The organism is Edwardsiella ictaluri ATCC 33202 (assembly GCF_000264785.1).
Taxonomy (GTDB): domain Bacteria; phylum Pseudomonadota; class Gammaproteobacteria; order Enterobacterales; family Enterobacteriaceae; genus Edwardsiella; species Edwardsiella ictaluri.
In genome coordinates this window covers 57,672-115,342 of record NZ_AFJI01000054.1, presented here as the reverse complement: position 1 = coordinate 115,342, position 57,671 = coordinate 57,672, and the positions used below count along the sequence as shown (strand labels likewise).

Below are 57,671 nucleotides of genomic sequence, written 5' to 3'. Positions count from 1 at the left end.
CTTGAACGCCGGCAGAATATAGTGGGCGTTCAGGCCCAGGATCAGCAGCGCACCGATCAGATAGAATACCGCCATGGTCGGTACCACCTTCTCCGTGAAGGAGGCGATACTGCGCAGCCCACCCATGATAACCCCGCCGGTCAGCACGGCCAGAACCACTCCGACGATCCAGCCCGGAACACCCAGTGAGCCCTCAAAGGCGGCGGCGATCGAGTTGGACTGCACCATATTACCGATAAAGCCCAGTGCAAAAATAATCAGCACAGAAAACAGCGCGGCCAGCCATTTACAGTTCAGTCCTTTCTCAATGTAATAAGCCGGGCCGCCGACAACGTGTCCCTGTTTATCAAAAGACTTATATTTCTGCGCCAGAATGGCCTCGGCATAAATCGTCGCCATGCCCAGGAATGAGGAGACCCACATCCAAAAAATAGCACCCGGGCCACCGGCGACGATCGCCGTTGCCGGACCGGCCAGGTTCCCGGTACCTACCTGGCCTGCAATCGCCGTGGCGACCGCCTGAAATGAGCTCATCCCCTGTTTGTCCGCCTTATCGCCGGACAGAGACATACCACCAAACAGCGCGCGAAAGCCGGAGCCGAAATGACGGATCTGAATAAAGCCCAGACGCAGGGTGTAATAGATCCCCGTGCCGCAGAGTAAAAAAATCAATAGCTCATTCCACAACAGACTATTGATGCGGTTCACACACTGTGCCAAAAGTTCCATACCTGACATTACCCGTTTTTATTTTTGCCTGTCGGTGTATTAGGCGTCTAAACGGAAATAGCATGCCGCCGTCGCCCGGCAAACGGGCGCGGTAACATAAACCGGATAAACGCGGGAGCGGTACGCTGCCGGCGGGCGGAGAAAACGCCTCTCCACAATGGCAACATTTAACGATGAGAACTCTATCACACTTTATCCCCCTGACCATCTGGGGAAATTGCCGATCAACGCATGAATAAAAGTGATGATTAGTGCAAGTAATAACAGGCAATAAAAATACAACACTTTGATTTTAATTAACTTATAATAAAAAAGAACCAGAGATTCCGCTCACCAACTGCCGGATTATTAATTAGAATATTTCATGCGTAAAGTATTCATAAAACGCGGGAGCGTCCCGGGGAGCAGGGAGTGCGCCGTCGATACGGCACCTTGGGCATACGCAAAAAAGGAGACGGGCGACCGTCACCGATCGCCCGCCCGCGTGAGATAACCTACGCCCAGTCGCTCAGCGGTGGGCAGGAGCACTGCAGATGGCGATCGCCATAGACATCGTCCAGGCGCTTTACCGCCGGCCAGTACTTATTCTCCCGCGTCTGCGGCGTGGGAAACACCGCCAGCTCCCGCCCATAGGGGTGATGCCACTCCCCCACCAGCTCACGTTGGGTATGGGGCGCATTAACCAACGGGTTATCCTGCAGCGGCCACTCACCGGTCTCGACGCGCGTGATCTCATCGTGAATGGCCAGCATGGCGGCGATAAAGCGATCCAGCTCAGCCTTATTCTCCGACTCCGTCGGCTCGACCATCAGCGTCCCGGCGACCGGGAAGGACATGGTCGGTGCGTGGAAGCCATAGTCGATCAGACGCTTGGCGATATCCATTTCACTGATGCCGCTGCGCGCCTTCAGCGGGCGCAGATCCAGGATACACTCATGGGCCACATAGCCCTCCTTCCCGCGGTACAGCACCGGGTAGACCGCGCCAAGACGGCGAGCGATATAGTTGGCGTTAAGGATCGCCACCGTGCTGGCGCGGCGCAGCCCTTCAGCCCCCATCATGCGGATATACATCCAGCTGATGGGCAGAATGGATGCGCTGCCGAACGGTGCGGCACTGACCGCCCCCTGACGGGTGGTCAGACCGGCCAGCTGTACCACCCGGTGGCCGGGAACAAAGGGTGCCAGGTGAGCCTTGACGCCGATTGGCCCCATTCCCGGCCCGCCACCGCCGTGTGGGATGGCGAAGGTTTTATGCAGATTCAGGTGCGAAACATCGGCGCCGATATAGCCGGGTGTGGTGATCCCGACCTGTGCGTTCATATTGGCGCCGTCCAGGTACACCTGACCACCGTACTGGTGCACTATCTGGCACACCTCGCGGATAGTCTCCTCATATACGCCGTGGGTCGAGGGGTAGGTCACCATAATCGCCGCCAGGCGCTCCCCCGCCTGCCGCGCCCGCTCACGCAGGTCGTGCAGATCGATATTGCCCTGCTCATCACATGCCACCACCTCGACCTCCATCCCGGCCATCTGCGCCGAGGCCGGGTTGGTGCCGTGGGCCGAGGCCGGGATCAGGCAGCGGGTACGTTGCCCCTCGCCCCGGCTTTCATGATAGCGGCGGATCGCCAGCAGACCGGCATACTCCCCCTGAGCGCCGGAGTTGGGCTGCAGGCAGACGGCGTCATATCCCGTCAGCTGTACCAGCCACTCCGCCAGCTGGCTCAGCAGAAGCCGGTAGCCCTGCGCCTGCTCTGGCGGACAGAACGGGTGCAGCGCGGCGAATTCAGGCCAGGTGATCGGGATCATCTCGGCAGCGGCGTTCAGCTTCATGGTACAGGAGCCCAACGGGATCATCGCCTGATTCAGCGCCAGATCGCGCCGCTCCAGCGCGTGCATATAGCGCATCAGGGCGGTTTCGCTGTGATAGCGGTTGAACACCGGATGCGTCAGGATCGGCTCGCGGCGCAGCAGCGCCGCCGGAATACTGCCCTCGCAGGCCTCCTGCACCAGCGTATCCAGGGTATCGATATCCAGCGCGTGGCCGTCGCCAAGCAGGATGGTAAACAGTGCCTCCAGATCGTCACGCGTGCTGCACTCGTCAAAGCTGATGCCGACCGCCCCATCCAGATCGCCGCGCAGGTTGATGCCAAAGCCAAGAGCCCTCGCCAGCACCGCCCCCTTGTCGGGCACCGCCACTGTCAGGGTGTCGAACCAGCAGTGGTTGCGCAGCGTCACCCCCTTTTGCTGCAGCCCAAGCGCCAGAATATCGGCCAGACGATGAACCCGTTCGGCAATGCGCCGCAGCCCCTGCGGACCGTGATACACCGCATACATACCGGCGATATTGGCCAGCAGCACCTGCGAAGTACAGATGTTGGAGTTGGCCTTTTCCCGCCGGATATGCTGTTCACGCGTCTGCATCGCCATACGCAGGGCCGGCTCCCCGGCGGCATCGCGCGCGACACCGATAATCCGCCCCGGCATGGCGCGCTTAAACGCCTCGCGACAGGCAAAGAAGGCGGCATGGGGGCCACCGTAGCCCATCGGTACGCCAAAACGCTGAGCGGAGCCAAACACCACGTCGGCCCCCTGACGCCCCGGCGCCTCCAGCAGCACCAGTGCCAGCGGATCGGCTGCCATACAGGTGATCACGCCGCGCTCGCGCAGGGAGTCCATCAGCGCGCGATAGTCATGCAGATCGCCCTGCGTGCCGACCTGCTGCAGCAGAACCCCAAACAGATCGCGGTGATCCGCTGCCCGCCGGGCGTCATCGATAATCACCTCAACCCCGCAGCTCTGTGCCCGGGTGCAGACCACATCGATGGTCTGTGGATGCACATCCTGCGCGATAAAGAACGTATTGGCCTGCTTAAGGCGGCTGGCACGTCGCGCCAGCCCCATCGCCTCGGCGGCGGCGGTCGCCTCATCAAGCAGCGACGCCGAGGCGAGATCCAACCCGGTCAGATCCAGGGTCATCTGCTGAAAGTTAAGCAGCGCCTCCAGACGCCCCTGGGATACTTCGGGCTGATAGGGCGTATAGGCGGTATACCAGCCAGGGTTCTCCAGCATGTTGCGCTGGATGGCCGGCGGTGTCTGCACGCCGTAATAGCCCATGCCGATAAACGATCTGTAGCATTGGTTTTGGGCAGCGATCGCCCGCAGTTCGTCCAGCGCCTGCTGCTCACTGCAGGCGGCACCGATGGGCGGCGCGGCGGGCAGCTGAATATCCGCCGGAACGATGCGCGCCAGCAGCGTATCGAGATCCGCTGCGCCAATCTGCGCCAGCATCTGCTGCTGCTCCTCCGGCGTGGGGCCAATATGGCGGGCAATAAAAGCATCACTGTTTTCAAGCTGGGTAAGAGTCTGAGTCATAGCTTACGCATTCCTGGATTGCGCCGCAGCCCGGCGCCCGGCAAATCATACCAAAAGGCCGCCACTGAGGCGGCCCGGCGGTCACGCGCTTATTCGTCCAGCGCGGCCAGATACCCTTCGGCGCTGAGCAGCGCCGCAAACTCGGCAGGATCGTCAGCCCGGATGCGGAACAGCCAGCCCTCATCATAGGGCGCCGCATTGACCTGTTCCGGCGCCTCCTCCAGAGAACCGTTTATGGCCACGATCTCTCCCGCCAGCGGGCTATAGATATCCGATGCCGCCTTGACCGACTCAGCCACGGCGCACTCCGCACCGGTGTCGATATGCGCCCCCACCTCAGGCAAATCCACAAACACCATATCGCCCAGCAAACTCTGGGCATGGTCGGTGATCCCAACGCAAAATACCCCGTTTTCCTCTGCGCGTACCCACTCATGGGACGCGGTATACTTCAACTCTGTCGGCACATTACTCATCGCCACCCTCTCCTGGAATGATGTGTTGCTTCACTTGGTTAGTTGCCTACTGCCGTCGCATCGGCGGGTGGGATCAGGCTGTGGCCGTGACGGACAAAGCCCGGTTTCACCACGCTGAGCGCCAGCTCACGACCGCGGATCTCGACCCACGCCTCACCCCCGATCCCCTGCGGTACCCGCGCCAGCGCAATGCTGCACCCCAGCGTCGGTGAAAACGATCCGCTGGTGATCGTCCCCAGGCAAGGGTCTCCCTGCCCATCGCGGCAACGGATCGTCATGCCCGCCCGCAGCACCCCCTTCTCCCGCATCACCAGACCGACCAGCTGCTCGGGATGCTGGCTCTGCTGACGCTCCAGCGCCGCCCGGCCAATAAAATCACGCTCCGGCGGCGCCCAGGCGATGGTCCAGCCCATGTTGGCCGCCAGCGGCGAGATCTGCTCATCCATCTCCTGACCATACAGGTTCATTCCTGCCTCCAGGCGCAGTGTGTCACGGGCGGCCAGCCCACAGGGCCTGATACCCGCCTGCACCAGCTGCTGCCAGAAGGCCACCGCCTCATCCTGCGGCAGGGCTATTTCATAGCCATCCTCCCCGGTGTAGCCGGTGGTGGCGATAAACAGCGATCCCACCTGACGGCCAAAGAAGGGTTTCATCCCGGCGACCATCTGACGCTGCGCCGGCGTCAGCAGCGCATCTACCCGCTGGCGGGCCGTTGGCCCCTGTACCGCAATCAGCGCCAGGTCGCGACGCTCGCATATCTCCACGCCAAAGGCGGGCGCATGTTCGCCGATCCAGGCTAAATCCCGCTCACGGGTCGCCGAGTTAACTACCAGCCGAAAATGATGATCCGCCATAAAGTAGACGATCAGATCGTCGATCACCCCGCCGCTGGCGTTCAGCATTGCGCTGTACAGCGCCTTACCCGGCTGCGTCAGGCGTGCCACATCGTTGGCCAACAAATGGCGCAGAAAGTCCCGCACCCTGACGCCATGCAGATCCACGATGGTCATATGGGAAACATCAAACATACCGGCGTCGCTGCGCACCGCATGGTGCTCCTCCAGCTGGGAGCCATAGTGCAGCGGCATCATCCAGCCATGGAAATCCACCATGCGCGCCCCTTCGGCCACATGCTGATCATAAAGCACCGTCTGTTTTGTCATTATCGTCCCCGACTGAGTATGCGGCCGTACACCACCGCGCCCACGCCGCCGTGGCCCCTCCACGACGCGCAATCGATATCTCTCAACCCGACAGTATCACTGAAACAGGAGATTAACCATAAGATAAAATAGGTGTAACACACACTAACCCAGCCGGGAGGATACGATGATAATGCGGAATATTTTGCTAAAAAAATGCGCACAGCAGCACAAAATTAACATAATTGCTGCATTTTCATTGCTTATATATAACCTAAACTGATTCAGGGAAGCAGAAAACAGCAGAGATAAAAAACGGAGGGATAAGAAAAACTAATTCAAACTGTGGGGGTAGGATTAGAATATTTCACCCGCAGAGAACATCCGCGGGTGAGCCGTCCAGCATTTATTCGTCCGGCTGTGCCGCCCGCAGCAGCACAGGTAGATCCGTCAAGCCCATGGCGTGGCGTACCAACTGGGGCTTCACCCCCGGCAGGCGATCGGCCAGCGTCAGCCCCAGGTCACGCAGCAGCTTCTTCGCCGGGTTGGTACCGGCAAACAGATCGCGGAACCCCTGCATCGCCGCCAGCATCACGGCGGCGCTGAGCTTGCGCCGACGCTCGTAGCGGCGCAGATACAGATGATGTCCGATGTCCTTGCCCTGGGTCTGCAGGCGACGCAGCTCCCCCGCCAGCTCTGCAGCATCCATCAGCCCCAGATTAACCCCCTGGCCGGCCAGCGGATGTACGGTGTGTGCCGCATCCCCCATCAGGGCCAAGCGATGTCCGGCAAAGCTGCGGGCATAACGTCCCTGCAAGGGAAACAGCGCCCGCTCACCGACGCACTGGCAGCGGCCAAGCCGATGATCGAACGCGATGGTCAGCGCTCGCTCAAAAAGCGGCGGCGCGGCCTCGGACATGCGCTGCGCCTCTTGCGGCGGCAGCGACCAGACGATAGAGCACAGTCTGGGATCCTGCAGCGGTAAAAAAGCCAGGATCCCCTGCGGGCGAAAGATCTGACGCGCGATATGGTCATGGGGCTGCTCACAGCGGATCGTCGCCACCAGCGCGTGATGCTGGTAGTCCCAGAACGTCAGCGGCACGTCGGCCTGACGGCGCAGGGCCGAGTGGGCACCATCGGCGCCGACCAACAGCCGGGCACTGAGCATCGTCCCGTTATCCAACGTCACAAACGCCTCATTCTCTCCCCAGGCCACCTGCGCAATGGCCGCCGGCGTCATCAGGGTGATCCCTTTATCCTGCCCGGCCCGCTGCCACAGCGCCATCTGTACCGTCTGGTTTTCCACGATGTGGCCCAGGTGGAGATGCCCATAGTCCGCAGCATCAAAGGCAATGCGGCCAAAGCTGTCCGCCTCCCATACCGCCATGCCGCGACAGGGCGCAGCGCCCTGCGCCAGGACCTGAGGCCAGACACCAAGCTGCTGTAACAGACGTTCACTGGCAATATTCAGCGCAGACACCCGCAGCACACCCTCCGGCGCCTGCGTCGGTGAGCGCTGCTCCAGCACGGCAATGCGCAACCCGCTGCCGGAAAGGGCGTTAGCCAGCGCCAGACCGACCATACCGCCACCGGCAACAATAATATCGAATGATTGCATAGCTTCCTGTTTCCCCAGAAACGGCCGTCTAGCGGGCAACCTGACCCAGCAGGCGCCGCACCAGCGGCGTGTGCAGCGACGGTGTCAGCGCCAGCGCCATCAGTCCCAGATTACGCCCGAGCGCCAGCGACGGCAGGCGGTTGGCGAACAGCCGCACCAAACCGTCGGTCAACGCAATGGTCGCCCCGCAGTCAGGCTGACGCCGCCCCTGATAGCGCGCCAGCGTCCGATAGGCGCCGGGATCGTCTCCGCGCCGCAGCGCATCATTCAAGGTCTCTGCCAGCGTCATCACATCACGCAGTCCCAGGTTAAAACCTTGACCGGCAATCGGGTGCAGCGTCTGCGCCGCATTGCCAACCAGCGCCAAACGGTGGCCGATATGCCCATGCGCCCGACGCAGGGTCAACGGATAGCTATCACGCCGACCGCAGTGCGTAAAACGCCCCAGACGCCAGCCAAAGGCCTGCTGCAGGCGGTGGAGAAACGTCGGCGTATCCCACCGGGCGACCTGCGTCGCCTGCACCGGCGGCAGGCACCAGACCAGTGAGCTCCGCTCCTCCGCCATCGGCAGCAGCGCCAGCGGCCCATCCGGCGTAAAACGCTCAAAGGCGCGTCCACGGTGCGCCTCGCTGCTGGCCAGTGTGGCGATCAGCGCCGTCTGCTCATAGGCCTCGCTGTGCCACCGCATGCCGCACATCTGTGCCAGAGGCGACGAGGCGCCATCGGCGGCCACCAATAGCCGTCCCTGTAAGCAACGACCATCCTCCAGCCAGGCCGTCACGCCGTCGACGCGACGCTCCACCCGCGCCAGCGTCGCCGGACAGAACAGCGTCACGCCCGGCGCCGATGCCAGCAGCTGAAACAGGCGGGCGCCAGCCTGATGCAACGGGATCACCTGCCCCAACGCGGGGAGATCGTACGCGTCGGCGTCCAGCCACAACGCTCCGCCGTGGCCGCGGTCGCTTATCTGCACCTGACGAATGGCGGTCGCGCAGGAGGCCAACGCCGGCCAGACGCCAATCTGCGCCAGCTGTTGACAGGTACCGTGGGCCAGCGCAATGGCGCGGGCGTCAAAGCCGGGATGCGCATCGGCGCCGGGGGCGAGCGCCTCCACCAGCGTTACCGCACAACGCCCGCCACTCAGCGCCGACAGCGCCAACGCCAGCGTCGCGCCCGCCATGCCACCGCCGGCGATGATGATGCTCATTCCCGCGCCCGCGCCGCCGCCATCAGGGCTTCGATCGCCTCGACCGATTTCACGACGCCCTCGGTCAGGATCTCGCAGCCCGCCTCGGTGATCAGCACATCATCCTCAATCCGTACCCCGATGCCACGATAGATCGGCGGCACATCGGCATCGGGCGCAATATACAGCCCCGGCTCACAGGTCAACACCATTCCCGGCTCCAGCGTACGATCGCGTGCCGGTGTCGTATAGTCGCCAACGTCATGAACATCCAGCCCCAGCCAGTGTCCGAGACCGTGCATAAAGAACGCCCGATACTTCTGCTCTGCGATCAGCTGATCGACCTCTCCCTGCAGTATCCCCAACGCCACCAGGCCGGTCACCATCACCCGCACCGTGGCCTCCTGGGCCTCACGCAGACTGCTGCCGGGGCGGTAATGGGTAAGCCCCGCCTCCATTGATGCCAGCACCAGCTGATAAATCTGGCGCTGGGGGTCGCTAAAGCGGCCACTGACCGGGAAGGTTCGGGTAACATCGCCGGCATAGTGGCGGAACTCGGCACCGGCATCCACCAGCACCAGATCACCCTCTTTCATTTCACTTTCATTTTCAGTGTAATGCAGGATACAGGCGTTCCCACCGCTGCCCACAATGGTATTAAAAGAGGGGGACCGCGCGCCATGTCGGTTAAACTCGTGCAGCAGCTCACCCTCCAGCTGATACTCATACATCCCCGGGCGGCACTTCTCCATCGCCCGGATATGGCCCAGCGCAGTGATCTCAGCGGCGCGTCGCATTACGGCGATCTCCTCCGCCGACTTAAACAGACGCATCTCATGTACCCAGGGGCGCCAGTCCGTCAGGGTCGCGGGCGCGCGCAGGCTCTGGCGGGCGCCGCCGCGCAGCGTCTCCAGCGCGGAAAAGATCATCGCATCAGCGAAGTCATACATGCCCTGCGCGTGATACACCACATCCAGACCGTTGAGCAGTAACGGCAGCTGCTCCTCTACGTCGCCGTACGGCAGAGCGCGATCGATATTCAGCCGAGTCGGCGCCGCCTCCTGTCCCAGACGACGACCAAACCAAACTTCTGCCGTGACGTCGCGAACCCGATTGAACAGCACGCTGTGGCTATGGTTGTCGGCGCTTTTGATCAGCACCAGCAGCGCCTCCGGCTCATCGAATCCGCACAGGTACCAGAAATCGCTGTTCTGGCGATAGGGGTATTCGTTTTCAGCATTACGACAGCGGACCGGAGCCGAGAAAAACAGCGCGGCGCTGCCCGGTTGCATTCTGGCCAGCAGCGCCTGACGGCGACGCTGATACTCTTGCGGGGTCATATCCATCTCCTGACAATAGGCGGGTCAAACGGCAGGGCAGCTGCACCCTGTCTCCATAATACAAACCGGTTATTAAAACGGGATAGGTCCAGGCCGTATTCCGCAATAAATGCGCACGATCAATACATATCCACAGCGGCGGTGCTCCGCCGACGGCACCCACAACGGTCCCGCCGGTCATCCATCAAGCCGCGTCGATCAATGCAGACGCGGGGTATCGGACGCCGGCCCCCCGCTACAGCTGAACTCGCCGTGACACAGCATGGCGGCCATCCGGACATACTCCGCCACCTCCTCCAGAGAGTGGGCCAGCGTCTCCTGATCTTCATCCTCATCGTAGCCCAGCTGAGCGATGTTGCGCAGATCGTCGATGGACTCACCCACGTCGCCTTTAACCTGTCCCAGCTTAGTCTGCATCATACCCAGCCCCAGCAGGAAATGGTTCACCCAGCCAGCCAGCGCATCGGCACGGGCGAATACCGAGGCGTCATCCTCTCCCGGCAGCAACAGTTGGAATGCGAACTCGCCGCCCTCCAGCGCGCTGCGCGTCTGCCCATACAGCACCTGTAGCGGCTGCGACAGGTGCTGTGAAAACGCCATACCCTCGTTGGTCAAATCGTGCACCAGCGTCAACCAACTGTCATCGCGGTTGCCACCGCACAGCAGACCGCTGAGCAATCCGTGCATTTCAGCGGCGGTCAACGCCACGCCCTGCTGTTGCAGAACCTGTGTCAGGGTGGCGTAATCCGTCGGGCTATTCTCTGTAGACATACGTATTGCTCATCGTTGACTGATAAAGTTCATGTTATGCTACCACCAAGATGAGTCGCTATACCAGAAAGGGCCGTATCGCAAGCAGAGGGCTTGTCACTGCATAGCGGGGTATATATAGTTAGCGCCCACAGCGTTCTACAGTGGAACGCGGCGCAAAACCTAGCAGGAAGATAGTATGTCTGCACAACCGGTAGATATTCAAATTTTTGGCCGCGCACTGCGTGTTAATTGTCCGCCCGAACAACTGGATGCCTTAAACCAGGCTGCAGAGGATCTAAATCAGCGGTTGCAAGATCTGAAAGTTCGCACTAGAGTCACCAACACGGAGCAGTTGGTCTTTATCGCGGCATTGAACGTATGTCACGAACTGGCGCAAGAGCGGTTGAAAACCCGCGATTATGCCGCCAATATGGAGCAACGGATCCGCATGCTGCAGCAGACGATAGAACAGGCGTTGCTGGAGCAAGGACGCATTACCGAGCGTCCCGGAACTTCTTTTGAGTAAAAATTAACTTACTGATTATACAACAATATTTACAAAGAAAGTCGTTCCACAAAGCAAAAGTTGTGTTAGTATAAACAGTAACAAAGCAGCAAGATTTCAAATTTCTCTGAGGTGTTCGTGCACGGGCCAGTCCCCTGAGCCGATATTTCAAACCTTAAGAATGTAACGCTCCACAACCGGTGAGCAGGCTCGGTCTCCGAGAAGCCTTAAAGTTGTGACGTTATGTTCACCTTGAACCCCGGGTTCAAGGGTTACAGCCTGTTACGGCACCTCGGAGATTCCCTAAAACGCCAGTCCTGCTGTCAGAGTCACCTCCATGTCCCAGGAACCTGCGTTATCTTCCCGTCATCAGCTCCGTCATCGTCTGCGTACGCTGCGCCGTTCGCTTTCCCACAATCAGCAGTATCAGGCCGCCCTTGCGCTCAAAGATCATCTGCTGATGCTGCCACAGCTGAGCCAGCCGCGACATATCGCGCTCTATTTACCCTTTGACGGCGAGCCGGATACCCAACCGCTGATCCACGCCCTGTGGCAACGCGGCCACCGGATCGCTCTGCCGCGTTTGCATCCGTTCAGCTCCGGCCACCTGCTGTTTCTGGAATATACCCCGGATACTCCGATGTGCCACAACCGCTTTGGTATCGCCGAGCCGTACCTGGACGTCACCCGGATTATTCCCCTGGCCCGGCTGGATCTGATCCTGACTCCGCTGGTGGCCTTTGACCGGCAGGGACACCGGCTTGGCATGGGCGGTGGCTTTTACGATCGCACTCTGCAGGGGTGGCAGCAACGCCACCGCCTCGGCGTCGGCCCCTACCCCATCGGTCTGGCCCACGACTGTCAGCGCGTCGCAGCCCTGCCCGTTGCCGCCTGGGACGTGCCGCTGCCAGAGATCATCACCCCGCAGGCCCACTACCGCTGGCCAGACGCCGGCGCCGCTTAGTACAGCAGACGGGCCCGCACGGTACCGGGGATCTCGCGCATGCGCTGTAGCGCAGCCTCCGCACGCTCGGTCTCCGTTTCCACGTCGATCACCACATAGCCGATGGTTGGGGTGGTCTGCAGATACTGGGCCGCAATATTCACCCCCTCTTCGGCAAAAATCTGGTTGATGGCATTCAGCATCCCCGGGCGGTTTTCATGGGTATGCAGCAGACGGCTGACGTGATCCTCATGCATCGGCAGGGAGACCTGCGGAAAGTTCACCGCCGACAGGGTCGAACCGTTGTCGGAGTACTTCGCCAACTTTCCTGCCACCTCAACGCCGATATTTTGCTGGGCCTCCTGGGTCGAACCGCCGATGTGCGGCGTCAGCAGCACGTTGTCGAAGCGGCACAGCGGAGAGGTAAAGGGATCGCTGTTGGTTGCCGGCTCTGTCGGAAAGACATCGATCGCCGCACCGCCCAAGTGGCGGGTCTCCAGCGCCTGACACAGCGCATCGATATCCACCACCGTACCGCGCGCAGCATTGATCAGAATCGCGCCGGGTTTCATCCTCGCCAGCTCCGCCTCACCAACCATATTGCGGGTGGACGGCGTCTCCGGCACATGCAGTGATACCACATCGCTCATATTCAGCAATTCGGAAAGATGGCGCACCTGCTTCGCGTTACCCAGCGGCAGCTTACCTTCGATGTCATGGAAATAGACATCCATTCCGATCCCCTCCGCCAGGATCCCCAGCTGCGTGCCGATGTGGCCATAGCCGATGATCCCCAGCTTCTTACCGCGTGCCTCATAGCAGCCCACCGCCTGCTTGCTCCACTCACCGCGGTGGGCGCACGCATTGGCCTGCGGGATATTGCGCAGCAGCAGCAGGATCTCTCCCAGCACCATCTCCGCCACCGAGCGGGTGTTGGAAAACGGCGCGTTGAACACCGGGACACCGCGGCGCTGCGCCGCAGCCAGATCGACCTGATTGGTCCCGATACAAAAGCAGCCCACCGCCACCAGCTTTTCCGCCGCGGAAAACATCGCCTCACTCAGTTGGGTGCGCGAGCGCAGACCGATAAAATGGGCATCGCGGATCGCCTCGCGCAGCGCATCGTCATCCAACGCTCCCTTATGGTATTCAATATTGTTATAACCGGCGGCGCGCAACGTATCGACGGCGCTTTGATGCACCCCCTCCACCAGCAAAAACTTAATTCTGTCCTTGTCCAAAGAAACTTTTGCCATGATCTGCCCTACTGTCCGAAAGGAAATGGTGTGCAAATGTGCGGTTCCTGTGCACCAGCTACGGCATTGAGCGTCCACCACTGCGCAACGCCGCTTTATCAACATAACAAAAATTACACTCGCGACAAGCGATGGGCGGGCGATAAACATCGTCACGCCGATAGCGCAATAGGCATAAACTGGTAAAAAATATTAATAAGACGGAATGTATCAGCGGGAAAAATTGAATCGGCTAAACTCTGTGATAGATGTCACCGAATTTCACCACAGCAGAAAAAAATGTCCGCCGCAGGCACAGCGCCCCGCAACGGCGGGGCACCCAGAGGCGATTATAGGGTCAGCGTTTTGACGCCATCCGCGCAGCCGACCAGCGCAACGTCGGCACCGCGGTTGGCAAACAGCCCCACCGTCACGACGCCGGCGATGGCGTTAATGGCGTTCTCCAGTTTGCACGGCTCCATGATCTGCAGGTTGTGTACATCCAGGATCACGTTGCCATTGTCGGTCAGTACGCCCTGACGATACACCGGCTGCCCGCCCAGCTTCACCAGCTCACGGGCAACATAGGCGCGCGCCATCGGGATCACCTCGACCGGTAGCGGGAAGCTACCCAGAATATCGACCTGTTTAGAGGCATCGACGATACAGACGAACTTCTTGGCCACCGCCGCCACGATCTTCTCACGTGTCAGCGCGGCGCCGCCGCCCTTGATCATCTGCATGGCGCCGTTGATCTCATCGGCCCCATCCACATAGATATCCAGCGAATCCACCTCATTGAGGTCAAAGACCGGGATCCCCAGGCTTTTCAGCCTGGCGGTGGAGGCATCAGAGCTGGAGACCGCACCCTCGATCTGGCCCTTCATGGTCGCCAGCGCATCAATAAAGTGTGAGGCGGTGGAGCCGGTGCCTACCCCGACAATGGTCCCAGGGCGCACATACTTCAGCGCTGCCCAGCCCACTGCTTTTTTCAATTCATCCTGCGTCATACCGTATCCTATGGACTTTGCTACGAAAACGTGTGCGTTATTATAGAGCAGCGCGCATAAATACCCCACAACAGCGGCGTAAATTTACGCCTGCTCTCTGTTTTTTTCCCGTTTCACCCGCGTATTTTCTCCGCGACGCCCGCCAAAATGTGGCATATTGCGGTAGCGCCTCCAGCCGCCATGCGGAGCCTGAATAGGGCCCTCCGCCTAGGGCGGACCATGCGCGCCGTATTCCCGACGTGAGCAATAACGTTTATACATAACAAAAATGGAACCAAGGGGACAGATACCATAATGAAACGCCCGGACTACCGGACCTTGCAGGCACTGGACGCCGTCATCCGCGAACGTGGTTTTGAGCGCGCTGCTCAAAAACTTTGCATCACGCAGTCGGCGGTCTCCCAACGCATCAAGCAACTGGAAAACCTGTTTGGCCAGCCGCTGCTGGTACGTACCGTGCCGCCGCGCCCTACCGAGCAGGGACAGCGCCTGCTGGCGCTGCTGCACCAGGTCGAACTGCTGGAGGAGGAGTGGCTGGGTAATGACAACAGCAGCGATGGTCCGCTGCTACTGTCGCTGGCAGTCAACGCCGACAGTCTGGCGACCTGGCTGCTGCCGGCCCTGAAGCCAGTGCTGGCCGACTCACCGCTGCGCCTGAATCTGCAGGTCGAAGACGAAAGCCGCACCCAGGAGCGCCTGCGCCGCGGTGAAGTGGTCGGCGCAGTGAGTCTGCAGCCCCAGCCGCTGCCGAGCTGCCTGGTGGATCGTCTGGGCGCGCTGGACTATCTGTTCTGCGCCTCCCCCGCCTTTGCCGCCCGCTACTTCCCCAACGGGGTAACGCGCTCATCGTTACTGAAAGCGCCAGCGGTCGCCTTTGACCACCTGGACGACATGCATCAGGCTTTCCTACAGCAAAACTTCGAACTGCCGCCGGGCAGCGTACCCTGTCATATCGTTAACTCATCCGAAGCGTTTGTACAGCTGGCGCTGCAGGGCACTACCTGCTGTATGCTGCCGCACCTGCAGGTTGAGCGCGAGCTGCGCAAAGGAGTACTGATCGATCTGACGCCGGGCATGGTCCAGCGCCGAATGCTGTACTGGCACCGTTTTGCCCCGGAGAGCCGCCTGATGCGGCGGGTCACCGATGCGCTGATAAGCCACGGCCGCGACGTGCTGCGCCAGGACTAGACACTGGAGCTGCGCGCGGCAACGCGGGATCGGCAATCGATCCCGCCCACTATCGGCCCGTTATTTACTCAGGTTAAACACCACCTCAACCCGATCGTCGAAGTGAATCGTCTGCTGCTCATAGGTTTGTGCCGCCGAGGTTTGATTGGCGGACGGCGCCGCCGCGTACATGCGTGTCTCCGGCTCCGGCTGGAAGTTGGAGACGTGATAACGGACGCTATAGACCGGCCCCAACGTTACCCCAAACCCCTGCGCCAGGGACTCCGCCTGGGATATCGCGTTCCTGATCGCCATCTGGCGCGCCTTATCGCGGTACACCTCAGGCTTGGCAACGCCCAGCTCGACAGAGCGGATCTCATTAAGGTTGGCCTTCAGCGCCCCGTCCAACAGACTGTTAAGCTTATCCAGCTGACGCAACGTCACCTGTACGGTACGCACGGCACGGTATCCCTTCAGCTGGCTTTTCCCATCTTTCTGATACTCATACTCTGGCATGGTATACAGATTGGCGGCGCTGATATCCTGCGGGTCGATGCCGTTACGCTTCAAAAAGTCAAAATATTTGGCTACCCGCTGATCGACCTGAGACTTGGCAACGGCGGCATCTTTAGCGCTGGCGTTAACCTGAAAGGTCAGGGTAGCCATGTCGGGAACGGCATCCACGCTGGCGGTACCCGATGTCACTACGTGCGGCCCCTCTGGGACCTCCGCCGCCTGAACACTGGCGGCCATGCCACCGACACCCATCATTGCAGCCAAGGCCAATACTGTTAATTTCATGGTTATCCTCCGGTTCACTACTACGTTGCCAGGGGCTTCCCCTCTGTCATGCGCCAGACCCTAAGGTCCAACCCTATCCCGCCGACCGATCGCCGACGAATGTGCTGTTAGCATAGCGCGCCTATGGCGCGACGTGAATCGGATATTCCCTACATAGCCGGTCATTGACGCACCAACGATCGCGCAATAAACCACATAACTCCGCCGACAGCCATATTGATCGACCGCTGGGCGCGCAAATGGCTCAGCCAGGCCACCTGCAGCGCCAGACCCTACCGAGGCTATTCAGACCGCCCCAGATCACCAGCTTCAACGCGCGGCCGTCGAAGGTCCCGGCGCAGATCAGCGCCGTACTCAGGATGAATCGCTGCACAAATGCAGAAAATATAACGATGCCCCTTCAGAAGAGGAGGAGCGGACGGTTAATAAAGAGAATCATAAACAGCCGGGCAGCGACGGGGGAAATAGCGATTTCTTATCGCAGATTAGACGGGCTCATGGTGTCTGGCCGGGGCGTCGGCCAGACGGGAGGAGATCACTCGGCACGGGCTTTGACAGCCTGATACAGATGCACGTCCATCTGTGGGAACGGAATGCCAATATTATTGGCATCCAGCGCGCGTTTGAAATTCTCCATCAGATCAAAATAGATGGCCCAATAGTCGGCGTTGTTGCCCCAGACACGCACCACAAAATTGAGCGACGAGGCCGCCATTTCGTTCAGGCGAATGGTAACGCCATCATCGTGCAGAATGCGCGTATCGGCCGCCACCACATCGCCCAGCACCCGCTTGACCACGTCGATATCGGCGTCGTAGGCCACACCCACGATAATATCGATCCGGCGCTTCGGCTCGCGGGAGAAGTTGATGATGTTGCCGGCAATGATCTTGCCATTGGGCACCACAATCACTTTATTGTCAGCTGTGGCCAGCGTGGTAGAGAAAATCTGCACCTCGCGTACCGTGCCGGTGACGCCGCCCAGATCCACGACCTCTCCCGCGCGGAACGGGCGGAACAGCACCAGCAGCACGCCGGCGGCAAAGTTGGACAACGACCCCTGTAGCGCCAGACCGACCGCCAAACCGGCGGCACCCAGCACAGCGATCACCGAGGTGGTCTGCACCCCAAGCCGCCCCAGCGCGGCGATAATGGTAAAGGCCAGAATGGCATAACGTACCATCGCCGCCAGGAAATGCACTACCGTCACATCCAGACCACGCGCCTTCAGCAGGCGAATCAGCGTCGTCGAAATGCCGCGGGCGATCAGGGAACCGATGATCAGGATCACTACCGCCGCCACCAGATTGACGGCATAGCCCAGCAGCAAATCCTGGTTACGGACGATCCAACCGCCGGCGCTCTGTATGCCGTCAACTACATCCAATTCTTTCATCTTATTTTTTACCCTCTGATTTCATTACCTGACTCCGTCACCGTAACCCCGATAACACGGGCAAAACAGGCCGCAGATCGCAGCCCAATGATTATAAGGGTAACCCAACTACGGCGATGAACTCCACATTTCATTAACGCTAACAATCTGAAAATTAAAACCATATAACACAACGTATTGATATGGCCGCTCGCGATGATATTTCCCTTTCCCGGCGATCTCCCGGCATAAAAAAACCCCGCAACGCGGGGTTTCTCCAGCCGATTGACGACGATTACAGCACGTCGATACAGTTCAGCTCTTTGAACGCCTGCTCCAGACGCTCGATCATGCCAGTCTGAGCGGCACGCAGCCATACGCGTGGATCGTAGTACTTCTTGTTCGGCTTGTCGTCGCCTTCCGGATTACCCAGCTGGCCCTGCAGATAACCTTCGTTCTTCTTGTAGTACTTCAGCACACCTTCCCAGGTTGCCCACTGGGTATCGGTGTCGATGTTCATCTTCACCACACCGTAGCTGACCGCTTCTTTGATCTCTGCCGCGGTAGAGCCGGAGCCACCGTGGAAGACAAAGTTCAGGCTGTTATGCGGCAGGTTATGCTTCTTGGAGACATACTCCTGAGAGTTTTTCAGGATCACCGGCGTCAGCTGCACGTTACCCGGCTTGTACACGCCGTGCACGTTGCCGAAGGAGGCAGCGATGGTGAAACGCGGGCTGATGGCGCTCAGCTTGGTGAACGCGTAGTCCACGTCCTCCGGCTGGGTGTACAGCGCGGAGTTGTCCAGGTGACTGTTGTCCACACCGTCTTCTTCACCACCGGTGCAACCCAGCTCCAGCTCCAGGGTCATACCGATCTTGGACATGCGGGCCAGGTACTGAGAGCAGATTTCAATGTTCTCTTCCAGAGACTCTTCGGAAAGATCGATCATGTGGGAGGAGAACAGCGGCTTGCCCGTCGCGGCGAAGTGCTTCTCACCGGCATCCAGCAGCCCGTCCAGCCACGGCAGCAGCTTCTTGGCGCAGTGGTCGGTATGCAGGATCACCGGAACACCGTAGTATTCGGCCATCTGATGCACGTGGTGCGCACCGGCGATCGCGCCGAGGATGGCCCCCTGCTGGCCCTCCAGCTTCAGTCCTTTACCGGCGATGAAGGCAGCACCGCCGTTGGAGAACTGAACGATGATCGGCGCGCGTACCTTGGCTGCAGCCTCCATCACCGCGTTGATGGAGTCCGTACCGACGCAGTTAACGGCCGGCAGAGCGAATTTGTTCTCTTTCGCAACCTGGAATACTTTCTGAACGTCATCGCCAAAGATGACACCCGGTTTAACAAAGTCAAAGATTTTAGACATGTCTAATCGTCCTGTTTCGTGGGCGTGAGTGTTTTCCAATCGGATCAACATTACCGCGCCAAGGCGCGATAAAACAACGGGAGGCATGATGGCCTCCCGTATCGGGCATTACTGCTTGGCGCGCTCTTCGAGCATCACCACAGCCGGCAGTTTCTTGCCTTCCACAAACTCCAGGAAGGCACCGCCGCCGGTGGAGATGTAGGAGATCTTGTCGGCGATGCCGAACAGATCGATGGCCGCCAGGGTATCGCCGCCGCCGGCGATGGAGAAGGCGTCGCTGTTGGCGATAGCATTGGCCACGATCTCGGTCCCTTTACGGAAGTTCGGGAACTCGAAAACGCCGACCGGACCGTTCCACAGGATGGTCTTGGCGTTTTTCAGGATAGCGGCCAGCTGCTCGGCAGAGGCATCGCCCAGATCCAGAACCTGCTCATCATCTTTGATTTCGCTGACGGATTTCATGGTCGCCGACGCCGTCTCAGAAAACTCTGTCGCCACACGCACATCGGTCGGTACCGGGATATCACAGGTACCCAGCAGCTTCTTGGCTTCAGGGATCAGGTCGGCTTCATACAGGGATTTACCCACGTTATGGCCTTCCGCGGCGATGAAGGTATTCGCGATGCCGCCGCCCACGATCAGCTGATCAGCGATCTTGGACAGGGAGTCCAGGACGGTCAGTTTGGTGGAGACCTTGGAGCCGCCGACGATGGCGACCATCGGACGCGCCGGGTTGCTCAGGGCCTTGCCCAGGGCTTCCAGCTCGCCGGACAGCAGCGGACCGGCACAGGCGATCGGCGCAAACTTGCCCACGCCGTGGGTAGAGGCCTGGGCGCGGTGCGCGGTGCCAAACGCGTCCATAACGAACACGTCGCACAGGGCGGCGTATTTCTTGGACAGGGTTTCGTCGTCTTTCTTCTCACCCTTGTTGAAGCGGACGTTTTCCAGCACCACCAGCTCGCCCTGGGCGACGTCAACGCCGTCCAGGTAATCTTTGGCCAGACGCACCGACGCCTTCAGATGATCTTTGAGGTAATTCACCACCGGCAGCAGAGAAAACTCTGCGTTGTACTCGCCTTCGGTCGGACGACCCAGATGGGAGGTTACCATCACGCGTGCACCTTGCTTCAGCGCCAGCTCAATGGTCGGCAGCGAAGCGCGGATACGCGCATCGGAAGTCACTTTACCGTCTTTAACCGGAACGTTCAGATCCGCACGGATCAGAACGCGTTTACCCGCCAGATCCAAATCGGTCATCTTAATTACAGACATGGTGAATCCTCTCATTGATTCTCTAAAAGTTGCTTTAAGCTGTGTCGCCGCGCGCGGCTACGACGCATTAGAAACTGCCCGGGCCATCGCCAGCGTGGTATCCAGCATCCGGTTGGCGAATCCCCATTCGTTGTCACACCAGACCAACGTTTTAATCAAATGCCGACCACTGACCCGCGTCTGAGTACCGTCCACGATGGCGCTGTGCGGGTCGTGATTAAAGTCGGTCGAGACCAGCGGTAATTCTGTGTAGTCAACTATACCATGAAATGCAGTGGATGCCGCCTTTTGCAGCAGGTGGTTCACCTGCTCAACCCGCACCGGAGTACGCACGCTGACGCTGAGATCGATGGCGGTCACATTCAGCGTCGGTACCCGTACCGAGATCGCTTCAAAGCGATCGCGAAACTGCGGTAACACGCGCGCAATACCCGCCGCCAGCTTGGTATCCACCGGAATGATCGAGTGGCTGGCAGCCCGGGTCCGCCGCAGATCCGGGTGGTAAGCATCGATCACCTGTTGGTCATTCATCGACGAGTGGATGGTAGTCACTGCGCCCGACTCGATGGCAAAGGCATCGTCCAGCAATTTAATCACCGGGATGATACAGTTGGTGGTACAGGAGGCGTTGGAGACGATGCGATGCTCCGCCAACAGACTCTCCTGATTCACCCCGTATACCACGGTGGCATCAAGGTCATGGCCGCCGGGGTGGGAGAACAGCACTTTACCGGCCCCCGCCAGAAGATGAGCCTCGCCATCAGCCCGGCTGCCATAAACACCGCTACACTCCAGCACCACATCGACCTGCAGCGCCTCCCAGGGCAGATCGGCGATCTGCGGCCGGTGCAGCAGACGAATACGATCGTCGCCGATCCACAACCAGTCATCCTGCTGGCGCACCGACCAGGCAAACCGGCCGTGGCAGGTGTCATACTGCAGTAGATGTGCCATCCCTTCAGCGGCCGCCAGCTCATTGATTGCGACGACGCGCATCTGCGTCTGTCGTCCCGACTCATACAGCGCCCGCAGTACGTTGCGGCCGATGCGACCAAAGCCGTTAATGGCGATACGAATGGTCATCTTACTCTTTCCTCGTCCGACAAACAGACGCCAAGAGTAATCCATGCACGCGACACCGGAGCGGGCTCCGCCAGCAAAAACGCCACTGGCCCCATCAATTCGTCGCCGCTTTCCCCATCAACTGAAACGCTTCAGCCAAGAATAAACCAAACGCAGCGCAAAGAAAACACGGGAGAGGAAAAGCGGGAGGCGTGGCGGTGAATTTGAATGGAAACGTGCATTGCATCACAATTTGATGCGAAATCAGCGCATAGAGAGCGCCTGATACTCCGGCAGAAAAAACGGGGCAGACGCCCCGTTCATCTTTTTCTACCGCGTACGGCTTACTTCAGCAGTGCGCGGGCCTTGGCCAGCACGTTGTCGACAGTGAAGCCGAACTCGACGAACAGCTGTTCGGCCGGCGCAGACTCACCGAAGGTGGTCATACCGACGACAGCGCCGTTCAGACCGACGTACTTGTACCAGAAGTCGGCGATACCCGCCTCGACCGCCACACGGGCGCTGACGGCGGATGGCAGTACTGCTTCACGGTAGGCGGCATCCTGCTTGTCGAACACTTCGGTGGATGGCATGGAGACCACGCGAACCTGACGCCCTTCGGCACTCAGTTGCGCAGCGGCTTTCATCGCCAGCTCCACTTCAGAGCCGGTGGCAATGAAGATCAGCTCCGGCTGCGCGTCACAATCCTGCAGAATATAGGCACCACGTTCAACGTTGACCAGCTGCTCGGCGCTGCGATCCATCTGGGTCAGGTTCTGACGGGAAAAGATCAGCGCAGACGGCCCATCCAGACGTTCGATGGCCTTCTTCCATGCCACGGCGGACTCGACCTGGTCACACGGGCGCCAGGTGTTCATGTTCGGCGTGGTGCGCAGGCTGGCCATCTGCTCGACCGGCTGATGGGTCGGGCCGTCCTCGCCCAGACCGATGGAGTCATGGGTGTAGACCTGAATGTTGCGGATCTTCATCAGGGCAGCCATACGCATAGCGTTACGGGCATACTCCATGAACATCAGGAAGGTGGCACCGTAGGGGATAAAGCCACCGTGCAACGCAACGCCATTGATGATAGCGGTCATGCCGAACTCACGCACGCCGTAGTGGATATAGTTACCCGCGGCGTCTTCGTTCAGCGCCTTGGACCCTGACCACATGGTCAGGTTGCTCGGTGCCAGGTCGGCGGAGCCGCCCAGGAACTCCGGCAGCAGCTTGCCAAAGGCTTCCAGCGCATTCTGCGACGCCTTACGGCTGGCGATCTTGGCCGGGTTGGCCTGCAGCTGTTTGATAAACTGGCGGGATTCACTGTCCCAGCTGGCCGGCAGTTCGCCGTTGATACGGCGTTTGAATTCGGCGGCCAGCTGCGGGAACGCAGCCTGATAGGCGGCGAAACGCACATCCCAGGCCTGCTCTTTGGCCTTACCGGCTTCTTTGGCATCCCACAGGGCATAGATCTCCTGCGGGATGACGAACGGCGGGTAGTTCCAGCCCAGCTGGGCGCGGGTTGCCGCGATCTCTGCATCGCCCAGCGGCGCGCCGTGGGAGTCATGGGTGCCGGCCTTGTTCGGCGAACCGAAGCCAATGACGGTTTTGCACATCAGCAGGGACGGCTTGTCGCTTACGCTGCGCGCCTCTTCGATAGCGGCCTTGATGGCGGCGCTGTCGTGACCGTCTACGCCGCGCACCACGTGCCAGCCGTAAGCTTCAAAACGCTTGGCGGTATCATCGGTGAACCAGCCGTCAACATGACCGTCGATGGAGATACCGTTATCGTCGTAGAACGCAATCAGCTTGCCCAGCTTCAGGGTACCGGCCAGGGAGCAGACCTCGTGGGAGATGCCTTCCATCATGCAGCCATCACCCATAAAGGCATAGGTGAAATGGTCGACGATGTCATGCCCCGGGCGGTTAAACTGCGCGGCCAGCGTACGCTCGGCGATGGCCATGCCGACAGCGTTGGCAATGCCCTGGCCCAGCGGACCGGTGGTGGTCTCAACGCCCGGAGTATAACCATACTCCGGGTGGCCCGGGGTTCTGGAGTGCAGCTGGCGGAAGTTTTCCAGCTCGGAGATCGGCAGATCATAGCCGGTAAGGTGCAGCAGGCTATAAATCAGCATAGAACCATGGCCGTTGGACAGCACAAAACGGTCACGATCGGCCCAGTGCGGGTTGACCGGGTTATGGTTCATGTAATCACGCCACAGGACTTCGGCGATATCTGCCATCCCCATCGGGGCGCCCGGGTGACCGGATTTGGCCTTCTGCACCGCATCCATGCTCAGGGCACGGATAGCATTGGCAAGCTCTTTACGAGAGGACATGTTCTACTCCAAGTCGGATTGTATGAAAACAAGGGTTCGCCATATTGTCTCAGACTCGGAGTGAAAACGGCAATCCTTAATCACGGCGCAGCCAAGGAGTCGCGCCGCGATGATACGCTCTCACACCGTTCTCCCGACGCCGCGGGACAGTATGGCCTGACGGGGCAGGGTAGCACAAAACCGATGTCGTCCCGCCCCGCAGCGCACAGCGCTTGCGCAATCAGCGTCCTTTTTTGACCTGCGTTGCGCAAAGGTTGATTTTTCACCGCGCGCGCCGCCGCAGTCACTTTGCGCGAAAAAACTTTCCTTTACTTTTGATTGTGCGTTATGCGATCGATATCGCGGTGAAGCATTCTTTCGAATTGTTATCTTTGCTTTCGAACAATAAAAAGGAACCGACTATGTCTCTTTCTCGACGCGAATTTTTACAGCGAACTGCCGGCGGGATGGCCGGGGTCGCCCTCGGTGCGCCCGCGCTGGCCACCGGCGATGCCACCGCCGGTACGGGTACGGGCGCCAAGCCCCCCCCGCGCAATATCGTCATCATCACCGCCGATCAGCTGGCACGGCGCGGCGTGGGGGGCTATGGCAATCCCCACGTCAACACCCCGGCCATCGACAGCCTGATCGCCCGCGGCACCCGCTTTGAACAAGCCTACTGTCCCTACCCGCTGTGCGCCCCGTCACGCGCCTGCTACTGGACCGGCCGCCTGCCCCATCAGACCGGGGTGATCGCCAACGACAGCCCCAACCTCCCGCAGGATATGGTGACGCTGGGCGAACTGTTCAGCCGGGCAGGCTATGAGTGTCGCCACTTTGGTAAGCGTCACGACTACGGCGCGCTCAAGGGGTTCACCTGCGCCGACCAGATCGAGCTGCCCTACGACAGCCCGGCCGCCTACCCGGTCGATTATGATACCCGTGAGGATGTCTACTGCCTGCAGGAGAGCCTGAAGTATATCGATACCCTGAAGGGGCGCGGCGCCGACGCACCGTTTATGCTGGCGATCGAATTCAATAATCCCCATAACATCAACGGCTGGACCGGGGCTTTTGCCGGCCCGCACGGCGATATCGACGGTCTGGGAACGCTGCCGCCGCTGCTGGACAATTTTGATACCTCAGCCGATCTGCCCAACCGCCCCCTGGCGATTCAATATGCCTGCTGCACCCATAACCGGGTGATGCAGGCCGCCAACTGGAGCCCGCTCAACTTTCGTCAGTATCTCAAGGCCTACTATCACTTCACTGAGCTGGCCGATGGTTTTATCGGCCAGGTGCTGAGCGCGCTGCGCGCCAGCGGCCATGCGGACGATACCCTGGTGGTCTTCTTTGCCGATCACGGCGATGCCATGGGCGCCCACCGTCTGGTGGCCAAGATGAACTGGTTCTATGAAGAGTCCACCAACGTGCCGCTGATTTTCGCCGGCCCCGGTATCCGTCCCCACTCCAGCAGCCGCCACCTGACCTCCCTGTGCGATCTGCTGCCGACCCTGTGCGACTACGCGGGGCTGACACCACCGCCCGGCCTGTACGGCCGCTCCCTGCTGCCGATCCTGCGCGGCGAGCAGCCCGACACGTGGCGCGATGAGGTCATTACCCAGTGGAACACCGATCGCAATGTGGATGTACAACCGGCGCGCATGCTACGCACGGACAGATATAAATATATAATTTATAAAGAGAATGAAGAGGAAGAACTCTACGACCTGCAACAGGATCCAGGGGAAACCCACAATCTGGCACACTCGGCGGAACATCAGGAACAGCGTCAGGCGCTGCGCGCCCGTTTCGATGACTATGTGCGCAATCAGATCGACCCCTTCTACAGCCAGGAGGCCATCATCGACCGGCGCTGGCGCAGCCACCTGCCCGGCTACCATAACCATCAGGGACAGACCAGCATCCAGGTCTACCAGAAGGAGATCCGCCCACTGATCATGAATAAGGAGTTTGAAAAGGCGCGCGAGGTCCGCCTGGCGCTCTACCGGCAGGCCCGCGCCTCGTATGGCGGCGGGTGTGATCGCGATGCATGAAAAAGGCCGGGCGTCTGCCCGGCCTTACCCGTTCAGCGGACGTTACTTCTTCGCCGCCTGGATATACAGCATCTCCAGCGCCAGCGTCGCCGCCGCCAGGGCGGTGATCTCTGACTGATCATAGGCCGGCGCGACTTCGACAACGTCCATGCCGACAATATCCAGATCCTGCAGGCCACGCACCAGCTTCAGGGCGCGATCGGAGGTCAGGCCGCCGATCACCGGTGTGCCGGTGCCCGGGGCATGGGCCGGATCCAGGCAGTCGATGTCAAAAGTCAGATAAACCGGCAGATCACCGACGATACGCTTAACCTCGGCCAGCACATCCTCTACGCTGCGATCGTTCACCTGGGCGGCATCCAGCACGGTAAAACCGTTGTCATGATCGTACTCGGTGCGAATACCGATCTGCACCGAATGCTGCGGATCGATCAGCCCCTCGTTCGGCGCATGGAAGAACATGGTGCCGTGATCGAACTTGCTGCCGTGCGCATAGGTATCGGTGTGGGCGTCGAAGTGCACCAGCGCCATTTTGCCGAAGTGCTTGGCGTGAGCGCGCAGCAGCGGCAGGGTGATAAAATGGTCACCGCCAAAGGTCAGGCAGCGTTTCCCGCTGGCCAACAGACGCTCGGCGTGAGCCTGCAGGTTATCGCTCATCTCCTGGGCGTCGCCGAAACTGAAGACCACGTCGCCGCAGTCCACCACCTTCAGGCGGTCGCGCATATCGAAGTTCCACGGCCAGCGCTTGCCTTCCCAGGCCAGGTTGGTGGAAACCTGACGGATAGCCGCCGGCCCGTGTCGGCCACCGGCGCGGCCGGAGGTCGCCATATCGAACGGCACTCCGGTGATCACCCAGTCGGCGTCGCCGTCATACGGCATGAAGTCCAGCGGCAGACGCAGGAAACCAAAGGCGTTGGATACCAGAGAGTTATCAGGCTTATGCCCCAGAGTACACATACTCACTCCTCCTATAAATCCCGTCGCCGCGCCGCATGTCGGCCAGGCTGACGGAGTCGCGATGAAAAAAAAATCCCTCCCGCGTCGTTAACCCGACGAGGAAGGGATTATCAGTTCGTTTGGCAGTGCATTTCGCCGATTATGGCGACAACCCACCGCAACTGCAAGCCCGGAGGATCTCCCCGGCGGCGACGCGCCGCCGGGCGCCGATCACTCGTCTTCCAGGTAGGTGTAGCCGTACAGACCGGCCTCAAACTCCTCCAGGAACTGTGCCTGCAGCGCACCGTCCAGATGAGCCGCGCGCACCTGATCGCGGAAGTGGGTCAGCAACACCTGCGGGTCGAGCTGTACATACTCCAGCATCTCCGCCACGGAGTTGCCGTCGTAGGATTCATCCACCTCGACGCTGCCGTCCTCGAACACATATACATCGACCGTGGCGGTGTCGCCGAACAGGTTATGCATGTTGCCCAGGATCTCCTGGTAGGCGCCGATCATGAAGAAGCCCACCAGCGGCGGATCCTGCGGATCGTACTCCGGCATCGGCATGGTGGTCGCCACGCCGTCGCCGTCAATGTAGTGATCGATGGTGCCATCCGAATCGCAGGTGATATCCAGCAGCACGGCGCGGCGCGTCGGCACCTTATCCAGCCCGCTGAGGGGCAGCACCGGGAACAGCTGATCGATCCCCCAGGCGTCTGGCATCGACTGGAACAGGGAGAAGTTCACGTACAGCTTATCGGCCATCCGCTCCTGCAGCTCATCGATGATCGGACGATGGGCGCGGTTGCTGGGATCCAGCTGGGTCTGTAGCTGGCTGCAGATGGCCAGATACTGCTGTTCGGCCCAGGCGCGCTGGCTCAGGCTGAGGATCCCGTGGGCATACTGGCTGTGCACGTCGTGCAGATCGAGCTGGCTATCATGCAGCCACTCGCGCAGCGAACGGCGGCCGCCAGGCACCTGCATCTCCTCCCAGGTGGCCCACAGGCTCTGCAGCGCGCGCGGCGCATCGGTGGCCGGCGGCTGTGGCTGCGGCAGTTCGTTGCGCTCCACCCCGATGATATTGGAGACCAGCACCGTATGGTGCGCCGTCACCGCCCTGCCCGACTCGGTGATCACCGTCGGGTGTGGCAGACCGTGCTCATTACAGGCGTCACCAATCCCCCAGATCACATTGTTGGCGTACTCATTCAGGCCGTAGTTAACCGAACAGTCGGACTGGGAGCGGGTCCCCTCATAGTCGACGCCCAGGCCGCCGCCGACGTCGAAGCACTGAATATTGACCCCCAGCTTATGCAGTTCGACGTAGAAACGCGCCGACTCACGCACCCCGGTGGCAATATCGCGAATGTTGGCCATCTGCGACCCCAGATGGAAATGCAACAGCTGCAGGCTCTCCAGATGCCCGGCCTGACGCAGGGTTTCCACCAGCTGCAGGACCTGCACCGCCGCCAGACCAAACTTGGACTTTTCTCCGCCGCTGGACTGCCACTTACCTGATCCCTGCGAAGCCAGACGCGCCCGCACACCGAGACGCGGTACCACGTCGAGGCGCTTGGCCTCCTCCAGCACCACGTCTATCTCGCTCAGCTTCTCGATGACCAGGTAGACCTTGTGACCCAGCTTTTCACCGATCAGCGCCAACCGGATATATTCGCGATCCTTATAGCCATTGCAGACGATCACGCTACGCGTCATGCCGGCGTGCGCCAATACCGCCATCAGCTCGGCCTTGGAGCCGGCCTCCAACCCCAGCGGCTCGCCGGAATTGACCAGCGACTCGATCACCCGTCGCTGCTGGTTGACCTTGATCGGATACACCAGGAAGTAATCCCCCTGGTAGCCGAACGAAGCGCGTGCACACTGGAAAGCAGCGTTGATCGAGCGCAGGCGATGCTGCAGGATCTGTGGAAAGCAGAACAGCGCCGGCAGGCGCTGCTGACGATCGGCCTGGATCTGCAGCGCCAGCGCCGTCAGATCGACCCGCGCCTGCGGCACGTCGGGATCCGGGCACACGGAGATGTGGCCCAGCTCATTCACATCGTAATAGTTGCCACCCCAGTAGGCGACGTTGTAGGTGCTCAACATCTTGCTGGCATTACTATCGTTCATCGCAACCTCCTGCATGGAACGCAAAGGGGAGCTGTCTGCCGAGTCCTGCGGGTACTGTGCAATCAAATCAGACACGGGCAGCTCCTTTTCCGGCGAGGACAACCGTCGCGCCAGCCAATATTGCAGCATCATCTGCATAGAGCAACCCACACGCCGGGATTTTTGGCGTGACCACAAAGCTCAGCGCCGGACATAATGCCGGGCCGATATCAGTATAAGAGCAAAACACGTCGTTAACTCCGTGGCTCGGGGAGCGTATTGGAATCGCCGATCCCCTATGAATAAACCCCTGCGGCCGGACGCCACAGGCTACCCTTGTTCAGTCATCCGATGCCGTAAACGGCGCAAGAATCCTGAGGTACACCCAAGCCATCACCCCAATAATGGGTAACATCGGGCAAATGGGAGAAAAGAGGATAAAAAGGAAGGAAGGCGCGTTGCGCAAAACGCGTCGCGATGACGCAGTACGCCGCAGGGAGCGGCACGCTTTACCACAGCCTTAGCATGGATCATTACCTGAACCACCTCCATCGCTGCCATATCACACGGCAGATCTTCAAAGTTAACAGCATGATAAAACTGACAGTATGGCACTGCCATACCCTCCTCGGCCGGAAGTGGGGCACATAGCCGCCCCGAAACGCCCCGTTTACCCCACCCACGGTGGAGAAAACGGCAGCACTCCGGTTGAAGCGTTATGCACCGGTAAGCCGCGCGCCGTTTATACCGACAACGGGCTAAAAAAGCAAAATGAAATTGTATCCACGGGCTGCCATCGAATAGTCAGGAACACCACGGGATCCTCCAGTGTGCGTTTCCGACAAAAAAAGGAGTGGAAAAATCCCACCGCCTTGGCCTAGAATAGCCGTCCAGATGTTAATCCATCTATACTTTTTAACCGATAAACTGCTTAACGGCTTTGCCTGAGGGGCGTTGCAGGAAGCATCAGGCACCAGAGGTCCTCAACGGATAACGATGAGGGGGCCCTTGATGACTCACCCCAAACAGCACGCAGCGTCAACGCTGTGCAGCGCAGTAGAATCAACCCGTCTTTTGAAGGTAAAGAACACAATTATGGCTAAACACCTTTTCACGTCCGAGTCCGTGTCTGAAGGACATCCGGATAAAATCGCCGACCAAATCTCCGACGCCGTACTGGATGCCATCCTCGAACAGGATCCGAAGGCGCGCGTAGCCTGTGAAACCTACGTCAAAACCGGCATGGTGCTGGTCGGCGGTGAAATCACCACCAACGCCTGGGTCGATATCGAAGAGTTGACCCGTAAAACCGTGGCTGACATCGGCTACGTCAGCTCCGACATGGGCTTTGATGCCAACTCTTGCGCCGTACTGAGCGCCATCGGCAAACAGTCCCCGGATATCAACCAGGGCGTCGACCGCTGCGATCCGCTGGAGCAGGGTGCCGGCGACCAGGGCATCATGTTCGGCTACGCCACCAACGAAACTGACGTACTGATGCCGGCGCCGATCACCTACGCCCACCGTCTAATGGAGCGTCAGGCCCGGGTGCGCAAAAACGGCACCCTGCCGTGGCTGCGTCCGGATGCCAAGAGCCAGGTGACCTTCCAGTATGACGACGGCAAGATCGCCGGCATCGATGCCGTGGTGCTCTCTACCCAGCACGCCGACACCATCAGCCAGAAAGATCTGCAGGAAGCTGTGATGGAAGAGATCATCAAGCCGGTTCTGCCTGCCGAGTGGCTGTCCGCCAGCACCAAATATTTTATCAACCCGACCGGCCGCTTCGTTATCGGCGGCCCGATGGGCGACTGCGGTCTGACCGGTCGTAAGATCATCGTCGATACCTACGGCGGCGCTGCCCGTCACGGCGGCGGTGCGTTTTCCGGTAAGGATCCATCCAAGGTTGACCGCTCCGCTGCCTACGCCGCACGTTATGTTGCCAAGAACATCGTCGCCGCCGGCCTGGCCGACCGCTGTGAAATCCAGGTCTCCTACGCCATCGGCGTGGCCGAGCCGACCTCGATCATGATAGAAACCTTCGGCACGGAAAAAATCGATCAGGAGCACCTGATCCAGCTGGTGCGCGAGTTCTTCGATCTGCGTCCCTATGGCCTGATCCAGATGCTGGATCTGATCCAGCCGATCTATCGCCAGACGGCAGCCTACGGCCACTTTGGCCGTGAGCAGTTCCCGTGGGAAAAGACCGACAAAGCCGCGCTGCTGCGCGAGGCCGCCGGCCTGAAGTAACCACGTATTACTCCGTCATAGGGCAGGCCATACGGCCTGCTTTTTTATCCCTGGGCTCCTCTTCCTGTGCCGCATATCCCTCCCTATTGCTGGCGTAACCCCAGAGTGAAAGCGATTACATTTATATCGAAACGCATACTCACACCTCGGTAACACTCAGCCTATTCACAGGATTAATTCGGCTTGTCATGAGCCTAAATAGGGATGCAATCGCGAAATAACGTCAAGTGACAACAAAAATAGACCTACGCGCTAACATTGTTGCTACGTGTATTGATGATGATTATTTATAGCATCGAATGTAAACGATTACATTTATGTGATCGTGCGCACTTTATAGTCAGCGGGCAATTCTTACCATGGCAACATCAGAGAAATGATCCTGTTTGGAGGCAGTATGAGTACTCCCGTCAATACATCCACCGTACACCATGCCCGTTCCAACGCCGGTATGACGTTCTTTGTCTGCTTTCTGGCCGCGCTGGCGGGTCTGCTTTTTGGTCTGGATATCGGCGTGATCGCCGGCGCACTGCCGTTTATTACCGATACTTTTAACATCACCAGCTCACAGCAGGAGTGGGTCGTCAGCTCGATGATGTTCGGGGCCGCCGTCGGCGCCGTCGGCAGCGGCTGGATGAACCACCGTATGGGTCGTAAATACAGCCTGATGATCGGCGCTATCCTGTTTGTCGTCGGCTCCCTGTGCTCCGCCTTTGCCCCTAACGTCGACATCCTGATCCTGTCGCGTATCCTGCTGGGGCTGGCCGTCGGCATCGCCTCCTACACCGCGCCGATCTATCTGTCCGAGATAGCCCCAGAGCGCATCCGCGGCAGCATGATCTCGATGTACCAGCTGATGATCACCATCGGGATCCTCGGCGCCTATCTGTCCGACACCGCCTTTAGCTATACCGGCTCCTGGCGCTGGATGCTGGGAGTGATCACCATCCCGGCCATCGTACTGCTGCTGGGGGTCTTCTTCCTGCCGGACAGCCCGCGCTGGCTGGCCTCCCGTAACCGCCATGAACAAGCGCGCCAAGTGCTGGAAAAGCTGCGCGACAGCAGCCAGCAGGCCCAGGATGAGCTAAACGATATCCGTGACAGTCTGAAGTTAAAGCAGAGCGGCTGGACGCTGTTCCTGCAGAACAGCAACTTTCGCCGGGCGGTCTATCTGGGGATACTGCTGCAGGTTATGCAACAGTTTACCGGGATGAACGTCATTATGTATTACGCACCGAAAATCTTCGATCTGGCCGGCTTTGCCAGCACCGAACAGCAGATGTGGGGAACGGTGATCGTCGGACTGGTCAACGTGCTGGCCACCTTCATCGCCATCGGTCTGGTAGACCGTTGGGGCCGTAAGCCAACGCTGATCCTGGGCTTTATCGTCATGGCCATCGGGATGGGCACCCTGGGTACCATGATGAATATCGGCATTACCTCCAGCATGGTGCAGTACTTTGCCATCGTTATGCTGCTGCTGTTTATCGTCGGCTTTGCCATGAGCGCCGGCCCGCTGATCTGGGTACTGTGCTCCGAAATCCAGCCGCTGAAAGGGCGTGACTTTGGCATCACCTGCTCCACCGCCACCAACTGGATCGCCAACATGATCGTCGGGGCAACCTTCCTGACCATGCTGAACAATCTGGGCAGCGCCCATACCTTCTGGGTCTACGCCGCCCTGAACCTGATCTTCGTCTTCATTACCCTGGCGCTGATCCCGGAGACCAAGAACATCTCCCTGGAGCACATCGAGCGTAACCTGATGGCCGGCAAATCGCTACGCAACATCGGCTCGCGCTAAACACCGCGCTTCCCCTCTGCCGCATGGCGCCTGCCATGCGGTTTTTTTGTGCACAGAATCCCCCAGCCAGGCTGGGGGTTCAGTAAAGCTTTCAGCTTTGGCCAGTTATTAAAACCCTTTTTGATTGGTTCAAACACCTTGCGGTCTGGCAACGGCAAGAGTCAAACAAGCAATCAAAAGGGGGCCCGATGGGGACGACGATGCAGATGTCAGATTGCAATGCACCTGTCAGGGCGCGGCTGGCAGGACATCTTTATAGGCGCATATGAAAAACCCCCGGCTATGCCGGGGGATATTTATTTTTACCCGCACCGATGCAAAACCCTGATGTCAGGCGATGATATGACCCCTTACTCCCCGGCGATCTGCATGCTGTCCAGCAGCACCGAGCCACACTGAATGTTGCTGCGCGTCTCAATGTCGTCGCCTATGGTAACCATATTGGCCCACATATCGCGCAGATTGCCGGCGATGGTGACCTCGCTCACCGGATACTGGATCTCGCCGTTCTCAACCCAGAAACCGGATGCGCCGCGCGAATAGTCGCCGGTCACCGCGCTCACCCCCTGCCCCATCAGTTCGGTGACCAGGAAGCCGCGCCCCATCTCGCGCAGCATCTGTTCAAATCCCAGCCCACGGCCGGCGATACGCCAGTTATGAATGCCACCTGCGTGACCAGTGCTATGCAGCCCCAGCTTACGCGCTGAATAGCTGGTCAGCAGCCAGGTCTGCAGTACGCCGTCCTGCACGATACGCCGCGGTGTGGTGCGAACCCCTTCGCTGTCAAAGGGGGTAGACGCCAGAGCGCGCAACAGGTGCGGCTGCTCATCAATGGTCAGCCAGGAGGGTAGGATCTGCTGGCCCAGGCTATCGAGTAAAAAGGTAGACTTGCGGTACACGCTGCTGCCACTAATGGCGCCGACCAGATGGCCAAACAGCCCGGTAGCGGCCTCCGCGGCGAACATCACCGGCACCTGCATGGTGGGTAGACGACGCGGCGCCAGACGCGCCAGCGTTCGGCGGGCGCACTCCTCACCGACCCAGCGCGCGGAACGCAGATCGTCCATATCACGGGCAATGGTATAGGCGTAGTCGCGCTCCATGTCGCCGTCCTGCTCGGCAATCACGCAGCTGGACAGAGAATGGCGGCTGGAGCAGTAACTCTGCAACATGCCGTGACTGTTGCCGAAGACGCGGATGCCATAGTGACTGTTGAAGCTACCGCCCTCGGTATTGGTGATTCGCGCATCGGCACCCAGGGCCGCCTGCTCGGCCTCTGCGGCCAGCGCAATCGCCTGCTCAGCGTTCAGCTCAGATGGATGGAACAGATCCAGATCCGGGGCCTCAAACGCCAGCAGATCGCGCGACGCCGGACCGGCGCAGGGATCCGGTGAGGTGTAACGCGCGATGTCCAACGCCGCCTGTACCGTACGTGCGATGGCCTGCGGGCTGAGATCGGTAGAGGAGGCACTGCCTTTACACTGCTGATGGTAGACGGTGATCCCCAGTGCGCCGTCGCTGTTAAACTCGACGTTTTCCACTTCACCAAAGCGGGTGCTGACGCTGATGCCGGTGGTCCGGGTCACCGCCACTTCTGCCGCATCCGCCCCGGCCTGCGCCAGCGTCAGCGCCTGCGCCACGGCCTCTTCCAGCGCCTTGCGTTGCTCTGCTACCTGATTGATGACTTTCATTGATCCGCCATGATTGCAAAACGGTTAAACCGGGCGACACCGCGCCGTCGGCTATGACAACAGGCCGCAGCCTGAGTGATACAGCGCCATATCTCCCGGGGACGGCCCGCAACGGTACAGGCCGGCGTGATCGCCGACAACTGTCCTGGGATAACGATGCCCGGTGAGGGAACAGCAGCTAAGAGTGTAACAGGAAGCGCAGTGAATTTCGTTGCCGACACATGCCCCGATGCAGGACCGCAGCGCACGTGAACCACGCCGAAGGCGCAGCGCGATCCCCGCAAAGAGATAAGGTAAGAAAAAACGGGATGTGCGGAACCACCGCAAATAACAGCGCGACCGCCATTCCCCCATACTAACGGGAAGCATCATGACGGCCGGAGAATTTATTTGATCAGGAAATCATCCAGGGATTTACCGGCATCGATTTCAATCTTGACCATTTTCGGCATGCGACCCTGACCGGTCCACTGCTTAATTTCGCCATTTTCATCCAGGAATTCATATTTAGCCGGACGCGGCGCACGCTTAACTTTACGCTCGGTGACCTTTTCCATCTCCAGCAAATCATCCAGAGAGATCCCCTCAGCCAGCAACATTTCGCGGTAGGCCTTCAGCTTATCTTCGCGCTCACGGCGGCTGCTCTCGGCCAGTTCGACCTCTTCACGGCGCTCGCTTACCACGGCACGCAGCTTATCCAACATCTCTTCCAGAACCGAAATCTGGGTTTCGCGTGCATAGGCACGCAGCGTACGAATATTATTCAGTGACTTCAACAAATCTGACATAACTAACCTATATTAATTTAGACCGCGGCATTATAATTATATTGTCTATCGAGTCAAACCTATGACAAATTAATTTTCCGTGATCGCCGCTCCGTGTACAGCCCCTCTTTTAGCCACCGTCAGCAGATCAAAAAACATTTAACAAAATATTATACCCCCCTATCAGATCGTGAACCGTCAATTAAATATTATTATGTATTATTTATCAGAGGATTAATTTCAGTGCACTGTGCCGATCCACCGCTGACGCGCCGGGACAGACAAAGCGTAACGCGCTATTTTCCGCCGCCGCTGCGCGGAGGGCTGGCGAACATTCCCTGCCGTAAAATAGGCGCCGGGTATATACTGCTGCACGGGAAACCGTCTTACGGGTCATCCATCGACCACAGCGTTGGCGCGGGCCGATAATTGCGCGACACGCGCGCGTACACCTGTTAGGATGTGCGCCATTTTTTAAGGAAACTGCCATGTACAAACATCCAGACGAAGAGTGGCTGGACGAGATCCCAGGCCAACAAGAGAACGAAGATGATGATGAAATCATCTGGGTCAGCAAAAGCGAAATCAAACGCGATGCCGAAGCCCTGAAAGCCCTGGGGGCCGAACTGGTGGATCTCGGGAAAAATGCGCTGGACCGCATCCCGCTGGATGAGGATCTGCGCGCCGCGATTGAGCTGGCGCAGCGCATCAAGAAAGAAGGGCGTCGTCGTCAGCTGCAGCTGATCGGAAAACTGCTGCGCCAACGCGATCCTGAGCCGATCCAAACAGCGCTGGATAAGCTGAAAAACCGCCACAATCAGCAGGTTGCTCTGTTCCATAAGCTGGAGCAGCTGCGCGACCGTCTGATTAGCGATGGTGATGAAGCGATCAGCGAGGTTTTGAACCTCTATCCCCACGCCGACCGCCAGCAGCTGCGTGCCCTGATCCGCAACGCTAAAAAAGAGCGGGACGGCAACAAGCCCCCCAAATCCGCACGCCAGATCTTCCAATATCTGCGCACGCTGGCAGAAGCAAACGACTGATACAACGCGCCTGCCGGCCGGTTGGCCGGTAGCGCTGTTTTCCACCGCGCTCAGGCCACCCTATCGTAGGTATTGAAGCGCAGCTCGCCCTCCAGCTCCTCTTCGGCAGCTTCCAGCAGCAGCACCAACGCAGCAAAGCGTCGCTTCTTCGCAGCGTCAAAGTTGATGAACGCAATCTCCAGCGGCATTCCAATATCGCCGGTCAGCGCATCCCACAACGCATCAAGGTTATTGCCGAACGTCGACGCCAGTGTAAAGGCCTGGGAAAACTGGCGATAGAACGCCGCTAAATCGGCTATCTGGCTAAAATCAAACTGGACTTTTTGCATCGCGATCACCCCATACGGGTAAAGTGTCGATAGTGATCATGGGTGACATAAATCAGACCGTTGTCAGAATACAGTACACGATCCGCCTGACGACGACCACAGAGATAGTTTATATCGGCCCCACGCCAGATCCGGTGCGCCTGACGCGTCAACTGCCCGAAATACCACTCCTGAACTGCGGCAGCAACGCAACCGATCTGCCTACCGCCGACGGCGGCCCCATCTCCTTATCATAAACGCTGAAGCGGGAAAAACCAGCCGGGAGGAATCGCGCACCAGCACCAGGATTTAACGCGGGGCACCGTTGCTGCGGATCACCAGCTGATACCAGTAGAAGCGGCATTTTTTACACCGCATCAGATCCCGCGGGCAAGCGACATGCACAAAACCATACTGCTTCTGGTAACCGTTCAGCCACGAGAGCAGATCGATAAACGACCACGGGAAGTCACTGCGGGCGTCGGCGCCCTGAGCGATGGCCAGAAACACATGGTAGCAGGCCTGAATGCCGGTGCACGGATCTTTCAGCACCGGAGGATCTCGGCCAATAAAGTACCCGAGACCAATACATACGATGATTCCGTTAAAAAGATCTGGGGCGGAAAAGCGAAAGCAGGGGGAAGAGCCTCTCTGCATTCTGCAGCAGCGCTGTCAGAATCGGAGGGCATTCAGCGGGATTTTATCCGGATCCAGCGAACCGGCTAATTATCTCACAGACAGCTTACGGCGCAATTATCTGCGCCGCTAAATCGACTTTTTGTGAACGGCCAGACTGGATAGTTCGGCGATAACGAAGAGCTCAGCCAGCTTTGCTGAGCCGTACCCGCCGCAGGGAAAACAGTGCAGGGATCACCGGATTGATCCGCCGGAGAAACGGTCGCCGGAGACGTGTGTACAGAGTACCGTTGGGAAAACCGGATGCCGACGGTGCTCTGTAACGCCTGCGCCGCCGTATGAACAGCGCACCAGCCAATCAATGAAACCATCCCGTATCTCACTGCGTAACCCGGACTGGCCTATCCGCCACGCCGAACGAATAAAAAAGGCAGAGATAAACTCTGCCTTTCGGATCGTAACTCCGCTTACATCAGGCCAAACAGCTGCGGCACAAACAGGGAGATCTGCGGGATATAGGTGATCATCATCAGCGAGACAATCAGTGCCAGGTAGAAGGGCAGCAGTGGCTTAATCAGCTGCTGGATCTTCACCCCGGAGATAGAGCAGCCGACGAACAGGGCGCTCCCGACCGGCGGCGTCAGCAAGCCGATACACAGGTTAGCCACCATCATGATACCGAAATGTACCGGATCCATCCCCAGCTCCTGTGCGATCGGCAGGAAGATCGGGGTAAAGATCAGAACCGCCGGGGTCATATCCATAAAGATACCGACGATCAGCAGCACAATGTTGATCAGCAGCAGGATGACAATCGGGTTTTCCGAAATCCCCATCAGCGCATCGCTGATCATGTAAGGGATATCCGCGTTGGTCATCGCCCAGGACATGCCGACGGAGAAGCCAATCAGCAGCAGTACGATGGAGGTCGTCACCACCGACTCCAGGATCAGCCGCGGCAAATCGCGCCACTTTACCTCGCGGTAAATCAGCACCGACAGCACAAAGGTGTACACCACGGCGATCGCCGAGGCTTCGGTCGCGGTAAAGACACCACCGAGGATCCCGCCCATCACGATGAATACCAGCAGCAGGCTGGGCCAGGCATCCCAGAAAGCTTTACCCGCCTGACGCAGGGTCGGGCGCGCGCTGACCGGATAGTTCCGTGCCTTGGCGATAAAGGCGCACACCACCATGATCGACAGCCCCATCAGTATCCCCGGCAGATAACCAGCCAGGAACAGCGACGCCACAGACACGCCGCCAGCGGTCAGGGAGAAGACGATCAGTACGTTGGACGGCGGGATCAACAGCCCGGTAATACAGGATGAGACGTTAACCGCCGTAGAGAAGGCCGGATCATAACCGTCACGGGTCTGGATAGGGTGCAACGTACCGCCAACCGCCGCCGCCGCTGCCACCGCCGAGCCGGAGATGGAGCCGAACATCATGTTGGCCAGCACGTTAACGTGCCCCAGGGAGCCGGGCACACGTCCTACCATCACCTGTGCCAGGTTGATCAATCGAATGGCGATACCGCCGCTGTTCATCAACGTGCCGGCAAAGATAAAGAACGGTATTGCCAGCAGCGCAAAGTTATCCAGCCCGTTGGCCAGACGCTGCGCGACGGTAATGGTAGCGATCTCCCACGGAAACATCAGCAGCATGGAGGCAAAGGTGGCGATACCGATAGAGAATGAAATCGGCACACCGACAAACACCAGAAAGAAGAAGCTGCCAAACAGGGTCAGGGCGATATAGCTCTCCATCAGTTATTCACTCCTTGCGGGATGGCCAGTTTCTTCATTCCACTGATCACAAAGTACAGACTATAAAAAATGATGATGGCGCCGCTCAGCGGCAGAATAAAATAGACATACCCCATCGGGATCTGCATCGCCGCCGACAGCTGCGCCGTCTCCAGGGTCTTGTCGATCAGCATTCGTCCGCCGACGATCATTACCAGGAACGAGAACACCATCACCAGCAGATTGACCAGCACGCTCAGCGCGGCCTGGGTGCGGGCACTGACCGACATCGCCAGCAGATCAATTGAGAGGTGGCGCTGGGCGCCCACGGTATAGGCGGCACCCAGCAGGCCGACCCAAATCATCAGAAAACGCGCCAGTTCATCGGTCAGCGTGCTGGGCTGACTGAGCACATAACGGCTGAATACCTGCCAGACAACGCAGGCCACCAGCGCCACCATCACCACCACCGCAAACGAGGCGATACTGCGGTCGACGATTTTTTTGATCCGATCGAGAATCATACGGTCTATCCAAATAGCGGGATGAAACGGCGCGGGCGTCTCTCTCGCCCGCGCATAACGGCATTACTGCGCGGCGGCTTCAAACTTGTCCAGCAGCGCAGCCTGCTGCGGATCCTTGCGGAACTCGTCATACAACGGCTGTACGGCGGCGCGGAACGGCGCCTTGTCTACGCTGACGATGCTGGCACCCATCGCTTTGGCCTGTGCGCGGGACTCGGCATCGACCTTATCCCACAGTTTCTGCTGGTAGACCTCAGAATTGCGGGCAGCTTTGGTCAGGATGGCCTGTTGCTCCGGGGTCAACTTCTCCCAGGTTTTAGTGGCGATGACCAGGTAATCCGGAATCGAGGCGTGCTCATCTTCAGACAGGACGTTGGCGATTTCGATGTGGCGGGTCTGTACCCAGGACGGGATGTTGTTTTCCGCACCATCCACCACGCCCTGCTGCATAGCGGTATACACTTCGCCGAAGGAGATCGGCGTCGGGGAGCCGCCCATCAGTTCGACCATCTTGATGGTGGTCGGGCTGGCCTGAACACGGATTTTCAGCCCCTTCAGGTCGGCCGGAGAGGTAATCGGTTTCTTGGCATAGAAACTGCGGGTACCGGCAACGTAGGCGGACATGGCGAAAAAGCCTTTATCCTTGGTGGAATCCATAATCTCCTTGCCGACCGGACCATAGACAACGTTATTAAAGTGCTGCTGATCCTTAAACAGGTACGGCATGTTATAGATGGCGTAAATATTATCAAATGACTCCAAATCACTGCCGGAGCCTTTGGTCATATCCAGTGCGCCGTTCTGCAGAAGCTCCAGCGTTTCACGGGCACTGCCCATCTGGCTGCTGGGGTAAATACGAATGCGCATATTGCCGTTAGAAAGTTGTTGTACCTCTTTTGCCATCTGCTCGAATGCCTGATGTACTACGTGGCTGCGTTCGAGGTTATGAGCCAGTTTCAGTGTGACTTTCTCTGCTGCCTGTGCGCCGCCAGCAATCAGAGAAAGCACGGCCGCACAGAGGATATGACGGGAAAAAGTTTTCAGTTTCATATGGCAAGGCTCCCTGATATTGGTTGAATATGTGTTACTTTTGGTCTGAACAAATAAGTGATTACGCCAATTTCTGTATGACATCTTATTTTAGCTATCGGATAAGTAGGCAGTACCTGCTTCACATTTCCGTTAATTCATTGCTCCGATATACAATTCTGCGCTTTTGATCACCAAATAATTCGAATTAAACAGCTTAGTAACCTCGCAAATACCGAGTGTTTATTTCATTTATTCATCATTCAAATTGCGTTATCTGTATGCATGTCTATAAAAAATATATTATTTGGTGATAATCTAGATACAGGGTTGTCATACCACTGCCCGAAAGGGCAGGATAGCGGAGAACATCCGGATAACCACGGAAGGGGAGAGTAGATGGAGATAGGCTGGCTTGAAGACTTTCTGACACTGGCAGAACTGCGCAACTTTTCGCGCGCCGCCGCCAGCCGCCACATTACTCAACCCGCCTTCGGCCGCCATATCCGGGCGTTGGAGGAGAGCGTGGGGCAGCAGCTGGTCGATCGCAGCACCACCCCGGTAACCCTGACGCCCGCCGGCTACCAGTTTCGCCTGTTGGCCCACGCCATGACCAACCAATGGCACGAGGGGCTTAACAACATCAACGGACGTCCGCAGGCCCTGCTCCATCCGGTACGTTTCAGTGCCCCACACTCCCTCTCCTCCCCTTTTCTGCTCGATCTGATCGCCGCGGCCAGCGCAGACGACCCGGCGCCCTTACCCTTCGGCGTTGATATTCTGCGGGTGGACTTCGCCGTCGAGGCGCTGATGGAGGGGGCCAGCGACTTCCTGCTGGCCTTTGATACCCACGCCCTGCTGCAGCCGCCGTTTGACAACCTGCTGCTCGGGCGCGGCGACCTGCTGCTGGTCTGCGCCCCTGATCCCGATGGACGCCCGCGTTTTCAGCCGGGAGAACAACCGGTGCCGGTGCTACGCTACACCCCGGACTCCTACAGCGCCCGTATGGTAGAGCGTCTGATGCCCCAGTATCCCTTCCCCGCCCGACCGCTGTTTGAGGCCTCACTGTGCGATCTGCACCGTCAAATGGCGCTGCGTGGCCACGGCCTGACCTGGCTCGCCGACTGCCAGATCGGCGCGGAGCTGGCGGAGGGTCGGCTGGTGGCCGTGGATCGCCAGCGCTGGTGCGTCCCCTATCAGATCCGTCTCTATCGCAACCGCGCCCGCCTGCACCAGCGCGCCGAGGCCTTCTGGCAGCGCCTGGCACTACGCATCGCCGCCGGCCACACCTTCTGGCCGCCGCCCGTCCCGGCAGCCTAAACATTCCGCGCACCGCTGGGAAAGCGACCCCGGTGCCGAATCGGCCTGAGCCATGCCGGAATAGCATTTCACGCCCGGCGTACGTTCCCCTATGATGCGCCTTTCCTTTTTTCTGCCGCGGGATAGATCAATGCCAGCGACGCAAACGATTACCTGGCCGGATTTTCTGGCCCGATTCCCCAAACTGGATCTGCACTACCACCTGCTGGGCGGCGTTCGCCTGGAGACGATGCGCGACCTGGCGAAGCAGGCAGGCGTGGCCCTCAGTGAACGCGATGCCAAGAGCTTCTACCGCCGCTATCAGGCCCAGACCGGTCAGGTCAAAGGCGGTATCGCCGCCCTTAACTTCCTCTACCCGCTGCTGACGCGCCCCCGGGACTACTGCCGGGTCATACAGGAGGTGGCCGAGGACGCCGCGGCCACCGGGGTACGCCACCTGGAGCTGTTCTGGAACCCCTCTGACACCGCGCTGCCCTATGCCGAGGTCACCGCCGCGCTGGCGGAGGGGCTGGCCTGCGCCGCCCGGCGCTGGGATATCCACGCGCTGTTTCTGCCGGCCATCAACCGCGAAAAGAGCCCCGAAGAGGCCGTACGCATGGTGGAGACGGTGCTGGCGCACCCGCACCCGCTGGTGCCCGGCATCGGCATCGACTACCGCGAACACGATGCGCCGATAGAGCACTTCTGGAAAGCCTACCGTCTGGCGCGTCAGGGCGGACTGCGCCTGACCGGCCACTGCAGCGAGTTCGGCCTGCACTGGCGTAACGTGGAGAGCGGGCTGGATCTGCTGCACCTCGATCGCATCGATCACGGCTACAGCATCGTCGATAACCCCGAGCTGATGGCGCGCTGCGCCCGCGACGGCGTTCCCTTTACCGTGGTGCCCAGCAACACCTTCTTCCTCAAGCGCTGGCCCGATCGCGACGCGTGGCGCCAATGCCATCCCATCCGCCGCATGGCGGCGGCGGGCATCAACCTGATCCCGGCCACCGACGACTGGCATATGCACGATACCAACGGCGCCGAATGCTACCGGGTCATGGTGGAGGAGTTCGGCTTCGATCTCGACGGGGTGCGAACCATGCTGGCCAACGCCATCGACGCCTGCTGGCAGCCGGCACCGCTCAAGGCGCGTTGGCGCCGCCAGTGGCTGGCCGAGTTCGATGCCCTGCGTGCCCGGCTGGCGCAGGAGCCGCCCTACGATACGCAGCGCCACGTCATCTACCAACGCCCTGTCTCGGGAGACTAAACCATGTTAGTTATTGCCGGTATTGCAATCCTGATCCTGACGGTGATCCTGCTGATCAAGCGCCAGGATACCCGCACCGTGCTGCTGTTCTCCGGCCTGCTGATGTGCCTGCTGGCCGCCGATCCGATGGCGGCGATGAACAGCTTTGCCCAGAAGATGGTCTCCGAGGGGCTGATCCAGGCGATCCTGTCGGCCATCGGCTTCGCCACCGTGATGAAGTTTACCGGCTGTGACCGCCACCTGGTGCGCCTGCTGAGTGTACCGCTGCGCCGCGTCGGTCTGCTGCTGATCCCCGGCACCATTCTGCTGACCACCTTCGTCCAGCTGGCGCTGCCCAGCGCCGCCGGGGCCGCCGCCGCCGCCGGTATCACCATGATCCCGCTGCAGCTGGCGGCGGGTATCCACCCGGTGATGGCCGGCGCCGCGGTGCTGGCGGGCACCTTCGGCGCCAGCCTGCTCAATCCGGGCAGTCCGCACATGGCCCTGGTGGCCAAAATCGTCGGCGGCGACGTGATGACCATCATCGGCTCACGCGCCATGACCGTGGTGTGGCTGGGGCTGCTGATCATGGTCGGCATGACGCTGACCGCCCTGCTGCGCCGTGAACATCGCGGCTATCACTCAACGCTGGAAAGCGAAATGCAGGCCGACCACCAACCGATCAACCTGCTGGCCGCACTGATGCCGCTGCTGCCGGTCACCCTGCTGATGCTCGGCGCCTTCGGCGGCGTAGGCTGGCTGAAGATGGGGGTTCCGCAGGCGGTCATGTGGGGGATCCTCGCCACCCTGCTGGTCACCCGCACCCACCCAGGCAAAGCGATTCCGGCCTTCTTCGACGGCATGGGTAAAGCCTACAGCGACGTATTCGGCATTATCATCTGCGCCGGGGTCTTCGTGGCCGGTCTGAGCGCCATTGGGCTTATCGATGCCGCCAAAACGCTGCTGATCGACTACCCGCAGGCTGCCCGCTTCGGCGGCACCGTCGGCCCATTCCTGATGGCTATCGTGATAGGCTCCGGCGACGCCGCGGCCTACGCTTTCAACGAGGCCATTACCCCCCATGCCGCCGCCTTTGGCATGGACGGCACCAACCTGGGGACCGCCGCCGCCTTCGCCAGCTACCTGGGGCGCACCGCCTCGCCGCTCTCCGCCGCGGCCATCGTGGTCGCCGGCATGGTCGGCGTCTCACCGCTCGATCTGGTCAAGCGCACCGCACCGGTGATGCTGGTGGGGCTGCTGCTGCTGATTGTCCTGATCTGAGTCCGCCCACGGCATATCCAGACGAGATTGCCGTCACATATCTCACCGCGACACACCCGGTCGGGACATTTGTCCCGGCCGGGTGTGTAATATCAGAGCCCGTCGGCAGTTTTTCCGCCCCCGCCGCTGCCGCACCGGACACCCGTCCTGTCCCGTAACTGAAGGAATATCTATAGTGTTCAAAGCCAACTGCAGTATGCACGGCGAAGCGTGGCAGGCCATCATCGCGCAGGTCACCGCCAATGCCGCTCTATACGATTGGGTAAAGCACTGTCCGCTGAGCATCATGCGCCGCTGGTCCGCGCGAACGGTCGCTCAGAACGGGCTGATCTGCCGGCAGGGCGATATCTGCCAGCATTTCCGACTGATATTGCAGGGAGAAGCCGATATCTTTTTTGAAGCTGACGACGGACGCCGTTATCAGCAGGCTCGCTACCACCAGGGAGACATCCTGGGGGAGCTGGAAATATTTGAACAGCGCCCCTATATTTGCTCGGTCGAAGCCACCCGCGAGACGCGTCTACTGGAGCTCACCCGCGATGACTTCCACCGTTGGCTGGCGCTGGATAACCATTTTAATCAACGCATACTGCGTACCTGCAGCCAGCAGTATTATCACCTGTCCGCCAAGGCCGGTGCCGACAGTCTGTATACCCTGCAACAGCGGGTATCGCTGGCGCTGTGGCACCGCTTTGCGCAGCAGGAGAGCGAGCGCATCGCACTGGACAAACCGCAGCTCAGCCACGAGTTTGCCGCCGCCGTGCGCAGCATTAACCGTATTCTGTTCACCCTGAAGGCGCAACATATCATCGCGGTCGACGGGGAATACATCACCCTGCTCGACGCAGAGCGTCTGCGGGGGGAGGCCGGCCTGTAACACAGGATCACGAGGAGTCTGATGGAACGACAACCACACATTCGCCTGAGCCGTGCCATGACCCAGGCACGCTATGCGCTGCTGCCCGGCGATCCGCAGCGCGTAGAGCACGTCGCCCGCTTTCTGGAGAAGGTCGAACCGCTGGGGCAGAACCGTGAATTCCGTGCGCTGCGCGGCTGGTTCCACGGCATCGAACTCCTGGCCGTATCAACCGGCATCGGCGGCGCATCGACCGCCATCGCCGTGGAGGAGCTGCACCGCATCGGCATCACCACCCTGATCCGTATCGGCAGCTGCGGCGCCCTGCAGGATCACATGGCGATGGGCGATCTGGTGATCGCCAGCGGCGCGGTGCGCGATGAGGGAACCAGCCACGCCTATGCACCCGCCGGTTACCCCGCCTGCGCCGACAACGGCCTGGTGCACCTGCTGCGCACAGAGGCCGGGCGCCTGGCGTTCCCGGCGCACTGTGGCTATGTGCGCAGCCACGACAGCTTTTATACCGACCGGGAGGCCGAGCTGGACGCCGAATGGTCGGCGCGCGGTATTCTGGCCGCCGATATGGAAACCGCGCCGCTGATGGTGGTCGGTGCGCTGCGCGGCCTGCGCACCGCCTCGGTACTCAACGTGGTGGTCACCCACAACGGTGGGCTGGCGCAGGGCATCAACGACTACCAGCAGCAGGAAGCGCACAGCCAGCGTGGCGAAGCCAGGGAGATCGAGCTGGCCCTCAACGCCATCCGACAGGATCATAACAAAGGGAACTGAACATGGATTTTTTCAGCATTAACAACGTAATGGCAAACATTCCCCTCGGCGAAGGCGGATATGCCCTGTCATGGATCGAAGCCATCGGCACGCTGTTTGGCCTGCTGTGTATCTGGTTTGCCAGCAAAGAGAAGATCATCAACTACCTGTTTGGGCTGATCAACGTCACCCTGTTTGCCGCCATCTTTTTCCAAATCCAGCTGTACGCCAGCCTGCTGCTACAGGTGTTCTTTTTCGCCGCCAATCTGTACGGCTGGTACGCCTGGAGCCGGCAGAACGGCGATAACGAGGCAGCTCTCAAGGTGCGTTGGCTGTCGCGTGGCAAAGCGCTGACCCTGACCCTGGTCTGTCTGGTCGCCATTGCCCTGATGACCCGCTTTATCGATCCGGTGTTCGCCCTCCTTACCCGCGTCGCCATCGACCTGCTGCAGGGGATGGGCGTGGCCGCCGTGATGCCGGATCTGCAGCCGGACGCCTTCCCGCTGTGGGACTCCGCCATGCTGGTGCTCTCCATCGCCGCCATGGTGCTGATGACCCGCAAATACGTTGAGAACTGGCTGCTGTGGGTGGTGATCGACATCATCAGCGTGGTGATTTACGCCATCCAGGGGGTCTACGCCATGTCGCTGGAGTACATCCTGCTGACCGCGATCGCCGTGATGGGCTCCGTGACCTGGATCAACAGCGCACGCCGCCACGGCTCCCGCCCGCTGGCACCGGCCACCGTATAATCGCCCTGTCCGCGTCCCGCCAGCCGGGACGCCCCTCTGCGGCGCGCCGCCCCGTCGCGCGGCTCATCTCACAACGGTAGACGGTAGGTCACCTGCCGCGTCCGCTCGGTCAGCCCCAGCGCAGCCAGCATACGCTGCAGCGCGGTATCCTCCGGCGCCACCGCCGTCACCATCTCAGAACACCCGCGCTGCCGTCCCCAGGCCGCCGCCGGGCGGGTGAGACGAACAGACAGCACAGTCGCAGCCGGGCAGGCGCACTGTGCTGTAACACCTCCGGCTGGATCGCTATCTTCACAACCCCCTGCGTCTCACCTGCAGCGTCCAACGCCAGCAGGGCGGCATAGGGGGCGGCATCCAGCAGCGCGCAGCCCTCAAGCCAGTGGCGGCTCAGCGGCGTCAACGGCGCCAGCTGGGCGCGCAGCGCGATCCAGCGGCGCATCATGGCTTTATCCAACGGTACAATCGTCATGCGTTCCCCCTGCGTACGTGAGATCCGGCAGTGAAAAAGGCTAGCCCAACGCACGGGCTCACGACAGACAACGGATTTACAGGAACGTGTGGGCGGGGCATTGTGATATCACCATAGGGGAAAAAAATGGGCCGCACCCTGGTGCGGCCCAGCCTATCAGCAAGGATCAGGCCTCCTGACATACGGCGGTGTTCTGCCCCTGCGGACGGACATAGCGGTAACGGAACAGGAACAGGAAGATCACGGCCAGCAGCAGCGAGTAACCGGCGAAGATCAGCCATACGGTCGGCCAGTCGGTCACACCGCTATGGGTATAATACTCAACCACCTTACCGCTGACGATACCGCCCAGGATACAGCCGAATCCGTTGGTCATCATCAGGAACATGCCCTGCGCGCTGGCACGGATAGCTGGTTTGACCTCCTGATCGACAAAGACCGAGCCAGAGATGTTAAAGAAATCAAAGGCGCAGCCGTACACGATCATTGACAGCACCAGCAGCACGGTGCCAAACGGTGATGGATCGCCGTAGGCAAACAGGCCGAAGCGCAGCATCCAGGCCACCATACTCATCAGCATCACATTCTTGATACCATAGCGCCCGAGGAAGAAAGGGATGGTCAGGATAAATACCGTCTCAGAAATCTGCGACACCGACAGCAGCACCGAGGCGTGCTCGACGATAAAGCTGCCGCTGAACAGCGGGTTCTGATCGAAGCTGTGCAGGAATGGGTTACCGAACATATTGGTAATTTGCAGCTCGGCGCCCAACAGCATGGCGAAAATAAAGAAGATCGCCATACGTGGAATCTTGAACAGACTAAAGGCGTTCAGGCCCAGCATCTCCACCCAACCCTGTTTTTCCTGACTTTTAGTCACCGGAATCGTGGGCAGGGTCATGGCGAACAGGCCCAGCAGCAGTGAGGCCACGGCGCCGATATACAGCTGCATATAGCTCAGCTCAAAGCCGGAGAAGCTAACCGCCCACATGGCCAAAATAAACCCGATGGTACCCCAGATACGGATCGGTGGAAAATCTCTGACGATATCCATACCCGCATTCTGCAGCCGATAATATGAGATGGTATTCACCAGCCCAAGAGTCGGCATATAGGCTAAGGAGTTCAACAAGATAACCACGAACATGGCACTCGGTGTCGTCACCTGAGCCGCCAGGAACAGGGTCAGCGCCCCCACCAGATGACAGGCGGCATACACCCACTTGGCACTGACCCATTTATCCGCCACGATCCCCAACAGGGTCGGCATAAACAGCGCCGCAATCCCCAGCGAGCTATAAACTGCACCAATGGCCGCACCGTCAAACTTCAGGGTGACAAACATGTAGGAGCCGAGCGTCGTCAGCCAGCTCCCCCACAGGTAGAACTGCAGAAACGACAATACCTTCAGCTGCAGCTTGAGATTCATGTTATTTTCCTCACATATAGACGCCGGGATAAGATGGGATAAAAACATTTTTAATTTATTATGATTTGATCCTATCACCACGCTGGGAAAATATTTTGCTACCGCGCTCAAAAAATAGAAAAGCATATTAATTGCGGCATAAATTAGTGATAGAGATAACATTTGTACCGCAATGTGGCGCTCTCTAATGCCGGGCGTGGCCTTGAGCATAAAGCGGCCATTGGGATCGGTCGGCATGATGCGATCGCATATCCTCATCGCAGGCGCTCCGGATCATCGCGTGGGTAAACGCAGACCGCGCGCCCTGTCCCCTTGACGCATGCAAAAAAGATAAACGATCCCGGGACACGATAAAGTCACTGACCGAAAAACAAATGAATCTATTGTTAAATAGCATATCAATCCGGATATTAGGTTGGAATATTTCCGATAGAATGTTTTTATTCCATTGATTTATTCTAATTGAGAATTTTTATATGCTTTGTTATCGATAACAAACGGTGGATATTATGCAAAAAAATTCACCGCAGGAATAAATATGAATACCGTTGTCAATGAAATAGAGGATCAGTCCCGCAGCTACCATATTTTGCAGCCATTACTGCAGCAGGCTGGCATAGGCCTTGAGGGGCAGCAGCCCTATGACCTGCAGATCCATAACCCGCAGCTGTTCTCCACCGTGCTGAAAGGCGGCTCCCTGGGGCTGGGTGAGAGCTATATGGACGGCTGGTGGGACTGCGAACGTCTGGACATGTTTTTTGACCGCGCCCTACGCCACGGTCTGGACAAGACGCTGCCCGCTAACCTTAACGATCTGATCTATGCCATCAGCACCCGTCTGTTTAACCTGCAGTCGCGCCGACGCGCTGGTCAGGTCGCCCGCGAGCACTACGATCTGGGCAACGATCTGTTTGAGGCCATACTCGATCCCCACATGCAATACTCCTGCGCCTACTGGAAAGAGGCCAAAACGCTGGATCAGGCCCAGGAGGCCAAGCTGGATCTGATCTGCCGCAAGCTCGATCTGCAGCCGGGTCAGCGGGTGCTCGACATCGGCTGCGGCTGGGGGGGACTGGCGGCGTACATGGCCCGTAACTACGGCGTGGAAGTCACCGGGATCACCATCTCGCAGGAGCAGTTAGAGCTGGCCCGCCAGCGCTGCGCCGGTCTGCCGGTCACCCTGCATCTGATGGACTACCGCGATCTGGATGAGCCATTTGAGCGCATCGTCTCCGTCGGCATGTTTGAGCACGTCGGACCCAAAAACTACGCCGCCTACTTCAATACGGTCAAACGCTGCCTACGCCCTGAAGGACGTTTTCTGCTGCACACCATCGGCAGTAATATCTCCGATCACGGTGTCGATCCCTGGATTAACCGCTATATTTTCCCTAATGGACGCCTGCCCTCCATACGCGATATCGCCTGCGGCAGCGAGGGGATGATGGTCATGGAAGACTGGCACAATTTGGGGAGCGATTACGATAAGACGCTGATGGCATGGGAGGCCCGCTTTCGCGCCGCTTGGCCACAGCTGAAGGATCGTTACGGCGAGCGTTTTTACCGTATGTTCCGTTACTATCTCTGTGCCTGTGCCGGCGCCTTCCGCGCCCGGGATATCCAGCTGTGGCAGGTGCTGTTTAGTCCCCACGGCGTCAGCGGCGGCGTACGGGTCGCCCGCTAACCCCGCCCCTATTTTCTACGGTCGGCCGCCGCGCGGTCGGCCTGTCTATGATCGCTACCGGTGAACACGACACCGCAACAGGTGACGCCATGTCGCACGATAATTTCCTGAAGTCCATGTATGACACCCATTACGCCGCCCTGATCGCCCTGACTGCGCTAAATGAAGAGCAGAGCGTCGGCCGGGCTGCCGAGTGTCTGGGCATCAGCCAGCCCTCCATGAGCAAGCTGCTGATGGAGCTGCGCAAAGAGTTCAACGATCCGCTGTACACCAAGTGCAATAATCTATTTACCCTGACTCCGGTCGGCGAGACCCTGTGCACCATCGTGCGCAATACACTGTACGCCAGCCAGTCGATGATCGACCAGCTGCGCTGTGGGGTGAAACACCGCTATAACATCTGCCTGCCCCACTGGTTCAATATCCAGGAGGTCTCCGCCCTGATCGGCAACGTGCGCACCCTGTACCCCAACCTGGTGATCAACTTCCGGCCGCCCAGCGCCACCACCGCAGAAGACATCGTGCAAAGCCTGAAGCAGGGTAACGTGGACGTCGCCGTACGCCACTTTCCCCACGCCTGCCCCAGCGGTATTCACCTGAAGACGCTCGGCTCCTCCGAATTCATGTTCCTGCGCCGCGTCCATGCCATCGGCCAACAACCGACGCAGGTGCTGACCATGACCCGCGAGCAGCTGCTCTGCACGCCGCTGATTCTCTACAATATCAGCCCCTACCTGCAGGACAGCTTCCTGCAGGCCAACCGCCTGGATGAGGGACTGCTGAATATCACCATGACCCTGACCAACAACTTCCGCCGCTGGCTGGATGAGCTGGTGGACCATGATACCCTGCTGATAACGCTGCGCAGCATCGGCGAAACACTGCTCGAAAGCGGAGAGTACCGGGCGGTCACCATTCCCGGCATGGCCATCCACTTCCCGTATCATCTGATGTGGCACGAGCGCTCGTCGCAGGATCCGGTCCACCACCTGATCCGCAAGGCGCTGATCGCCATGGGCAGCGCCAGCCGTCCTCTGGCAGCGGAGCGCTGAGGCACGGGCGGCTGCCGTTTTTACCGCGATCAGACCAGGACGTCTCCCGTCACTGCGCGTGGCGCCGACGCTCACGACCCGTTACGGGACACGCTCTGGACCAGCGCCGTCCGATGGCGGCCATGTACCCCCCAGATACGCAGGGTAAACAGCACCAGCACCAGCAGCGCCAAGCCCAGACTGTAGAAACCGATATGCCGGCTCAGCAGCGCGGTCACCAGCGCCCCGACAAAGAAGTGCGCGATCACCATCAGGTAATGCAGGCCCTCATGGTACAGGCACACCCGCTCGCGCCGATTACGGTGGCGATCGAACACACTGAACAATCGGCTCATCATCAGCACATACACCGTGGTCACCACCGAGGTCGCCGTCGGCTGACGGGTCCCACCGTGCTTAATCACAAAGTTTTGGATATACATAAAAATCAGCCCGATGGTTACCAGCGGCATCACCATCGGCGTCGGTTTGTCCCCCAGCAACCCATAGCGGCTCATCGCCGCGCCCAGCAGCATAAATACCAACAGCAGCAGGCAGTTGATGCTCATGGCAATGGCATAGCCGTGCCACGGGCTGTGCAGGCGGGAGTGATAGCGGTTAACGATCAGCTGATGCAGCGCCGCCAGTACCATCCAGATCAGTATAATGGAGATATGGTAGACCGATTCAAAGTCCATCCCCCCATTGGCCAGCGCCGCAATGCCGAAGATCATATTAGAGGTCATATAGCCGATTAAGGCCTTGTATAAATACATAAAACTGACAATTTCCAGGCAGCCACCGATAAAGCTCATCATATAGTGAATTTCATGATTGAGCGTGCGGTAGACCCGGGATAGGGGCTTATTACGCATTACGTCACTCGATAATAATTAACAAGCGGACATTTTATCACTCGTTAATAATATCTGGTGGTTATGATGATTATATTATCGGCAGGAATAAAAGTGGCGTCAGACGACGCCGGTGAGAGGACGACGGGGGCAGCGACATCGGCCCGCCCCCAGGTTAACTCAGGCTATTTCAGCCTCGGCTCAAGCCATACCAGGATCAGGGTAGACAGCGAACACATCAGCAAAATGCCGACAAACCACAGTAAATACCACATCGCACCCTCTCCTCAGTACAGTTCATGATCATGACGGCGGATAGTCTCCGGGTTAATCCGCCCCAGCATCTTATAGTAGCTCCACAGGGTATAGAGCAGCACGATCGGCAGGAAGATCAGCACGATCACCAGCATGATACTCAACGTCATCTGACTGGAGGTGCTGTCCCACAGCGTCAGGCTGGAGACCGGGTTAATACTGGAGGGCATCACAAATGGGAACAGCGTCACCCCGGCGGTAAACACCACTCCGGCCTGTGCCAGCGAGGCCAGCAGAAATCCCCACCCCCCACGGCCGCGGGCGCTGGCGAACAGGGTCAGCAGCGGACACAGCACGCCGAGCAGCGGGAAGATCAGCAGCAGCGGCCAATGAATAAAGTTACTCATCCAGGCGCCGGGCAACACCGCCACCGCCTTCATCAACGGATTGGAGGGGCCATTGGGATCCTGGCTGAGCAGCACATAGCCATCGATACCGACCCACAGCCAGTAGCCGGCCAGCAGGAAGCAGAGCACTACCAGCAGCGCGCTGCGGTTGGTCGCCGAGCGGGCCCGCTGACGGATCACGCCATCGGTCTTCAGCTGTAGCCAGACGCCGCCCTGCATGATCACCATACACAGACTGAGCAGCCCGCACAGCAGGGCAAAGGGCGACAGCAACTGCCAGAAGGTGCCAAAGTACTCCACGCGCAGCTGTGGGGTGAAGGCAAAGGGAACGCCCTGGATCAGGTTGCCGAACGCCACGCCAAACACCAGCGGCGGCACCAGACTGCCGATCACCAGCCCGGTGTCCCACAGGGTGCGCCAGCGCGCGTCGGCGATCTTGCCCCGGTAGTCAAAGGCCAGCGGACGAAAGAACAGGGCGCACAGCACCAGGATCATCGCCACATAGAAGCCGGAAAAGGCGGCGGCATAGACCCGCGGCCAGGCGGCGAACAGCGCGCCGCCGGCCAGGATCAACCACACCTGGTTGCCCTCCCAGTGGGCGCCGACGCTGTTGATCAGCACGCGCCGCTCATCGTCGCTGCGCGCCACCAGCGGCAGCAGGCAACCGACCCCCATGTCAAATCCATCGGTCACCATAAAGGCCACCAGGATCACGCCGATCAATAGCCACCAAATAAACCGCAGCGTTTCATAATCAAACATAACAGTCTCCTTTACCCCTGCTGCGCCGGTTGTTCACTCTGCATCGCGCTCGGTCCAAGACGCGCGTACTTCTGCATCAGATAGACCTCGGCGATTAAGAACAGGGTGTAAAGCCCCAGGATCAGCCCCATCGAGAAGGCCAGCTGGCCTACCGTCAGGGCCGAGTGAGCGGAATAGGTCGGCAGGATATCCTGAATTGCCCAGGGCTGACGGCCAAACTCCGTCATAAACCAGCCGGCCTCGATGGCAATCCACGGCAGCGGCAGGCTATAGAACACCATACGCAGCACCCAGCGGTGCTGATCGATGCGCACCCGCAGCGTCTGAATCAGCGCAATCAGCATCACCAGCAGCAGCAGCGAGCCGCAGCCCACCATGATACGGAAGCTCCAGAACACCGGCGCCACCTGCGGGATCAGGCCGCGCTGCGCCGCCTGATACTGCGCCGGCGTCACATTGTTCATATCCGGCGCATACTGCTTCAGCAGCATGCCGTAGCCCAGATCGCTTTCGACGGCGCGGAACGCGCTCAGCACCTGCGGCGAGCGGTTGCCCTGCGAGAGGGTATTCATCAGCAGCCAGGCCTCGCGCCCGCGCTGCAGACGCGGCAGGGCGTCGGCCATCAGATTCTTCAGCCCCGGCACCGGCGTATCCAGCGAGTGGGTCGCCAACAGGCCGAGTAGAGCCGGTACCTTGATGGCGAAGGCGTTACGCTCCTGCTCTTGCTCCGGCCAGGCCACCAGGTGGAACGGCGCAGGCGCGGGTTCGGTCTGCCACTCCCCTTCCATCGCCGCCAGCTTCACCGGCTGAACCCTGGCCACCTCATAGGCGGAGCTGTCGCCCAGCTGTAGCGTCCCCAGAATCGCCAGGGTGCCGAATACCGAACCGATGGCAAAGGAGCGTAATGCCACGTCACGCTCGCGGCCGCGCAGTAGATACCAGGCGCTGATGGACATGATGAACATCGCCCCGGCCACATAGCCGGACATCACGGTATGGACAAACTTCACCTGGCTTATCGGATTAAACACCAGCTCACTGAAGCTGGTCATCTCCATGCGCAGGGTGTCGATATTAAAGTGGGCCCCGGTCGGAAACTGCATCCAGCCGTTGGCGTTCAGGATCCACAGGGCGGAGATATTGGAACCGAAGGCCACCAGCCAGGTCACCAGCAGATGCTGATACTTATTCAGCCGCTGCCAGCCAAAAAAGAACAGGCCGACAAAGGTGGACTCGAGGAAGAAGGCCATCAGCGCCTCCATCGCCAGTGGCGCGCCGAAAATATCGCCCACGTAGTTGGAGTAGAATGACCAGTTGGTACCGAACTGAAACTCCATGGTCAGGCCAGTCGCCACGCCCAGAGCAAAGTTGATCCCGAACAGCTTACCCCAGAAACGCGTCATATCGCGGTAGATCGCTTTGCCGGTCACCACGTAGATGGTTTCCATGACGGCCAGCAAAAAAATCAGCCCCAGGGTAAGGGGAACGAACAAGAAGTGATACATCGCGGTCAGCGCAAACTGCCATCGCGATAAGTCAATAACATCCCACATGCGGACTCCTGTAGGCGATAAGGTGGGGAATATGGACCAGGCCGGATCGCCGCGCCAACGCATGCCCGGACGTACGCCCTGTCAACGGGGAGACTCCCCCGCCGTTTGCGCAGCCCAAAGCCGCCATGGCCACTGACGACACACCCATACTTTTACGGGATACCGCCCAATAGTAGATCGCTGCGCGTACCGCCGCAGACCCGGCCCCCATATATAGGCCAATCGTGCTACATAAAGACCTGAAAACCCTATTTATGTATGTATTAATCAGATGACTGCGCCGCCTGACGGCGGCGCAAAATGAGGCGGGCTGACGCGCGAAAAACAGTCAGCCCAATAACAGGAAGTGTAATTTATCCGCATCGCACTGCGGACAGCGCCAGTGCGACGGCAGTGCGCTGAAGGGAATCCCGGGCGGAATTTGCCCCACTCTGTCCCCCTGCGCCGGATCGTACACCCACCAGCACAGGTTGCACTCCAGCCGGGCATCATCCGCGATCGCCTGGGCATAGCCGCGCTCAAACATGGGCCACCTCTTCCAGCCAACGACAGACATCGCCCAGACGCTGGGCCGAGTCGCTCAGATCCTCCGGCGCCGCCAGCACCAGCTCCGGCAAGGTACACACCTCATAGCTGTCGAGCAGCGTCCCCTTCAGGGTATCCAGACAGCGTACATGCCAGACATGGCGCAGCCCCGTCGCGTCGATACGGCTCTCACCGTAGCCAAAAGTGCGGATCTGAATGCAGCCCGTCCCGCACAGGCGCGCTAAAAACAGACGATCGGCCTCGCTCAGCGGCAACTGAGTCAGGTTGATGCTGTGGGGTTGGGTCGCCGGATCGCGCACATGCATCAGCAGCTCATGGGCCAGCGGCAGCCCGTTCATCAGCCCCTCGATGGGCGGCGGCAGCAGCGAATCATCCGGCAGCGTATCGGCGCTGGCCGCCTGCCACAGCGGCAGCGGCGCACAGCCCGCCTCCAGCCGATCCTCCAGCACGCAGCCCCCCTGCAGACGGCGAACCCGCCACAGGCCACAGAAGATCGCCTCTTGGATCTCGCTTTCGCTGCCGTCCGGATGCTGAATACGCACCGAGACCTCCCCTTCGCCCAGCAGGGCGTTGAGAAAGGTCATATCCTCGTCATCCAGCGCCGACAGATCCCAGCCGATCACCTCGCCCAGGGGGGGAATCCCCTGTTCCAGCTGAACCAGCAGCCGCGTCAGCAGCGCCATCACCGCCGGACTGTGAGCGCAGTGCTCCAGCGCCGCCATGCTCGGATCGCCGTTGACCCCGCAGGTGATCGGCAGCGGGTTCATGCTAAAACTGTCGTCATCGGGCTGCGTGCCCGGCCCCAACAGATGGAAAAAGGTCTCGCTCATCGATCAGGACTCCTGCGGAAGGACGGATTCAACCAGCGGGCGCATCAGGGCGATCAGATCGGCCCACGGGTGGATCCCGCTGAGCACGCCGCGCAGTTCGCCGCCGATAAACACCAGCGTTGCCGGAAAGCGGCGCACGCCAAAGCGATCGCCGATGGCTTCGCTCTGTTCCAGATCGGCCATCGCGATGTGCCAGTCAACCTGGGGGAACTCACGCAGCAGCTCGGCGATCATCACCGGGTTGTCGCTGACCTCCGGCGTACGGCGCGGATCGCAGCTCAGCAGCACCACGCCGTCCGGCGCCTGCGCCAGCCAGCCGTCCAGCGAATGCGCCTCTACCGGCTGCCAGCCGCGCGCCAGCATGCGCTGCCACAGCGCGGAAAACGGATTGTCGTTCAACACTCCTCCTGTCCCTCCAGCGTCATCCGATACTGGCGAATGCGGACGCCCTCATAGTTCTCCATCGACAGACATTCGTAGTTCAGGCAGCGGCGCTCCTCGCTCGGCTGCGGGACGATCCCCCAGTCGGCCAGCTGCGCCAGTGCCGCCTGCTCCGCCGCGGGCAGCTGGGCCCGCGCCACCCCGGTCAGGCTGCCGCCATACTCATCCAGCCGCGCGGGCTGTAGCCCCACCAGCGCCACGCGGGACGGCATATGGCCACGAATCTCTGCCAGGGCCAGCACCTCGGAAAAGCTGCTCTGGTGCAGGCTCATCTTCTTGGCGCTGAGGTAGGCCGGCACCATCTCTCCGGCGTAGGTGCGCAGGGTACCCGGCGCCAGACCGTAGTCGATGGCATCCAGGATCAGCAGGTGGCTGGCGCTTTCAATATAGCCCAGCAGATTCAGCCCCTGGGTGCCGCCGTCGACGATCTCCACCTGATCCGGCCAATGGTAATGGGCATACAGCCGTTCGGCCACCCGTACGCCGAAGCCCTCATCGGCCCACAGCAGGTTGCCCAGCCCCATCACCACCACGCGCTGCTCACTCATGACGCCTCCTTGTCGCGTTTGCGCTTCGGGAACTTATGGCTGCGGAATCCATTGATCATGGTAGAGATAAC

At 59.6% G+C, this 57,671-nt stretch carries 50 protein-coding genes, 1 other RNA gene and 3 pseudogenes (2 of these 54 cut by a window edge); 16 read left to right on the top strand and 38 right to left on the bottom strand.

The features are described from left to right. The 8 genes from EIEH_RS07835 to EIEH_RS07800 form a co-directional block, all read right to left on the bottom strand. Window positions 1–729: the 5' portion of an alanine/glycine:cation symporter family protein gene (locus EIEH_RS07835; protein WP_015872562.1), read on the bottom strand. The gene continues 684 nt to the left of window position 1, outside the view; the window shows 729 of its 1,413 coding nt (coding positions 1–729); it begins with the start codon at window positions 727–729; its stop codon lies beyond the left edge, outside the window. 494 nt (window positions 730–1,223) lie between these two features. After that, the gene (gcvP, locus tag EIEH_RS07830) at window positions 1,224–4,106 is read right to left on the bottom strand and encodes an aminomethyl-transferring glycine dehydrogenase (protein ID WP_015872563.1); all 2,883 of its coding nucleotides are present in this window, start codon (window positions 4,104–4,106) and stop codon (window positions 1,224–1,226) included. 89 nt (window positions 4,107–4,195) lie between these two features. Further along, complete coding sequence (gene gcvH / locus EIEH_RS07825) at window positions 4,196–4,582, bottom strand: glycine cleavage system protein GcvH (RefSeq protein ID WP_015872564.1); 387 nt, start codon at window positions 4,580–4,582, stop codon at window positions 4,196–4,198. Between the two features lie 38 nt (window positions 4,583–4,620). Next, entirely contained in the window at window positions 4,621–5,745 is a 1,125-nt protein-coding gene (gene gcvT / locus EIEH_RS07820) for a glycine cleavage system aminomethyltransferase GcvT (RefSeq protein WP_015872565.1), read from the bottom strand. 385 nt (window positions 5,746–6,130) lie between these two features. Further along, window positions 6,131–7,342: an FAD-dependent 2-octaprenylphenol hydroxylase gene (gene ubiI, locus EIEH_RS07815; protein WP_015872566.1), complete on the bottom strand. Its 1,212-nt coding sequence runs from the start codon at window positions 7,340–7,342 to the stop codon at window positions 6,131–6,133. A 28-nt stretch (window positions 7,343–7,370) separates the two neighbouring features. Beyond that, a complete protein-coding gene (gene ubiH / locus EIEH_RS07810) occupies window positions 7,371–8,549 on the bottom strand; it encodes a 2-octaprenyl-6-methoxyphenyl hydroxylase (protein WP_015872567.1) in 1,179 nt (392 codons plus the stop codon). Continuing rightward, on the bottom strand, window positions 8,546–9,868 hold the full coding sequence (gene pepP, locus EIEH_RS07805) for a Xaa-Pro aminopeptidase (RefSeq protein ID WP_015872568.1): 1,323 nt from the start codon (window positions 9,866–9,868) through the stop codon (window positions 8,546–8,548). Before pepP ends, ubiH begins: the two co-directional genes overlap by 4 nt. 198 nt (window positions 9,869–10,066) lie before the next feature. After that, the gene (locus tag EIEH_RS07800; protein ID WP_015872569.1) at window positions 10,067–10,639 is read right to left on the bottom strand and encodes a YecA/YgfB family protein; all 573 of its coding nucleotides are present in this window, start codon (window positions 10,637–10,639) and stop codon (window positions 10,067–10,069) included. Between the two features lie 178 nt (window positions 10,640–10,817). Between EIEH_RS07800 and zapA the strand changes: the two genes are divergently transcribed. The 3 genes from zapA to EIEH_RS07790 all read left to right on the top strand — a co-directional run bounded on the left by zapA (window position 10,818) and on the right by EIEH_RS07790 (window position 12,090). Beyond that, window positions 10,818–11,147 (top strand): cell division protein ZapA, encoded by a 330-nt coding sequence (gene zapA / locus EIEH_RS07795; protein WP_005282128.1) that lies wholly within the window; start codon window positions 10,818–10,820, stop codon window positions 11,145–11,147. 100 nt (window positions 11,148–11,247) lie between these two features. Next, window positions 11,248–11,429: non-coding RNA, 6S RNA (gene ssrS, locus EIEH_RS17585), on the top strand. Between the two features lie 34 nt (window positions 11,430–11,463). Further along, window positions 11,464–12,090 (top strand): 5-formyltetrahydrofolate cyclo-ligase, encoded by a 627-nt coding sequence (locus EIEH_RS07790; protein ID WP_015872570.1) that lies wholly within the window; start codon window positions 11,464–11,466, stop codon window positions 12,088–12,090. On the opposite strand, the gene serA is transcribed toward EIEH_RS07790, so the two are convergent. Together serA and rpiA are read right to left on the bottom strand one after the other, a co-directional pair. Then, on the bottom strand, window positions 12,087–13,325 hold the full coding sequence (gene serA, locus EIEH_RS07785) for a phosphoglycerate dehydrogenase (RefSeq protein WP_015872571.1): 1,239 nt from the start codon (window positions 13,323–13,325) through the stop codon (window positions 12,087–12,089). The two genes, EIEH_RS07790 and serA, sit on opposite strands and share 4 nt — an antisense overlap. Window positions 13,326–13,654: 329 nt before the next feature. Then, complete coding sequence (gene rpiA, locus EIEH_RS07780; protein ID WP_015872572.1) at window positions 13,655–14,314, bottom strand: ribose-5-phosphate isomerase RpiA; 660 nt, start codon at window positions 14,312–14,314, stop codon at window positions 13,655–13,657. A 294-nt stretch (window positions 14,315–14,608) separates the two neighbouring features. Between rpiA and EIEH_RS07775 the strand changes: the two genes are divergently transcribed. Continuing rightward, complete coding sequence (locus EIEH_RS07775) at window positions 14,609–15,502, top strand: LysR family transcriptional regulator ArgP (RefSeq protein WP_015872573.1); 894 nt, start codon at window positions 14,609–14,611, stop codon at window positions 15,500–15,502. A 60-nt stretch (window positions 15,503–15,562) separates the two neighbouring features. On the opposite strand, the gene EIEH_RS07770 is transcribed toward EIEH_RS07775, so the two are convergent. From EIEH_RS07770 to tkt, 7 genes and pseudogenes are all read right to left on the bottom strand, one after another. Further along, window positions 15,563–16,282, bottom strand: a complete 720-nt coding sequence (locus tag EIEH_RS07770) for an oxidative stress defense protein (RefSeq protein ID WP_015872574.1) — start codon at window positions 16,280–16,282, stop codon at window positions 15,563–15,565. A gap of 161 nt (window positions 16,283–16,443) precedes the next feature. After that, window positions 16,444–16,551 (bottom strand): annotated as a pseudogene (locus EIEH_RS19685) (arginine transporter); the annotation flags it as partial. A 266-nt stretch (window positions 16,552–16,817) separates the two neighbouring features. Further along, a complete protein-coding gene (mscS, locus tag EIEH_RS07765; RefSeq protein WP_015872576.1) occupies window positions 16,818–17,678 on the bottom strand; it encodes a small-conductance mechanosensitive channel MscS in 861 nt (286 codons plus the stop codon). A gap of 274 nt (window positions 17,679–17,952) precedes the next feature. Further along, the gene (fbaA, locus tag EIEH_RS07760) at window positions 17,953–19,029 is read right to left on the bottom strand and encodes a class II fructose-bisphosphate aldolase (protein ID WP_015872577.1); all 1,077 of its coding nucleotides are present in this window, start codon (window positions 19,027–19,029) and stop codon (window positions 17,953–17,955) included. Between the two features lie 108 nt (window positions 19,030–19,137). Next, a complete protein-coding gene (gene pgk / locus EIEH_RS07755) occupies window positions 19,138–20,301 on the bottom strand; it encodes a phosphoglycerate kinase (protein ID WP_015872578.1) in 1,164 nt (387 codons plus the stop codon). A 57-nt stretch (window positions 20,302–20,358) separates the two neighbouring features. Next, the gene (epd, locus tag EIEH_RS07750) at window positions 20,359–21,384 is read right to left on the bottom strand and encodes an erythrose-4-phosphate dehydrogenase (RefSeq protein ID WP_015872579.1); all 1,026 of its coding nucleotides are present in this window, start codon (window positions 21,382–21,384) and stop codon (window positions 20,359–20,361) included. A gap of 323 nt (window positions 21,385–21,707) precedes the next feature. Beyond that, window positions 21,708–23,702 carry a transketolase gene (tkt, locus tag EIEH_RS07745; protein ID WP_015872580.1) on the bottom strand — a complete coding sequence of 665 codons (1,995 nt, stop codon included), beginning with the start codon at window positions 23,700–23,702 and terminating at the stop codon, window positions 21,708–21,710. Window positions 23,703–24,103: 401 nt separating this feature from the next. On the opposite strand from tkt, the gene EIEH_RS07740 reads away from it, so the two are divergent. Beyond that, window positions 24,104–25,738, top strand: a complete 1,635-nt coding sequence (locus EIEH_RS07740; protein WP_015872582.1) for a sulfatase family protein — start codon at window positions 24,104–24,106, stop codon at window positions 25,736–25,738. Between the two features lie 42 nt (window positions 25,739–25,780). Here EIEH_RS07740 and speB read toward each other — a convergent pair whose 3' ends face one another. Together speB and speA are read right to left on the bottom strand one after the other, a co-directional pair. Continuing rightward, window positions 25,781–26,695, bottom strand: coding sequence for an agmatinase (gene speB, locus EIEH_RS07735; protein ID WP_015872583.1), 915 nt, complete (start codon window positions 26,693–26,695; stop codon window positions 25,781–25,783). A 210-nt stretch (window positions 26,696–26,905) separates the two neighbouring features. Further along, complete coding sequence (gene speA, locus EIEH_RS07730) at window positions 26,906–28,822, bottom strand: biosynthetic arginine decarboxylase (RefSeq protein ID WP_226092438.1); 1,917 nt, start codon at window positions 28,820–28,822, stop codon at window positions 26,906–26,908. A gap of 1,059 nt (window positions 28,823–29,881) precedes the next feature. Here speA and metK point away from each other — a divergent pair. Both metK and EIEH_RS07720 read left to right on the top strand, forming a co-directional pair. After that, the gene (gene metK / locus EIEH_RS07725) at window positions 29,882–31,036 is read left to right on the top strand and encodes a methionine adenosyltransferase (protein WP_015872586.1); all 1,155 of its coding nucleotides are present in this window, start codon (window positions 29,882–29,884) and stop codon (window positions 31,034–31,036) included. A 397-nt stretch (window positions 31,037–31,433) separates the two neighbouring features. Next, entirely contained in the window at window positions 31,434–32,840 is a 1,407-nt protein-coding gene (locus EIEH_RS07720) for a sugar porter family MFS transporter (protein WP_015872587.1), read from the top strand. A gap of 350 nt (window positions 32,841–33,190) precedes the next feature. Here the strand turns inward: EIEH_RS07720 and pmbA are convergent, their stop codons facing one another. Both pmbA and EIEH_RS07710 read right to left on the bottom strand, forming a co-directional pair. Further along, complete coding sequence (pmbA, locus tag EIEH_RS07715) at window positions 33,191–34,531, bottom strand: metalloprotease PmbA (protein WP_015872588.1); 1,341 nt, start codon at window positions 34,529–34,531, stop codon at window positions 33,191–33,193. A 386-nt stretch (window positions 34,532–34,917) separates the two neighbouring features. After that, entirely contained in the window at window positions 34,918–35,319 is a 402-nt protein-coding gene (locus tag EIEH_RS07710; RefSeq protein WP_015872590.1) for an H-NS family histone-like protein, read from the bottom strand. Between the two features lie 467 nt (window positions 35,320–35,786). Here EIEH_RS07710 and yjgA point away from each other — a divergent pair, with 467 nt between their 5' ends. Next, entirely contained in the window at window positions 35,787–36,341 is a 555-nt protein-coding gene (gene yjgA, locus EIEH_RS07705) for a ribosome biogenesis factor YjgA (protein WP_015872592.1), read from the top strand. Window positions 36,342–36,391: 50 nt separating this feature from the next. Here yjgA and EIEH_RS07700 read toward each other — a convergent pair whose 3' ends face one another. From EIEH_RS07700 to EIEH_RS07675, 6 genes and pseudogenes are all read right to left on the bottom strand, one after another. Further along, a complete protein-coding gene (locus EIEH_RS07700; protein WP_015872593.1) occupies window positions 36,392–36,670 on the bottom strand; it encodes a barstar family protein in 279 nt (92 codons plus the stop codon). 5 nt (window positions 36,671–36,675) lie between these two features. Continuing rightward, window positions 36,676–36,828 (bottom strand): annotated as a pseudogene (locus EIEH_RS17565) (ribonuclease N); the annotation flags it as partial. A 130-nt stretch (window positions 36,829–36,958) separates the two neighbouring features. Continuing rightward, a pseudogene (locus tag EIEH_RS19680) lies at window positions 36,959–37,150 on the bottom strand (family 1 glycosylhydrolase); the annotation flags it as partial. A gap of 602 nt (window positions 37,151–37,752) precedes the next feature. Further along, window positions 37,753–39,054, bottom strand: coding sequence for a TRAP transporter large permease (locus EIEH_RS07685; RefSeq protein ID WP_015872596.1), 1,302 nt, complete (start codon window positions 39,052–39,054; stop codon window positions 37,753–37,755). After that, a complete protein-coding gene (locus tag EIEH_RS07680; RefSeq protein WP_015872597.1) occupies window positions 39,054–39,557 on the bottom strand; it encodes a TRAP transporter small permease in 504 nt (167 codons plus the stop codon). The genes EIEH_RS07685 and EIEH_RS07680 overlap by 1 nt, the downstream gene beginning before the upstream one ends. 63 nt (window positions 39,558–39,620) lie before the next feature. Continuing rightward, the gene (locus EIEH_RS07675; RefSeq protein ID WP_035609173.1) at window positions 39,621–40,607 is read right to left on the bottom strand and encodes a TRAP transporter substrate-binding protein; all 987 of its coding nucleotides are present in this window, start codon (window positions 40,605–40,607) and stop codon (window positions 39,621–39,623) included. Between the two features lie 378 nt (window positions 40,608–40,985). Between EIEH_RS07675 and EIEH_RS07670 the strand changes: the two genes are divergently transcribed. The 6 genes from EIEH_RS07670 (at window position 40,986) to pnuC (ending at window position 46,791) form a co-directional block, all read left to right on the top strand. Then, complete coding sequence (locus EIEH_RS07670; protein ID WP_015872600.1) at window positions 40,986–41,906, top strand: LysR family transcriptional regulator; 921 nt, start codon at window positions 40,986–40,988, stop codon at window positions 41,904–41,906. Between the two features lie 130 nt (window positions 41,907–42,036). Then, window positions 42,037–43,155, top strand: coding sequence for an adenosine deaminase family protein (locus EIEH_RS07665; RefSeq protein ID WP_035609170.1), 1,119 nt, complete (start codon window positions 42,037–42,039; stop codon window positions 43,153–43,155). A gap of 3 nt (window positions 43,156–43,158) precedes the next feature. Continuing rightward, window positions 43,159–44,415 (top strand): C4-dicarboxylate transporter DcuC, encoded by a 1,257-nt coding sequence (dcuC, locus tag EIEH_RS07660; RefSeq protein ID WP_015872602.1) that lies wholly within the window; start codon window positions 43,159–43,161, stop codon window positions 44,413–44,415. 175 nt (window positions 44,416–44,590) lie between these two features. Continuing rightward, complete coding sequence (locus EIEH_RS07655) at window positions 44,591–45,292, top strand: Crp/Fnr family transcriptional regulator (RefSeq protein ID WP_015872603.1); 702 nt, start codon at window positions 44,591–44,593, stop codon at window positions 45,290–45,292. Window positions 45,293–45,313: 21 nt separating this feature from the next. Then, complete coding sequence (locus EIEH_RS07650) at window positions 45,314–46,060, top strand: nucleoside phosphorylase (RefSeq protein ID WP_015872604.1); 747 nt, start codon at window positions 45,314–45,316, stop codon at window positions 46,058–46,060. Window positions 46,061–46,062: 2 nt separating this feature from the next. Next, window positions 46,063–46,791, top strand: coding sequence for a nicotinamide riboside transporter PnuC (gene pnuC / locus EIEH_RS07645; RefSeq protein ID WP_015872605.1), 729 nt, complete (start codon window positions 46,063–46,065; stop codon window positions 46,789–46,791). A 166-nt stretch (window positions 46,792–46,957) separates the two neighbouring features. Here the strand turns inward: pnuC and EIEH_RS07640 are convergent, their stop codons facing one another. Both EIEH_RS07640 and EIEH_RS07635 read right to left on the bottom strand, forming a co-directional pair. Beyond that, window positions 46,958–47,260: a hypothetical protein gene (locus tag EIEH_RS07640; RefSeq protein ID WP_226092358.1), complete on the bottom strand. Its 303-nt coding sequence runs from the start codon at window positions 47,258–47,260 to the stop codon at window positions 46,958–46,960. 166 nt (window positions 47,261–47,426) lie between these two features. Beyond that, window positions 47,427–48,689 carry a nucleoside permease gene (locus EIEH_RS07635; protein ID WP_015872607.1) on the bottom strand — a complete coding sequence of 421 codons (1,263 nt, stop codon included), beginning with the start codon at window positions 48,687–48,689 and terminating at the stop codon, window positions 47,427–47,429. Window positions 48,690–49,227: 538 nt separating this feature from the next. Between EIEH_RS07635 and cfa the strand changes: the two genes are divergently transcribed. Next, window positions 49,228–50,373, top strand: a complete 1,146-nt coding sequence (gene cfa / locus EIEH_RS07630) for a cyclopropane fatty acyl phospholipid synthase (protein WP_015872608.1) — start codon at window positions 49,228–49,230, stop codon at window positions 50,371–50,373. A gap of 89 nt (window positions 50,374–50,462) precedes the next feature. Continuing rightward, complete coding sequence (locus EIEH_RS07625) at window positions 50,463–51,425, top strand: LysR family transcriptional regulator (protein WP_035609166.1); 963 nt, start codon at window positions 50,463–50,465, stop codon at window positions 51,423–51,425. Between the two features lie 71 nt (window positions 51,426–51,496). On the opposite strand, the gene EIEH_RS07620 is transcribed toward EIEH_RS07625, so the two are convergent. The 9 genes from EIEH_RS07620 to hyaC all read right to left on the bottom strand — a co-directional run. Beyond that, the gene (locus tag EIEH_RS07620; RefSeq protein WP_015872610.1) at window positions 51,497–52,279 is read right to left on the bottom strand and encodes a YoaK family protein; all 783 of its coding nucleotides are present in this window, start codon (window positions 52,277–52,279) and stop codon (window positions 51,497–51,499) included. 164 nt (window positions 52,280–52,443) lie between these two features. Beyond that, entirely contained in the window at window positions 52,444–52,533 is a 90-nt protein-coding gene (gene cbdX, locus EIEH_RS17560; RefSeq protein WP_015462307.1) for a cytochrome bd-II oxidase subunit CbdX, read from the bottom strand. A gap of 12 nt (window positions 52,534–52,545) precedes the next feature. After that, window positions 52,546–53,682, bottom strand: a complete 1,137-nt coding sequence (gene appB, locus EIEH_RS07615; RefSeq protein ID WP_015872611.1) for a cytochrome d ubiquinol oxidase subunit II — start codon at window positions 53,680–53,682, stop codon at window positions 52,546–52,548. Between the two features lie 11 nt (window positions 53,683–53,693). Then, window positions 53,694–55,235, bottom strand: coding sequence for a cytochrome bd-II oxidase subunit 1 (appC, locus tag EIEH_RS07610; RefSeq protein WP_015872612.1), 1,542 nt, complete (start codon window positions 55,233–55,235; stop codon window positions 53,694–53,696). Window positions 55,236–55,563: 328 nt separating this feature from the next. After that, window positions 55,564–55,761 (bottom strand): rubredoxin, encoded by a 198-nt coding sequence (locus EIEH_RS07605; RefSeq protein WP_015872613.1) that lies wholly within the window; start codon window positions 55,759–55,761, stop codon window positions 55,564–55,566. Further along, on the bottom strand, window positions 55,754–56,611 hold the full coding sequence (locus EIEH_RS07600) for a hydrogenase expression/formation protein (RefSeq protein ID WP_015872614.1): 858 nt from the start codon (window positions 56,609–56,611) through the stop codon (window positions 55,754–55,756). The genes EIEH_RS07605 and EIEH_RS07600 overlap by 8 nt, the downstream gene beginning before the upstream one ends. A gap of 3 nt (window positions 56,612–56,614) precedes the next feature. After that, entirely contained in the window at window positions 56,615–57,013 is a 399-nt protein-coding gene (gene hyaE / locus EIEH_RS07595) for a hydrogenase-1 operon protein HyaE (RefSeq protein WP_015872615.1), read from the bottom strand. Next, window positions 57,007–57,600: a hydrogenase 1 maturation protease gene (gene hyaD / locus EIEH_RS07590; protein ID WP_015872616.1), complete on the bottom strand. Its 594-nt coding sequence runs from the start codon at window positions 57,598–57,600 to the stop codon at window positions 57,007–57,009. Before hyaD ends, hyaE begins: the two co-directional genes overlap by 7 nt. Continuing rightward, window positions 57,597–57,671 carry the final stretch of a Ni/Fe-hydrogenase b-type cytochrome subunit gene (gene hyaC, locus EIEH_RS07585; protein ID WP_015872617.1) on the bottom strand. 660 nt of this gene lie beyond the right edge of the window, so 75 of the gene's 735 nt are visible here — the last part of the coding sequence; its start codon lies off the right edge, out of view; the stop codon is at window positions 57,597–57,599. Before hyaC ends, hyaD begins: the two co-directional genes overlap by 4 nt.

What these genes read in the sequence shown, in the direction of transcription:
- gcvP (WP_015872563.1), bottom strand. Translation starts at nt 4,106, where the DNA reads ATGACTCAGACTCTTACCCAGCTTGAAAACAGTGATGCTTTTATTGCC.
- gcvH (WP_015872564.1), bottom strand. Translation starts at nt 4,582, where the DNA reads ATGAGTAATGTGCCGACAGAGTTGAAGTATACCGCGTCCCATGAGTGG.
- gcvT (WP_015872565.1), bottom strand. Translation starts at nt 5,745, where the DNA reads ATGACAAAACAGACGGTGCTTTATGATCAGCATGTGGCCGAAGGGGCG.
- ubiI (WP_015872566.1), bottom strand. Translation starts at nt 7,342, where the DNA reads ATGCAATCATTCGATATTATTGTTGCCGGTGGCGGTATGGTCGGTCTG.
- ubiH (WP_015872567.1), bottom strand. Translation starts at nt 8,549, where the DNA reads ATGAGCATCATCATCGCCGGCGGTGGCATGGCGGGCGCGACGCTGGCG.
- pepP (WP_015872568.1), bottom strand. Translation starts at nt 9,868, where the DNA reads ATGACCCCGCAAGAGTATCAGCGTCGCCGTCAGGCGCTGCTGGCCAGA.
- EIEH_RS07800 (WP_015872569.1), bottom strand. Translation starts at nt 10,639, where the DNA reads ATGTCTACAGAGAATAGCCCGACGGATTACGCCACCCTGACACAGGTT.
- zapA (WP_005282128.1), top strand. Translation starts at nt 10,818, where the DNA reads ATGTCTGCACAACCGGTAGATATTCAAATTTTTGGCCGCGCACTGCGT.
- EIEH_RS07790 (WP_015872570.1), top strand. Translation starts at nt 11,464, where the DNA reads ATGTCCCAGGAACCTGCGTTATCTTCCCGTCATCAGCTCCGTCATCGT.
- serA (WP_015872571.1), bottom strand. Translation starts at nt 13,325, where the DNA reads ATGGCAAAAGTTTCTTTGGACAAGGACAGAATTAAGTTTTTGCTGGTG.
- rpiA (WP_015872572.1), bottom strand. Translation starts at nt 14,314, where the DNA reads ATGACGCAGGATGAATTGAAAAAAGCAGTGGGCTGGGCAGCGCTGAAG.
- EIEH_RS07775 (WP_015872573.1), top strand. Translation starts at nt 14,609, where the DNA reads ATGAAACGCCCGGACTACCGGACCTTGCAGGCACTGGACGCCGTCATC.
- EIEH_RS07770 (WP_015872574.1), bottom strand. Translation starts at nt 16,282, where the DNA reads ATGAAATTAACAGTATTGGCCTTGGCTGCAATGATGGGTGTCGGTGGC.
- mscS (WP_015872576.1), bottom strand. Translation starts at nt 17,678, where the DNA reads ATGAAAGAATTGGATGTAGTTGACGGCATACAGAGCGCCGGCGGTTGG.
- fbaA (WP_015872577.1), bottom strand. Translation starts at nt 19,029, where the DNA reads ATGTCTAAAATCTTTGACTTTGTTAAACCGGGTGTCATCTTTGGCGAT.
- pgk (WP_015872578.1), bottom strand. Translation starts at nt 20,301, where the DNA reads ATGTCTGTAATTAAGATGACCGATTTGGATCTGGCGGGTAAACGCGTT.
- epd (WP_015872579.1), bottom strand. Translation starts at nt 21,384, where the DNA reads ATGACCATTCGTATCGCCATTAACGGCTTTGGTCGCATCGGCCGCAAC.
- tkt (WP_015872580.1), bottom strand. Translation starts at nt 23,702, where the DNA reads ATGTCCTCTCGTAAAGAGCTTGCCAATGCTATCCGTGCCCTGAGCATG.
- EIEH_RS07740 (WP_015872582.1), top strand. Translation starts at nt 24,104, where the DNA reads ATGTCTCTTTCTCGACGCGAATTTTTACAGCGAACTGCCGGCGGGATG.
- speB (WP_015872583.1), bottom strand. Translation starts at nt 26,695, where the DNA reads ATGTGTACTCTGGGGCATAAGCCTGATAACTCTCTGGTATCCAACGCC.
- speA (WP_226092438.1), bottom strand. Translation starts at nt 28,822, where the DNA reads ATGCAGGAGGTTGCGATGAACGATAGTAATGCCAGCAAGATGTTGAGC.
- metK (WP_015872586.1), top strand. Translation starts at nt 29,882, where the DNA reads ATGGCTAAACACCTTTTCACGTCCGAGTCCGTGTCTGAAGGACATCCG.
- EIEH_RS07720 (WP_015872587.1), top strand. Translation starts at nt 31,434, where the DNA reads ATGAGTACTCCCGTCAATACATCCACCGTACACCATGCCCGTTCCAAC.
- pmbA (WP_015872588.1), bottom strand. Translation starts at nt 34,531, where the DNA reads ATGAAAGTCATCAATCAGGTAGCAGAGCAACGCAAGGCGCTGGAAGAG.
- EIEH_RS07710 (WP_015872590.1), bottom strand. Translation starts at nt 35,319, where the DNA reads ATGTCAGATTTGTTGAAGTCACTGAATAATATTCGTACGCTGCGTGCC.
- yjgA (WP_015872592.1), top strand. Translation starts at nt 35,787, where the DNA reads ATGTACAAACATCCAGACGAAGAGTGGCTGGACGAGATCCCAGGCCAA.
- EIEH_RS07700 (WP_015872593.1), bottom strand. Translation starts at nt 36,670, where the DNA reads ATGCAAAAAGTCCAGTTTGATTTTAGCCAGATAGCCGATTTAGCGGCG.
- EIEH_RS07685 (WP_015872596.1), bottom strand. Translation starts at nt 39,054, where the DNA reads ATGGAGAGCTATATCGCCCTGACCCTGTTTGGCAGCTTCTTCTTTCTG.
- EIEH_RS07680 (WP_015872597.1), bottom strand. Translation starts at nt 39,557, where the DNA reads ATGATTCTCGATCGGATCAAAAAAATCGTCGACCGCAGTATCGCCTCG.
- EIEH_RS07675 (WP_035609173.1), bottom strand. Translation starts at nt 40,607, where the DNA reads ATGAAACTGAAAACTTTTTCCCGTCATATCCTCTGTGCGGCCGTGCTT.
- EIEH_RS07670 (WP_015872600.1), top strand. Translation starts at nt 40,986, where the DNA reads ATGGAGATAGGCTGGCTTGAAGACTTTCTGACACTGGCAGAACTGCGC.
- EIEH_RS07665 (WP_035609170.1), top strand. Translation starts at nt 42,037, where the DNA reads ATGCCAGCGACGCAAACGATTACCTGGCCGGATTTTCTGGCCCGATTC.
- dcuC (WP_015872602.1), top strand. Translation starts at nt 43,159, where the DNA reads ATGTTAGTTATTGCCGGTATTGCAATCCTGATCCTGACGGTGATCCTG.
- EIEH_RS07650 (WP_015872604.1), top strand. Translation starts at nt 45,314, where the DNA reads ATGGAACGACAACCACACATTCGCCTGAGCCGTGCCATGACCCAGGCA.
- pnuC (WP_015872605.1), top strand. Translation starts at nt 46,063, where the DNA reads ATGGATTTTTTCAGCATTAACAACGTAATGGCAAACATTCCCCTCGGC.
- EIEH_RS07640 (WP_226092358.1), bottom strand. Translation starts at nt 47,260, where the DNA reads ATGACGATTGTACCGTTGGATAAAGCCATGATGCGCCGCTGGATCGCG.
- EIEH_RS07635 (WP_015872607.1), bottom strand. Translation starts at nt 48,689, where the DNA reads ATGAATCTCAAGCTGCAGCTGAAGGTATTGTCGTTTCTGCAGTTCTAC.
- cfa (WP_015872608.1), top strand. Translation starts at nt 49,228, where the DNA reads ATGAATACCGTTGTCAATGAAATAGAGGATCAGTCCCGCAGCTACCAT.
- EIEH_RS07625 (WP_035609166.1), top strand. Translation starts at nt 50,463, where the DNA reads ATGTCGCACGATAATTTCCTGAAGTCCATGTATGACACCCATTACGCC.
- EIEH_RS07620 (WP_015872610.1), bottom strand. Translation starts at nt 52,279, where the DNA reads ATGCGTAATAAGCCCCTATCCCGGGTCTACCGCACGCTCAATCATGAA.
- cbdX (WP_015462307.1), bottom strand. Translation starts at nt 52,533, where the DNA reads ATGTGGTATTTACTGTGGTTTGTCGGCATTTTGCTGATGTGTTCGCTG.
- appB (WP_015872611.1), bottom strand. Translation starts at nt 53,682, where the DNA reads ATGTTTGATTATGAAACGCTGCGGTTTATTTGGTGGCTATTGATCGGC.
- appC (WP_015872612.1), bottom strand. Translation starts at nt 55,235, where the DNA reads ATGTGGGATGTTATTGACTTATCGCGATGGCAGTTTGCGCTGACCGCG.
- EIEH_RS07605 (WP_015872613.1), bottom strand. Translation starts at nt 55,761, where the DNA reads ATGTTTGAGCGCGGCTATGCCCAGGCGATCGCGGATGATGCCCGGCTG.
- EIEH_RS07600 (WP_015872614.1), bottom strand. Translation starts at nt 56,611, where the DNA reads ATGAGCGAGACCTTTTTCCATCTGTTGGGGCCGGGCACGCAGCCCGAT.
- hyaD (WP_015872616.1), bottom strand. Translation starts at nt 57,600, where the DNA reads ATGAGTGAGCAGCGCGTGGTGGTGATGGGGCTGGGCAACCTGCTGTGG.